This is a genomic window from Acetobacter sp. A11-2 (assembly GCF_040208445.1).
Classification (GTDB): Bacteria; Pseudomonadota; Alphaproteobacteria; order Acetobacterales; family Acetobacteraceae; genus Acetobacter; species Acetobacter oryzoeni.
In genome coordinates this window covers 1,738,595-1,793,604 of the sequence record NZ_CP157843.1, presented here as the reverse complement: position 1 = coordinate 1,793,604, position 55,010 = coordinate 1,738,595, and the positions used below count along the sequence as shown (strand labels likewise).

Below are 55,010 nucleotides of genomic sequence, written 5' to 3'. Positions count from 1 at the left end.
GAGCCATGATACGGAACGTATTATTTTTTCAAAACCTTGTGAATTACTTACCGTTTTTACGAGGGCCGTGAAAATCGTGCTTCATATACGGGATGGTATCCAAAATCTGGATAGATAAAAGCCCCATCTTGTTCTGGCTGCGCTCTGCCATCATGGGCAGGTGGGCGTGGCCATCTGTCCAGCGCCCGGGTTCACCATCATGTTCGTGCCAGCCCTTAAGGTCTTTCTCCATATGTGAAGAAATATTGCGGGGCTTTCTGTTTTCCTGAAGGGTGATATTGCCAACGCGTATGCCAAGGCGGCGCTTGTCTTGCACATATGGGGCAATAACATCTACCGGCCTGCTTGCGCGGGAGGAAAGATGCACCTCATGCACGTTGGGCGGCAGCATAAACATGGCCAGATTGTTTTGCTCCCGCATTTTGCGGATAAGCTTGCCGGTATCTGTAATCAGGCTGAGGTCATGCTCATGCGTGATTTCGGGCGGGGTATATAGCTCATGGCTTAGGCCACGGCTTTGTGCGCGCGCCAACAGGCGGTGGTACAGCGCGGCCACAACCTCGCGGTCTGTTACCACGGGGGCATCTGTGCGGGTGTGCCAGTGCGTGTTGTTGGGGCAGGGGGGCAGTGCGCTGGCCACCAGCAGCCCTTCGGCCACAATAATGGCGGGGCCAGCCGTTTCTAGCGGGTAAGCGGTGTAGCGCTCAAACGTGTGATCGTAAAAAATGGAAAGCCGGTTTACCAGCAGGGCTGCGGGCACAAACTTGTTTTCAAAAAACAGGCACTGGTCTGGCGTTAGCAGCACATCCTGCGTGGGCAGGCCATCTGCTATGGCATCTTGCAGCACGCGTATGGGGTATCCGGCCTCATCTTCCGGCAGGCCGGGCAGCACGCAAATATGCTGGGCCATAACCTTGGTAACCGGGGCAGGCGTTTCTGCCATTTCCGGGTCATACGTTACAAGCACATGGCCGGGTGTAAGGCTTTGTACAGGCTGCGGCCCGCTTTGGGTATGGATGTTGGTATCATGAAGAACGCCGGGCACAGAAATATCTGGATGACGTGCCAAGGCGCCCTCGGGAAGGGTCTGACCGGATTTGTCGTGAATGTCATGCACAACCGCATGGCGGGGAAGCGCTGTCATTTCTTCCTTCTGACTTACACCACGGAAAACAACTTCCGTATCTGTGCTTCAACGTAAAATGTTCCTTGATCTTGCGAGAACAAGGCGCATCCAGAACTTTTTTTCAAAACCTGAGGAATTAAGGCATACATGCCTAATGTGTGTTGCAACTGCATCCATCAGGCCTTGATTGCGCCATACTGTACCAGCCATAAAAATTTTGCCAAGTTATAAAAGCAAATAAATTACCCGGAAGCTTAGTTTATCATTTTAGTATGTTGTGTATATGTAAATCTAACTTAAGTAAAAATATCAATAATTCAAGTAAAGTAAAAAAGTAATACTGAAATGTATTAAAAATTATACAATTTTTTTGTGATATATTTATGAAAAGTGCCTTGGTGTAAAAGACACGGGAAAGCTAAAAATTGAAAAACCGGAAATTATAACAGCAAGATGAATATTTTTTTCCAATGCAGGGGGATGTGTAAATGTTTACTTAACGCGAAGTTCGGTCTGATCTGTCACTTCCGCGTTATTTATGCAAATAAAGTATATCTGGAATGCATGAATGGATGAGGCACCCATGCCATTCCCCCACCATTGGGGCGGGGGAATGGGGCTGAACAGGGCTTAGTAAATATCGAAATCGTTATTGCCGGTGGAGGAAAAAGCCATGCGGCGTTCTGTAAGATCCAAAATCCACGATGACATATCAGACCGGGTGCGCGGCGGAAAAGGCAGCCGCTTGAAGATGGAGCGCATGGAGTAGAACTTTTTATACATCCACTGAATGCGGGCTTCCATTTCCTTGGGGGAGCAGTTTTTGGGCCAGATCTGGCAGATCTGGCCGGGCCAGCGGTCAATTTCTGGCGCGTTGATAATACGGCCTGCCTTTTCCATACGGTTAAACAGCGCCGTGCCCTTGGTGGGGGTAAGAATGTTGAAATACGCCGCAGGCACCTTGTGTTCCTCCAGAAAGGAGATGGTGGCGCGGTAGATATCGTGGTCTTCATCATCAAAACCGAAGATGAAGTTGAGCGAGTAGCTGATATCGCGCTGGCGCAGGTTTTCAAACATTTCGTGGTAGCGGCTGGCTTTGTTCCAGCCTTTGCGCATGCCGTCCAGAATATCCTTATCAATACTTTCAATACCGATATTCACGTGCATCACGCCCGATTTGCGCGCCAGATCCAGAAACTCCTTATCCAGACACAAATTGGAAGACCACAGGGTAGACCAGCGAATGCCCAGCGGCACCAGCCCTTCCATCAGTTCCATGGCGCGGCTTTTCTTGCCGCCAAAGTTGCTTTCACCAAAAAAGAAGTGGCTGCCACGGTTCTTGATAAGCTTGAGCTCATTTACCATTTCGTCCACCGGCCGCCAGCGGTAGCGGCCGCCAAGGTAAAACCGTTCGGAGCAGAAATCGCACACAAACGGGCACCCGCGGGAGGATTGCACGGCAAAGGTGCGGAAGGGGCCAAACTTTTTAAGGTCCAGCAGGTCATACCTTGGGGCGGGCAGGCCGTTCAGTTCCTTTAGCGGTGTGGCGCGGTAAATGCTTTTCAGCCGGTTGGCGGCGGCATCTTCCAGCATTTCCTTCCAGATGGGTTCGGCCTCACCCACGCCCACGGCATCTACGTGCTCGGCGGCTTCTTCGGCGTTAAAATACACATGGGGGCCACCCATAATAACTTTTACGCCGCGTTTACGAAATTCCTTGGCAATATCGTAAGCGCGGTAGGAATGGAGCGTCCAGGCCGTAAGGGCCACAACATCCACCGGCGCATCAAAATCTATATCTTCAAGCTGTTCATCCAGCAGCGTTACCTTCCACTCTGGCGGGGTCAGGGCGGCAAGGTACGGCAGGGCAAGCGGCACCATCTGTCGGCGCTTGGTTTTAAACAGCGTTCGGTCTGTAGGGGCTTTATAATGCGTGGGCTGAATGATCAGAAGGCGTAGGTCATTTGCTGGCATGTGGGTATCAGGATCTGCTGGATTAAAAGAAAAAATGGGCAGATGGTGCCCCTTTGTTACGGAATATACATAAGCAGGGGTGGGGGGCTGTCCACCTCCGCTCAAGCATGGCGGATGTGTGCCCACCGTAACCAAACGCAGCCCCTAAGCTGGCCTGCGGGGTGGCGGTAAGGCGCAGCGTGCGCCGTAATAACAGGGATGCACGCAGGGCATGGATTTGGCATATCCATGCGTTTCCCGCAATGCGGCGGAACCGGGCTTTTGGCATGGCTCCCATGCCTGTAGTGGGGGCCGTGGCGGGCTGATGGCGTGGCGCGTATGGGGGCACAGCCGGTGCCGGGCACGGGGTGGCATAAAACCTGCGTGTAGGGTGGGGGTGCAGCATATATAAGGGGCACTGGCGTATGGGCTGGCGGCGTAAAGGGGCGGGATGATCGGGTTTGGCTTTTTGCGGCCTGTTATGCAGGTGGCGGCGTGGTTTTGGCCCGGCAGTGCGGCCCAGCTTGTGGCCCCGCCCAACAACGCCGGGTGGCGGGCAGATATAGATGGCCTGCGCGCGTTGGCTGTGGTGGGGGTGGTGGTGTACCACCTCTTTCCTGCCGCGCTGCCCGGTGGCTTTGGCGGGGTGGACGCGTTTTTTGTAATCTCCGGCTTTTTAATCAGCGGGCATCTGGTGGCGCATTTTGGGGCGGGGCGGTTTTCTGTGGCCTCGTTTTTTGCGCGCCGGGTGCGCAGGCTGGCCCCCGCATTGCTGGTGGTGCTGGCCGCCACCCTGCTGGCCGGGTGGTTTACCCTATTGCCCACCGAGCTTGCCGCCGTGGGGCTGGATGCCGCAGCGGGTGCGGCATCTGTGGCCAACCTGCTGATGTGGCACGCCCAGGGCTATTTTGACCGCGCTGCGGTGCTCAAGCCGCTGTTGCATTTATGGTCACTGGGGGTGGAGGAGCAGTTCTATCTGGTCTGGCCGCTGGTGCTGGTGCTGGCGCTGGGCTTTGCCGCGCGGGTGCGCGCAGGCGTGCTGGTGGGGGCCACGGGGGCAGCGTGCTTTTTATATAGTCTGGCGTGCAGTGTGTGGTGGCCGGGGGCCGGGTTTTATTCTCCCCTTAGCCGAGGGTGGGAGTTCATGCTGGGGGCAGGCCTTGCCCTGCACGGTGTGGCGGAGCGTGGGCCAAAGGGTGCAGCGCGTGCCACCCCGGCGCAGCCTGCACCTGCGGGCATGGGCGGCATGCTGGCGCGGTGTGCCGCTTTGCTGGGCACAGGCCGGGTGCGTAATGGCGCGGGTGTTTTGGGGCTGGCCTGTGTGCTGGCCGGGTTTGTGGTGCTGCGGCCGGGTGTGGGCTTTCCCGCTCCTTGTGCGCTGTTGCCTGCGGGGGGCACGGCATTGCTTATTTGGGCAGGCGCTGGCGCGTGGGTAAACCGGCACGTGCTGGCCGTGCGGCCCATGCGGGCGGTGGGGCTTATCAGTTACCCGCTGTATCTGTGGCACTGGCCGCTGGTTTCCTGGTTTCATATTGTGCGTGGGGCTGGGGTTATTCACAACAGTGCGGGGTTTGCGCTTATGGGCGCAGCACTGGTGCTGGCGTGGCTGACCACCAAGTGTGTGGAAAACCCGTTGCGCGGCGGGCATTTTCGGCAAGGCAAAACGGTGGCCCTTGTGGGCGGCCTGGTGGCTTTATGCGCGGCGGGGCTGCTGACGTGGCACACTGCCGGCTGGCCCGCACGGTTTGCACACACCCCTGCGGGCACAGATCTTTCTGCCATCAATCTGGCGGTGCATGATGGCATTTTTGCCCCCACACCGCATATGCACATCACGCACGAAAACGGGCTAACGGTGGCCACCATAGGCCATGCGGGCCACCCCATCATGTTTACGGGGGACAGCCTGCTTTTTCAGTGGGGGCCGAGGGTAGAGGCACTGTTGCAGCAGGGGCGGCTTAAGCACACGGTTATATTTGTAGCAGGCCCCAGTTGCAGCCCCTTTGCGGGCGAGGTTTATGAAAAATCCTTTGCATATTGCGGTAATATGCAAAACGTGCAGCAGCGCATCATGCAACAGCAGAATGTGCAGGCCGTGGTGGTGGGGGCGTTCTGGCCGCGTGTGCTGTTGCACACACCGGGCACACAGGCACAAAAACAGGCGGCTTTTGTGCAGGATATGCGCAGCCTTTCGGGCAATGGGGCGCGGCCTGTGTGGCTGGTGTTGCCCACCCCGGCAGATGCACGCTTCAGCCCCGATAAACTGGTGGCCCGTAGCCTGATGCATATTGGCGTCAACACGGCTTTGCTGGAGCAGGGTATTCCCACCCAGCAGCTCCGTAACGATATGGCGGCGGATACGGCGTTTGTGCAGGCCCTTGCCACACAAGCGGGGACAAAGGTGCTGGATGCGTGGCCCGATATCTGCGGCACCGGCCGGGCCTGCGCGGTTATTACCCCGCCAGCCACGCCCAAATATGCAGATGACAAGCATTTAAGGCCCGGCTTTGTGCAACAGCACGCCACGTTTTTGGATGATGTTCTGGCCCGTTAGGGCGTGTTCCAGCCCAGCCAGAAATCCGGGGCATCGTTCCACTTGGCCAATATGGGGGAAAGGTGCCTGCGGGCCTGAAAGCAGCCCATGGCAAAACCTGCCGTGCCATCGCACGAATCGTTGCGCTGGTGGGTGGCACCTTGCATCCAGAACAATGCGCCGCGCTTGCGGTCTCCGCTCAGCCCGGCAATCCAGCGGTTCCAGATATGGCGGGCGTTCTGCCCTTCATGATACGCGGTCATATCCTGCGCGGGGGCGGGGGGCATGGCCATGGCGGGCGGCATAACGTGGTAGGGCTGCGCGCCCGGTGCCGGGGGTGCGGTGTTAAGCGCATAGGCCACACCCGGCGGCATGTGCCCACCGGGCGGAGGTTCCAGCGGCACGGGGCCAGCCAGCAGCAGCATGGCAAAGCCCGCCGTCGCAATGCCCACAAGGCTTACCAGCCCAAAACGTATGGCGCGCGTTGCATCTGAAGTGTGTGAAATGGGCTCAACCGAGACAGCACGCAGCGCTTTTTCTGCTTTTTTCTGGCACCGGGCGCTGCAATACGGCGCGTGGGTGTTGGTGTGGTAGATACGGTCACACCATGCACAAGCTTTGTCCATGACCTCCCCATCACCCATTCTGCCAAGATTTTCTGTCACGCGCGGCGCACTATAACAGTGTTCGATATATTTGCCAGTCCTGATTGGGAACAGTTCTTAACTGTGTGTTCACATACTGGTTTGCCCTGTTTTGACAGGCTGCGTGGTCAGTCCTAATTCCCGTTCATCATCCCAAAAATTGTAAAAAACCAAGGACATTCCTATGCCTACAGCAGTGCGCAGGGCAAAGCTGGCCTGTGGCGCGGTTTTGCGTGGCGGGGCCCGGTGGTGGGTTGTGGCGCAGGTTATGCCTACGGGTGTGGTGATGTGCCCGCTGCTATGCACCCCGCGCGACCATCACCGGGCAGATATTTGCATAGGTTGGGCGCAAGCCCTGCTTTTGGGGTGCCCCGCGCAGGCCGTGCTGCGCTGCCGCCCGGTATGGCGCGGCACTATGGCGGGGCTGGCCTGTGTGGGCCAGCTTAACCCGCCCACATGCCAGCGCATGGTGGCCGCCCTTGCGCGGGAGCACCACCACCATCAGCACGAAACAGACCGCCCGTTTATAGCCCACGGCAGGGGCGTGCGGTCTGGATCTTCCTTTGTTCAACAGGGTTGGATACGTGGCCATGCCCCGCAAGACAGCAGCACCCGCGCAGGGCGCATTAGGGCCATCAGCTTTGGCCCCGATGGCGCGCCGCAAAAGGCGCAGCACAAAACCCGTAACCCCGCTGGATATCTTCACCCGCATCATGCAGGGGGATGAAAGCATAACAGACCGCCAGTTTGATGCCGCCAAGGTGGCCGCGCCCTATATGCACCCCAAGCTTTCGGGCCTTGCCACAGATGCCCTGCCACGCCGCAGCGCAGATGCCTTTACGGATGAGGAACTGGCCGCCCTTGCGCAGGAAAACGGCGTGCCGCCGCCTTAATGGTTTGTAGCTGTTATTTGGAAAAAACCCTTTCATGCCCAACGCTCACTGCCAACCCGCACGCGCCATGCAGGCGGGCCGGGTGGCGCGGGCAGAACTGGCACGCAGGCAGGCCGCACGCCAGCATGTTCTGGATTTTGCCCGCTATACACTATCAGATTACAAAGCAGGCGCACATCATGCCCTGCTGGCCCGCACGCTGGAGCAGGTGGAGGCCGGGCGTATTACGCGGCTGATGGTGTTTATGCCGCCCCGGCACGGAAAATCGGAGCTGACATCTCGCCGCTTTCCCGCTTGGTATCTGGGGCGGCACCCCAAGCGGCAGATTATCGGGGCTTCTTACGGGGCTACGCTGGCGCAGGATTTTGGGCGCGATGTGCGCAATATTGTGGCGTCCTCTCGCTATGGGGCGTTGTTTTCTGCAACAAAGTTGGCGGCGGATAGCAGCGCGCGGGATGTATGGCACACCGCACAGGGTGGGGGTTACACCGGCATGGGTGTGGGCGGCGGGCTTACGGGCCGCGGCGCGCATCTGGCCATTATAGATGACCCCGTAAAGGACAGGCAGGAGGCCGAAAGCCCCGCCCGCCGTGCCGCTGTGCTGGACTGGTACCGCGCCGTGCTGCGCACCCGCCTGATGCCCGGCGGCGCCATTGTGCTGGTGATGACGCGGTGGAGCATGGATGATCTGGCAGGCCGCCTGCTGGATGATATGCACAACAAAACGGGTGAGGCATGGCATGTGCTGGACCTGCCCGCCCTAGCCACCGCGCATGATGCGCTGGGCCGCATACCGGGGCAGGCACTGTGGCCGCAGGCGTTTGATACGGCGGAACTTGCGCGGATACGTCAGGCCGTGGGGGAGCGGGAATGGGCTGCACTGTACCAGCAAAACCCGGTGCCGCTTTCTGGCAATCTGTTCCACACCCACATGCTGGGTGTGCAGGAGGCACTGCCCGCAGCATCTGGCCCCGCCGTGCGGAGGTGGGATTTGGCCGCCACCCGCCAGAGCGGCAGCAACAACCCGGATTGGACAGTGGGCGTAAAAATGCACCACCTGCCAGATGGGCGCTTTGTGGTGGCGGACATTACCCGCCTGCGTGGAGACCCCGCACAGGTAGAAGCCGCCTTGCTGGCCACCGCCGCGCGTGATGGTGTGGGGGTGGACATTGTGCTGCCGCAAGACCCCGGGCAGGCCGGTGTGGCGCAGGCGCGGTACCTTACCGGCAGGCTGGCCGGTTACAAGGTGCGCTGCGTGCGTGAAACAGGAGATAAAGCCACCCGCGCAGCCCCATTTGCTGCGCAGGTAAATGCTGGCAACGTGCTGCTGCTACGCGCCCCGTGGGTGCATGCGTTTACGGAGGAACTGGCAGCATTCCCCGCCGCCACGCATGATGACCAAGTGGATGCTGCCGCCGGTGCCTTTGCAGCACTGGCAGAGGCACACCCTCTGCCGCGCTTTGGGCCAGATTTTCTGGCCCGTATTTAGTGTGCGTGCTGCTGGCGCAAAGCCTGCTGGCGGCGCTTTTCTTCCTCACGCTGCTGGCGTTTGCGGGCGCGTTCTTCCGCCATGTTGGCGCCTAAATGGGCCTCGCCACGCTGTGCGGCCAAACGGGCTTGGCGTTCACGCTCCGCATGGCGGGCGCGGCGGGCTTCATCCCACTGGCCGTAGCAGTGCGGGCAGGATACGCCGGTTTCAAACTTGGGGCTGGCTTTGTCTTCCGCCGTAATGGGCGTGCGGCAGGCGTGGCACAGTTCCAGCTCACCGGGTTTAAGGCCGTGGCCGACTGTTACGCGCTGGTCGAACACAAAACATTCACCCCGCCACAGGCTTTCTGCCTCTGGCACGGTTTCCAGATACTTCAGGATACCCCCTTGCAGATGGTACACCTCATCCAGCCCTTCGGCCTTGGCAAAGGCGGTGGATTTTTCACACCGAATGCCCCCGGTGCAGAACATGGCCACACGTGGCTTGCGGCCCTTTGCCAGAAGTTCCTCACGGTGTTGGCGGAACCATGCAGGAAATTCCCTAAAGGTTTTAATCTGCGGGTCTATTGCGCCCTCAAACGTGCCTACGGCCACTTCGTAATCATTGCGGGTGTCTATCAGAATGGTGTCGGGGTCTTTTAACAGTTCGTTCCATTCTGTGGGGGGCACGTAGGTGCCCACAATGTGGTTGGGGTCTGTGCCCTCCACACCCATTGTGACAATTTCCTTTTTCAGCCGCACCTTCATGCGCAGGAAGGGCATTTCTGGCGCGCGGGAGAACTTGACCTCAATATCCGCGCAGCCGGGCAGGGTGCGGATATGCGCCAGCACGGCCCCAATACCGGCATCTGTGCCTGCAATGGTGCCGTTAATGCCCTCGGATGCCAAAAGCAGAATGCCTTTTACCCCGTTGGCGGTGCACACATCCTGCAACGGCCCGCGCAGATCAGCCGGGTTTGCAAATGGGGTAAAGCGGTAAAGGGCCGCCACGCAAATGGGCAGGGCTGCGTTTTGGGTATCGGGCGTGGGGGCAGTGGGCTGGGCAGTCATGCTCGGCAAGTTCCTTGGGCCTGTTGGGTGATTGCAGATCATCCGTTCCGCGCCACGGCTTACAGCACCGCAATCAGGTTGCATTTCAATGCCGCCCATTTACCCGCCAGCAGCGGGGGCAGACAAGTTTTTTTCCAATTTTTAACTAAGGGCAGGGTATGTCTGGTTTGTCTTTTTCTTCCCGCGCCTGGCTGGGGTGGTGGCAGCGTTTGCGCGGGCAGCGTGCCCCCGTGGCCCTGCCGCGTAAGGAGCCGGTGCTGCCCCAGGGGGCCTTTGCGGCAGATGTGGCCAAGGTGGCCCCGGCAGCCGTGGCGCGGGCAGATGTGTTTGCCCCGTATCGGCCCCCGCGCGGGGTGCGGGCCAATAACAGCACCGCCCCGCTGGCCATGGATAGTGCCGCCGCACAAAATGCCCCCGGTTTGCTGGACTGGCTACGCACTGCCGTGGCGAATGGGGTGGTGTTTCCCGGTTATGCACGGCTGGCGGAAATGGCCCAGCGGGCAGAATACCGGCATATGGTGGACACCATTGCCACCGAGGCCACGCGGCAATGGCTGGTATTTACCTCTCGCTCCGGGCAGGGGGGGGCCAAGGCAGACCGCATTAACCAGTTGGAGGCCGAGTTTACCCGCCTGAATGTGCGCGATGTGCTGCGCCGCATGGCGGAAATGGACGGCCATTACGGCATGGGCCTGCTGTATGTAGATACCGGGCTTTCCCCCGTGGCGGGTGGTTTGGCATCCCCCTTGCTATTGCGGCCAGAAACCTTCCGCCAAGGCAGTTTGCGCGCCTTGGTGCCGGTGGAGCCGGTATGGACAACCCCCGCCGCGTATGAAACCGCAAACCCGCTGCACCCTGCCTTTTACAAACCGCAAAGCTGGTGGGTGCAGGGCACGCTTTTGCACGCCACGCGCCTGTTGCGGTTTTGCGCGCGGGAGGTGCCGGATATTCTTAAACCCGCTTATAACTTCGGCGGGGTTTCCCTTACGCAAATGGCGCGGCTCTATGTGGAAAACTGGTTGCGCACGCGCCAGAGTGTTTCGGATTTGCTGAATGCGTTTTCCATTGTCGCTTTGTCCACCGATATGGCGGCCTATGCGCAAGACCCCGAAGGGCTTTTGGCGCGGGTGGAGGCGTTTAACCGCTTTCGCTCCAACCGGGGCACGTTTGTGCTGGATAAGGAGCGCGAAAAGCTGGAGCTTCTGGCTGCGCCCCTTGCCGGGTTGGACAGGTTGCAGGCGCAGGCGCTGGAGCAGATCTGCACCGTGGCGCAACAACCGCTGGTAAAGTTTGCCGGTATTTCCCCTTCCGGGCTGAATGCCTCGGCTGATGGAGAGATCCGGGTTTTTTATGATCGCATCAGCGCTTATCAGGAATCCTTCCTGCGCCCCAATCTTACGCACATTCTGCACATGGTTATGCTGAACCTGTGGGGCGCGGTGGATACGGACATTACGTTCACCTTCCGCCCGCTCTGGCAGATGGATGAGGCCGAACAGGCGGACATAGACGCCAAAAAACAGAGTACGCCACCATGAACACACGCAATACCGGGCAGGCCCGCGCCAGCCCACACGCCGCTGTTGCGCCCGATATGCAGCCTTTGGCGCTAGACAGGGCCAGCGTGCGCCGGGTGGATGCAGATGGGCATTTGCACATTGCGCACTGCATTTTCTCCGCCGCAACCGTTAGCCCCTATTATGGGCGCGAAATACCGGGTGCCGCTGCGCTGGGCCTGAAAGATGATGATGTTTACAACGTTTTTCGCCCGCCCGATGCGCTTATGCGCGCCGCCCCCAGCCTGTGCGGCAAACCGGTGCTTATGCAGCATACCCCCGTAAGCGCGCAGGATCACCCAGCCAGCATAACCGTAGGTGCGGTGGGCAGCGATGTGCGCTTTACCCCACCCAACCTGACAGGCAGCCTGACGATATGGGATGCCACAGCCATTGCGGCCATAGAAAACGGCACACAGCGTGCGGTTTCTGCCGGGTATCGGTACACGGCCATCAAACAGGCGGGCACCTATATGGGCACGCCCTATACGCTGGTTATGGCGGATATTGCCTTTAACCATCTGGCCCTTGTGGCCCAGCCCCGCGTGCCTTCCGCCATTATTGGTGATGCCGCGCCAAACCCCAACATGCCTTTTAACAACAGGAGCTTTCAGGCCATGCCTGATCAAACGCCCATTACCGTTGCGGCCATGGATGCCGCCATTGCCCAGGCCGTGCAGCAGGCGGAAGAACGCGCCGTGCGCCAGATGGCAGACCTGCACACAGCCCGCGCCGCCGTGCGCCCCTTTGTGGGCGATGTGGCCATGGATAGCGCCCCCGCCATTTACGGTTTTGCCTTAAAGGAAGCGGGTATTGATGTAACGGGTGTGCCCGAACAGGGGCTAAAACCGCTGTTTGAAAGCTATGCCCGCATGCAGCCGCGTGCTGGTGGTGGTGCCCCCGTAATGGGGCAGGATGCCGCAGCCACGCAGGGCTTTCGGCAGCGCTTTGGGCTGGAACGCATTGGCGTGCGCGGCTGAAATCCCTTTTTATTTTACGTATGATACAAGGCAGATAAATGTCTTTTCAAAATCAGGTTAACATCCAGCCAGCGCCTGCTGTGCCGGGTGATTTTGCATCTTTCAACCCCACGGCCACCTTTCCGGCGGGTGAGGGCGCATTGGTGGCGGCTGCGGGTGGCTGCACAGTGGCCGCCTTTGGCTGGGTGCAGGCCGATGGCGTAAGTGTGGCCAACATGCCGCCATCTGGCAGCACTGCCGCGCCCGATGGCTTTGTGCATCGGGATCTTACAGCCCAGATCACGGATTTTACGGCATCGGAAAGCATGGTTATTCCGCAGGGCTTTCCCGTAACGCTGTTTACGGCGGGGGATTTCTGGGTGCAGCCCACCACGCAGGCCACACCGGGGCAGGCGGTTTTTGCCAGCTTGAGTGATGGCACCATCAGCACCGCCGCCACAGGCAGTTCTGTAACAGGTGCGGTGGCCACAGGGTTTTTTGTAGCTTCCGCCGATGCTGCGGGTGAGCTGGTTCGGATTTCTACATGGATGCACGCATAATGCTGACTTCTCATTCAGAACTGGCGGAACTCAGCCGCCTTGGCTTTGTGGTGCCCGATGCGCGCGGCCTGATTGGCGCCGAACATCTGGTATCTGACACCATGGCGCTGGATGCCCAGCCCGCGCTTTCCACCACTGCCAATGCGGGTATTCCGGCTTTTATGTCTGCCTGGGTGGATACGGGGCTTATCAAGGTGGCCTTTGCCCCCATGCGCGCGGCCGAACTGCTGGGCGAGGTGCGCAAGGGGGATTGGGTTTCTAAAATGGCAGTATTCCCCATGCTGGAAACGGCAGGGGAGGTTTCCTCCTACGGGGATTGGAACCAGAATGGCACGGTCAGCCTCAACCCCAGTTTTCCCGAACGCCAGTCCTACCACTATCAGGTGTTTGTGGCGTGGGGTGAGCAAGAACTGGCGCTGGCCGGGCAAGCACGCCTGCAATGGGCCGCCAGCCTGCGAGAGGCCGCAGCACTCAAGTTGAACAAGTTTCAGAACCAGACATACTTTTTTGGCATCAGTGGGCTGAAACTATATGGGTATCTGAATGACCCGCGCCTGCCTGCCGCCATTACGCCCGCCACCAAAACCGCAGGCGGCACGGCGTGGGAAAACGCCACCCCCGAAGAACGGCAGGATGACGTAATTGCCCTTATCAACCAGCTGCGCAAACAAACGGCCGGGCTGGTGGATACGGATACGCCAATGGTGCTGGGCCTTGCCCCAACCCGCATGGGGTTGCTGACACGCCGCAACAGTTTTGGCCTTTCCGCCCTGACCATGCTGCAAGAAACCTACCCCAACCTGCGCTTTGTGCAGGCTGTGGAATATGGAGATGCCGCCGCCAACGGTGTGCAGACCATGCAGATCATGGCCGACCATGTGGATGTGCAAAAAACCGCCGAAGCCGCGTTTACAGAAAAACTGCGGGCCCACGCGGTGGTTACGGAAGCCTCGGCATGGAAGCAGAAGCTCTCCCAGGGCACATGGGGGGCCGTTATTTACATGCCCGCAGGCATTGCCACCATGACCGGCCTGTAAAACACACAGCCCATAGTGCACGCACATATAAAAACGGAAAAACACATGGCAACATCATCAACAGTTACCGTTGGGTGCAAACTACCCAACGGGCTTGTGCTGGAACTGGCAGGCCAGCGGCACGAGCTGGCAGGCGCACGCACGGCCAAGGCAGGTGGGTATGGGCTTACCCCCGTGCCGGCAGATTTCTGGCAGGCATGGGCGCAAAAATATGCAGGCTTTCCCCCACTGGAAGCCGGGCTGATTTTTGCCCAGACCACGCCAGAAAAAGCCGCAGGCCAAGCCAAGGAACAAGCCAGCCTGCGCACGGGTATGGAACCACTTAACCCCGCAGCGCCAGCCCCCGGCATTACGCCCGCGTAAGGCCAGAACTTCCGTTATATTGCAGCATGTAAAAGGATGTTTTCCATGCCGGAAAATCAGCCAATGCAAGCGGCTGGCTTACCTTCTGCCTGCAACATGGCGGAAGATGGGGCCGTTGTGTTTGATGCCGCAGCCTTTAAGGCGCGCTACCCCAACCTTGTAGCCAGTGCAGGGGCAGATGCCGCCAGCGCGTGTTTTGCCCGTGCCGGGCTGTTTTTGAACAACACTGGCACATCCCCCGTGCGCAACCCGGGCAAGCGGGCAGAATTGCTTATGCTCATTACAGCGCATCTGCTCCAGCTTGGTATCAATAGCGGGGCGTATGCCACCGGCGCGGCAGACGGCACCGCCGCGCTTGTGGGGCGCATTACCACCGCGCGCATGGGCAGCGTGCAGGTGCAGGCCGATATGGGTGCGGTTTCCCCCACACAGGCGTGGTGGGTGCAAACACCTTATGGCGCAACCTTTTGGGCAGCATCTGCCTTTTTGCGCATGGGGCGCTATGTGCCGGGCTGGCCGCAAAGAGTGGTTTCATGGCCATGAACGCGCTGTTTAACATGGCGCTGGGGGCCACGGCGGCCTTGTTGCCATCTGTGCCCGCCATATTGCGCGTGAACACGGGTTACACAACTGCGCCAGATGGCAGCACCACGCCAAGCTTTATGGATATTGCCGTAACAATCAGGGTGCAGCCCGTGCCCACGGCTGAACTTGTGCAAACAGATGGGCAAAACCAGAGCATAATTCAGCGAGAAATCTATATGCCCGGCACCATTTGCGGGGTGGAGCGCACGCATCAGTTTGGGGGCGATGTGTTTGTGTTTGATAACGCCCACTGGCTGGTAACGGCCCAGCCCGAGGCATGGGGTGGGCAATGGTGCCGCGTGCTTGTCACCCAACAGGTGGCGGCATGAGCACCCAGAGCAAGAGCGTGCAACAGCCAGATGAGGCACAGCTATTTGCCGCCATGCGTGCCTTTATGCTGGAAGTTTTGCCTACAGGCACAACCGTTTTGCAAAGCCGACAAAACCGCACGCCACCACCGCGCGGCATGTTGGTGCTTATCACACCGCTTTCTCGCCAGCTTATTGGCACGGGCAGCACACGTTATGGGCCGCAAAGCTGCACCCTGTTGCGGCAGGAGCAACTGGCCACCCAGATCAGCCTTTTTGGCACCGGGGCAGCAGATGCCGCGCAAACGCTGTTTACCCTATGGCGCGATGTATGGAGCACCACGTTTTTTGCAAACCTTGCGGCACAACAACACGGCATGCCGCGCCTGTCCCCCTTGTATGCAGATAACGCCGAATGTCTGCCCTATGTTAACGCGCAACAGCAATACGAACCCCACTGGCAGCTTAGCCTGCACAGCCAGCTTACTTTTTCCATTACCCTGCCAGCCGCCACAGCCACCGCTGCCACAGTGCACAGCGTGGCCGCAGACAGGCTTTGAAATGCGAGTGAAACCTGCATGATCCTTCCTGTTTCTTCCCTTGTGTCTGTCACGCCGGGTGTGCTGGCGGCGGGGGGCACCACAAACCTGCTGAACGGGCTTGTATTTTCTACAAACACAGCGCTTTCTTCTGGCCTTTCCACATTTACAACTGCGGCGGAAGTGGCAGCCACATGCGGCGCAGAAAGTATGGAAGCCCGCATGGCCAGCATTTATTTTGCGGGCTACACCAATGCGCAGGATCTGCCGCAAACACTGTATTTTTACCAACTGCCCGCCAACCCGGAAGATACAGATTACACCGCAGCCCTTACAAATGCTGCTGCCGCCAGCGCAGATTGGTGCGCCTTTGCCTTTGCGCAGGAGCCAGATGCCACGGCCAAAACCGCCATTGCCGCATGGATGCCCACAAACCCCAACCGCTACTGGGGCATTGTGCAGGATAGTGAGACGAGTATCTTGCATGCAGGGTCTGGCTGTTTTGGCAGCACCGTTATGGCGCAGGCCACGCCGGGGCTTACGTGCCTGTGCAATACGGATGGCAACGGCACATTGGCTGCGGCCCTGTGTTTGGGCTGGGCGGCCAGCATAAACCCGCAGCGCAATGCCGGGCGCACTACGCTGATGTTCCGCAACAATGGCGGCGTGAGTGCTGCAGATATTACGGCCACACAGGCGCAGGCCTTGCTGCAAAATGGCTACAGCTTTTATGGCTCCTACAAAAGTGGGGATTCCACATTCAGTTTTCTCAACAACGGGGCTGTATCTGGCGCGTTTGCATGGGCAGACAGTTATCTGAACCAGATCTGGATGACATCCTCCTTCCAGTCTGATCTGCTCACGCTGTTTTCTGCCGTGGGGCAAATTCCCTATGCCGTGCAGGGTGATACGCTGCTGGCCACGGCTGTGCAAAACACCATTGATACAGCCGTGGCTTTTGGCGCTATCCAGCCCAACGTGGCACTTTCTGCCGCACAAGCGCAGGTGGTGAATGCACAGGCAGGGCGCAGCATTGCAGATACGCTGGCCACACGCGGGTGGTACCTGCTGCCCGGTGCCTCCACCGCATCTGCCGCCACACGGGCCAAGCGCGGGCCGGTGCAGGCACGGTTCTTTTATATGGATGGGCAGTCTGTCCAGTCTATCTCTCTGGCTACGGTAGAGGTGCAGTAAGCATGTCTGATTACGATATTACAGCCGCCAACTCGGTTTTTACCATTACAGTGCCGGGGCTGTACAACACGCCCATTACGCTAGAAAACTATTCTGCCGACCGCGCTTTTGAAACCACCGCGCGGGAACTGGCAGAAACTGCCATGAGCATTGATGGCTACCTGCACGCAGGCTGGATACCCACACCCGTGCGGCAGACAATCTCCCTTGCTGCCAGCAGTGAAAGTGGGCTGGTGTTTGAGGCCATTGCCGCCGCACAGGATGCACAGCGTGGGTTGTATCGGCTTGGGGCGGAAATTCAGCTTCCCTCCATCGGGCGTAAATACACCATGGTGCGGGGGTTGTTGCAGGCCGTGGCCGCAATGCCCAGCGCAGGCCGTGTGCTGGAGGCCCGCAGTTTTGAAATTGTGTGGGAACGCGTGCTGCCTGCTGCCCTGTAAAACAGGAGTGTTTTGAAAAACAACAGGAAAGAGCAGGCATGAAAACCGTGGATTACACGCACCCCCTACCGGGGGAAGATCAGGGCAAGGTGTTTGTGCTGACACGCATGGATGCCTTTGCCGCAGATAGCTGGGCGCGCCATGTATTGCAGGCCGCCATACGTGGTGGCGCACGTGTGGGGGCAGATATGGCAGAGGCGGGTCTTGCCGGGCTTGCCGCCTTTGGGCTGGAAATTTTTGGCTTTATGGAAGAAGCCGATCTGGATGCCGCTTTGGCGCGGCTGATGCAGTGCGTAAAAATACGGCCAGACCCACACCGGCCAGAAGTAACACGTACTGTTATTTCCGCTGATTTTGCAGAACCCGAAACCCTGGGCATAGTGCGGGCAGAGGCCTTTAGGCTGCATGTGGGTTTTTTGCGGGCCGCCGCGCACCAGCTTTTCCCCCTGGTGGCGGCTTTGCTGGGGGACGAGGCCGCACAGGCCCCGTTGTAAACTGTGTAAACATCTCACCCGCCATGGCGGCGGTTGTGGCATCCGGCCTTGCAAGTTTGCATGAGCTGAAAACAGTTTACGACAGCGAAGATTTTTACACGCTTTTAGAAATACTTTCTGTGCGCAACTGGAACATGGCGCACACGCCCGCGCAGGAAAGCCCGCAAACATGGCCCAAACTGTAAATACATTGCCCCAAAGCAAGGCGCGCGCAACGCTGCCGCTGCTGGAACGCCTGCGCCGTGTGTTGGAACGCTTTTTGCAAAGCCAGAAACACACAAAAAAAGCTAAGAACAAAGAGCTTTTGGCATTATTGCAGCTTTTGCGCCAATACAGCATGGGGGCGGAGCATGCGCCTTTGGGTATGAGAGCACCCGTGTTGCCCGTTGCGCACGCTCTACAGGGGGGTGCGCCGCCTGTATTTGCAGCCAGAACGGGGGGTGGCGTGCGGCATAAGGCGGGCGCGGTGGCTGTTAGATCAGTGCCTTACAGGCAGAAAGGTATTTTGCAAAATAACCTTTCAGTATCACGGCGTATTGTGTTGGCGTCCAGCACGGCGCAGGCGGCGGAAGGCGCTTTACAGTTTACGCAACCCGGAAAAGCCCGCCAACACAAACCCAAAAATACGGTGGATCTTCTGGCGCGCAGGCCATTTTCTGTGGCGCCCGTACGTGCCTCAAGGGGCAAAAAGTCTGTGCCTCGGATACTGGCCGAAGGGAAAGGTGTTCTGGTTGCCACGCCTATATCTGCCCGCCCCACACCGGTGCAGAGGAAGGGAAGGGTGCATGATACAAAACTCCTTAAAATAACAAATGGTTTAGAGAGTGTTCTGGTGCAAGGGCGGGGGTTTCTGAATGTTCCGCAACAGGCTGGGCGCGGTGGCTCACGCACCTCGCCGCGTGTAGCTGTGGCAGACAAAGCCAAGCCTGTTGCGCGCAATATGGTGGGGGCATTTTTGCCGTCATCTTTGCTTATGCGGGCGGCGGTTCAGCCTGTTGTGGCCGTGGCGCGGCCTGCACCGGCTGCGTATGTGCCGCAAACACCAGCCAGAGCGTTTGCAACACCTTCTCCACACCCCGCACCCGTGCCATCTCGCACAGCTATGCAGGGGCTTGGTGGGGGAGATAGCACCACTTTGGCAGCACTTTCTACGCTTGGTTCCATTTAAAAACCTTTTTCCTGTTCAGTAAAGAGTTCTGTTTTATGCCCATGTTGCCAGTTAGCCTGCCATCTGTGTGGAATATCCCTGTGGCAGCGGGGGTGCCTGCCCTTATGGGGCAATCTGTTTCTGCCGGGGTGCAGGCCTCGGCCTCTGTTACGGTGGGCAGTTTGCTGGATGATCTGCAAATTACGCAGGCGGCCAGCCAGTGGGGTATTTTTACGCAGGATGGGCAGCGGGTTTTAACATCTGCGCATGTGCTTTCTGCCGATATGCAAAGTGCATGGCGCATTGCAGAAGCCCCGCTGGAGGATGGTGCGTTTTTATCTTACAGCAAGGTGCGCATGTCTCGGCAGCATCGGATTATGATGGTGTGCGATGGGTCTGAAGCCGGGATGGAAGATGCCAGCGCCACCAGCCTTGCACTGGATGTTCTGGCCGGGGCCGGGCAGGCGGGCGCGCTATATGTGCGTGCAGGCTTTTTTACCACGCTGGAGGCATTGGAGGCCGATACAAACCTGTATGCCGTAATTACCCCCGAAAAGAAATACGATAGCGTGAACATTATTGGTCACCGCTGGATGCGGGAGGCCCGGCAGGGCATTACCATGCCCGTTGTGGAAATTGCCTTGCAGGAAGTGCGCATAACCGGAAGCACACAGTTTGCCAGCACACGCATGCCGCAGGGCCAGCAGATACAGTGCGGCGGCATGGCCTATGCCACCACCAGCACCGCAGATGCCGGAGAAATTGCATGAGCAGCACAGATGCCACATTGGTGCAGGTGCCCATAAGTGCTGTGCCTGCACAAATGTTTAAAATCATGCTGGCCGAACAGATACTCCAGATAGCGCTGCGCCAACGCTCCACCGGCCTGTATGCAGATATATGGTGTGCAGGCACGCGCGTGCTTTCTGGCGTGCTGTGCCAGGATCGCACATGGCTGGCGCGCACTGCCGCCACCGGCCTGCCGGGTGATCTGGCGTTTATGGATACTCAAGGTGTGCAGGACCCGCAAAGCACGGGGCTTGGCACGCGCTATGTGCTGCTGTGGCGCACAGGCTGGCCCGCATGAGCAACACACAAACCACAAAAACGCCAGATTGGGCCAGCCGAGATGTGGAGGTGACGTTCCGGCTGCTGAATGGCGTGTTTGGCACGGCGGATGGGGTGGATACGGTTACCCTTTCTGGCTTGCAGGTGCAGGCGGATATCATGCAGGCCCCGTACCCAACGGGAGAAACCGCGCAGATACGCATAACCGGCCTGCCCCCGGATTTGATGAACCGCCTGAGCCTGAGCGCGCCAGACCCCACCAGCCAGAGTGCCAGCGAGGTGCTGCTGATGGTGCCAGATGGCGCATCTGGCGCACAGGCGCTTGTGTTTCAGGGTGGGGTTACGCTGGCTTTTGCAGATTACAGCGCCGCACCAGATGTTGCCTTTGTGGTGCAGGCGTTTTCTACAGTTTTGCCAAATGCACTGCCTGCTGCGCCCACCGGGTTTAGGGGCGCTGTGCCACTGGCGCAGGTGTTGGCGCGTATTGTCGCACAGGCCGGGTTGGCGTTTGAAAATAACGGGCTGAACACCGTGCTGCATGATCCGTATTTTCATGGCACGGCGGGGCAGCAGATCAGCCAGTGTTGGAGCACACAGCCTTTTCAGGCCGCATTGGGGCGGGGGCGTTTGGCGGCATGGCCTGCCAGAACGGGTGGGGCCAACGCAATGGTGAATACAACTGCTGCCATTGCGGTTTCGGCCAGCACGGGGCTGGTGGGGTACCCCACATGGTCTGCCGGTGGGGTGGCGCTGAACATGCTGTTTAACCCGCGTATCAGCTACGGCAGCGTGCTGGCATTGCAAAGCCGGTATCAGCCCGGCGGGGGTGATGTGGGGCTGTGGCAGGTTTTGCAGCTTCGGCACAGTTTAAGCGCACACATGCCAGATGGCCCTTGGTTTACACATGTGGTGGCACAGGCTGTGGGGGCAGAAAACGCATGACAGATCAAAGCAGTTTTGCATCCGGCTTTCCGCCCAACATGCCTGCATCCGGGCAGGCGGTGTTTGACAGGGCAGGGGCTGCGGCATCGGATTACAACGCACTTGTGGCGGTTATGCGCCGCATGTTGGTGGAGGTGCGCACCGCCATTCCCGTTAAGGTGTGTGCGGTTTGGGGTACCGGTTTGGCCCCTGTGGGGTTTGTGGATGTGCAGCCCATGGTGCATCAGCAAGATGCCGCAGGCCAAACCACGCCGCATGGGGTTTTGTATAACGTGCCGTATTTTCGGCTTCAGGGTGGCGGCAGCGCTGTGGTGCTGGACCCGGCGGTGGGGGATATCGGGCTGGCCGTAATGGCAGACCGGGATATCCTGAATGTTAAAACCGCGCGTGCCGCCGCACCACCCGCCAGTTTTCGCCACAACAATATGGCGGATGCGCTTTATTTGGGCGGTTTTTTAAACGCGGCCCCCAGCCAGTATATTCAGTTCACGCCCGATGGGGTGGTGATACATACACCCGGAACCGTGGAAATATCTGCAAAATCACTCAGGATTTCAGGAGATGCCAGCATAAGCGGCAGCCTGAATGTGGGGCAGGATGTGCAGGCCGGTGGTGTATCCCTCACATCGCATGTGCATGGCGGGGTTATGCCCGGCAGTGGCAGCACCGGCACCCCGCAGGGTTAGGAGAAGCACATATGAAAACCTTGTTGCTAGACCGCGCAACGTGGGATCTGGCAGTGGATGCGCAGGGCAATATTGCCGTGGCGGATGTGCCCTATGCCACCGCGCAGGATGTTTCTAGCGCGGTGCGCGTGTTTAGGGGGGAGTGCTGGTATAACACGGCCCTTGGCCTGCCCTATCTGGCGGGTGTTTTGGGGCGCAACCAGTCTGCCGCGCTGTTTCGGGCCGATGTGGCGCAGGCGGCCCTTGCCGTGCCCAACGTGGCGCGCGCCACCTGTGTGCTGGCCAGCCTTGGGGCAGACCGCAAACTCAGCGGCCAGATTTATCTGACATTGCAAAACGGAAGCACAACCCTTGCCAGTTTCTGAAACCTCACTTGCAGCGGGTACCACATCCGTGCCCGCGCCCACGCTGGATGATACCGGCTTTGTGCTGCCGCAGGAGGCAGACATGCTGGTCGGTGTTCTGGCAGATATCAACGCCGCTTTTGGCAATACGCTCAATACGGATCTGTCCACCCCACAGGGGCAGTTGGCCACATCGCTCACCGCCATTTTGGGTGATGCGTATGATCAGATGTTGGCCGTGTTTAACGGGGTGGACCCTGCGCGCGCTTCTGGCCGTATGCAGGATGCCATTGGCCGTATTTACTTTATGGAACGCAAGCCCGCCACGCCTACGGTGGTAACATGCCAGTGCACGGGGGTGGAGGGCACGGTTATTCCGCAAGGGGCCTTGGTGGCAGATGCTGCGGGCAACACCTATGCGGCAGATGCCGCCATTACGCTGGATACCACCGGCACAGGTGCGGGCACGTTTTCCTGCACCACGGTGGGGGAGATATCCTGCCCGGCGGGCAGCGTGCGGCTGTGCCAGTCTGTTGCCGGGTGGTCTGGCGTGAGCAATGCCGTGGCGGGGGTAACGGGGCGTGAGGTAGAAGGCCGCACGGCGTTTGAAGCCCGCAGGCAGGCCGCCGTGGCTGTTAATTCTGTAGGGCCATTGGCTGCCATTCTGGCCGCCGTGCAGGCGGTGGAGGGCGTAACAGATGCGTATGTTGCAGATAACAGCAGCAATGTTGCGGTTACGCAGGGTAGCATCCCCCTTGCGCCCTATAGCCTGTATGTGTGCGTAAATGGTGGCACGGATGCCGATGTGGCCTTGGCCATTTTGCGCAAAAAGCCGCCCGGCTGCGCCTATACCGGCAGCACCCATGTAACGGTAACAGATCCATCTGGCACCTACACCACACCGCCCAGCTATACGGTGGCGTTTGAGCGCGCGCAGCCCACGCCGCTTTATGTTGTGCTTACACTGGCAGCGGGTTCTGGCGTGCCCAATACGGCCACATCTGCCGTGCAGCAGGCGGTGCTGGCGTGCTTTTTGGGGCAGGATGGCTCGGCCCGTGTGGGCATTGGCGGCACGCTGTATGCCAGCCGGTTTTATGCCTGCGTGGCGGCGGTGGGCAGTTGGGCGCAGGTGGTGGATATTCGGGTGGGCACGGCGGCCAGCCCCACAGGTGTTACGGCGCAGGCCGATATCAACCAGATTTTCACGCTGGAACTGGCCAATATTACCGTGGAGTTTGCCTGATGCAGAATGTGGGGCAAACGGTGCTTTCGCAATACGCATGCTCGCCCAGCCTGAACGCGCTGCTGGAAGGCTGGAACCAGTGTTTTGATCCGGCACAGAGTATAGAAAACTGGTTTGCCAGCATATGGAACATAGAAACAGCCCAGGGCTACGGGCTGGATGTATGGGGCCGCATTGTTGGGGTATCACGCGTGTTGCGCATGGCATCGGGCCAGTATTTAGGCTTTGCCGAGGCCAATGACCTGACAGAGCAGGGCTTTAACACCGCCCCGTGGTATGCGGGCCGTGTTGTGGTGGGTGATTTTGCAAATTGCAGCCTGTCTGATGCCGGGTTTCGGCAGCTTATTTATGCCAAGGCGCTGGCCAATATTACGGATTGTTCCGTGCTCTCACTCAACGCCATTTTGCGCACGCTGTTTGCCGGGCAGGGTGATGCATGGGTGGAAGATAACGCCAACATGAGCATGACCTACGCCTTTGGCTTTGTGCCAACAGATGTGCAGGTTTCCATTATCGAAAACGCCGGCGTGCTGCCGCGCCCTGCCGGGGTTGCGGTTTCCTACAGCATCAGGGGCTAAAACACTTATGAAACAAGCAGATATTTCCCGGCGGTTTACAACGCCTATTGCGGCCTCTGCCTCAGCGGCCAACTGTGCGGATATTCCCGCAGCGCAAATCACGGCGGGCGATGGCTCGGCCAGCATGGCGCTGGGCTTTCCGCCAGAAACCTTTACAGAACGCGCCGCCGGTGGCGTGCCCCCGCGTGGGGCGGATATGAACGGGTTTTTAAAAACACTTTCTGCCGCCATACAGGTTTTGCAAACAGGCTATGTTGGCCCGTTTGATGCCAGCTTTGCCGCGGCCATTGGCGGTTACCCCGCTGGGGCCGTGGTGGCGGGCAGCGTTGCGGGCACGTTTTGGGTTTCTGGGCAGGATAACAACCTTTCCACCCCCGGCGCGCAGGGGGCTGCGTGGACAAACCTGTTCAGCGGGTTGCTGACATCTGCCCAAGCCGCGCAAAGCTTTTTTCCGCTTACAGGTGGCCAGATCAGCAATGGCCATTACGATAGCACGGGCGCATGGGGCGGCAGCGGCAGCAATGGCGCACCGCAGGCGGGTGATATTCCGTGGGGGCCGCAGTTTATTTCCCGCCTGGGGTATAACGCTACCATGAAGGCGCTGTTCTGCCTGCGCGATGCGTTTGAGCAATATGCTTTTGCCAGCGTGCAGTTAACAGATGCCGCAGGCGGGTGGCATGAATGGCAGTTCCGCCAGGATGGCTCCATCCATATGCCAGATGGTGCGGTGGTGGCCACGCAGGGCTGGGCTAACGGGGTGTTTCAGCCCGCAGGCAGCTATGTGGGGCAGGGCACGTATCAGGCCGATTTTGCCACGCAGGATGGGCGCGTTATCAACCTGCCATACGGGCAGCGCATTCAGTCCTTTTCCGTCAATATTCTGGATGGAGATGGCATTACCTTTCCGCAGGCTTTTGCGGGGGTGCCTACATCCGTGCAGTTGCAGTGCATGCAGTATGAACAACGCATGACACTGGCCATGCCAGAACAGGCCCCCACCGCCACGGGCATTGGTGCTGTGGGTGTGCGCTACGTGGTGGATGACCACGATGGCGCGGTTTCCACCCCCATTACGGTGTGGGTTACAGCTATTGGGCCAAGGTAAAAAACCATGACATGTTCTTGCAATACCGTAGGCACGGCGTGCTCCGTGCTGCCAGAAGGGGCCGTGCTGGCGCCGGGGTGGCAACCTGCCAGCGCACGTGTGTTGCCGGTTATGATAACACCGGGCCTGTGCCTGCGTGGCCAACTGGCAGAGCAGGTGGTGCAGGCATGGCCTGCGCGCAGCAGTGCAGATGCGCTGGATTATACGCTCACCCCCGCCGCATGGCTGGAAGGCACGGGTGATACAATGGCCAGTGTAACGGCCAGCGTGCCCACCGCCACCGGGCAGGATACGGATATGGCCGTGCTGTGGGTAACCATTATTCAAGGCATGGCCAGCGTGTTTTTGGGCAGCGGCCCACCCGATACGGTGCAGACGGTGCAAATGGTGCTGCACACCGTGCAGGGGCGTAGTGTTACGGTAAGCATGCAGCTTTACATCAGCACAGAAAGTGCCGCCACGCTGCCGCCGCAGGTGCCCACCTTGGCCGATGGCACACCCATACCGCCCAACGCATTGTTAGCCCCGCAAGGGGTTATCACCACCCCCACGGGCCAGCCCTATCTGCTGGCCTGAAGCATGGGGGTGGGAGCCAGCCCTGCTGCCCGCAGGCGGACAAGCCCACAGCGCTGTGATACAGTTTTGCCCAAAGAGATGGCCCGCCAGCAAGGCGGGTATTTGAGGCAAAAGGTATAGAAATGAAACCCAAACAACAGAAACCTGCTGATTCATTGGTGAACCGATTTAACGAGAACGTGGCTGTTAAAATGACAATCATGTTCGGCAGTATCTGGTGCGTGTATGTGTTTTTCCTGTTCTCTCTGGTGCCAGCGGTTGTGCCCCAGTGGCAGAACACGCTGCTGTATATCAGCAACTGTATCCAGCTTGTAGCGCTGCCCGCGCTGATGGTGGGCAACGCGGTGCTTAGCCGTGGGGCAGACAGGCGCGCGGCGGAAGACCATCAGGCCCTGCTGGAAATTCTGGGCGATGTGCGTGAAGAACTGGCAGATCTGAAAGACAAGACAGCCGGTTTGGCGCGTTCTGCCAACGAAGCCTTGCAACGTCCTGAACTGACAGACGTTTCCATTTCGGATCAGACGATCGTGAATATGGATGAGCCCGGGCAGCCGCAAAATAACGCCTGATCTGGCATCCGGTTTTGCGGTTTTCTGGTTTGCATTCGTCATCAGCCTGTCTGATCAGACTGGAAACCGCTCATGCCGCCTTTTTTCAATCCGCTGGCGCTGTTTGCCATTGTGATCACACTGGCAACAGCTTTTGCCATTATCAACCACCGCTACCTGCATCTGCCCACCACTATTGGCATTACGGCACAGGCTTTGGGGGTGGCCACGGTTTTGCTTTTTCTGGAGCAAGCCGTGCCCATGCCCCGCATGGATGCCGCCCGCGCGGTGCTGGATAGCATAAATCTGCCCGCCACCTTGCTGGATGGGGCTTTATCATTCCTGCTGTTTGCGGGCGCACAATCGGTAGATCAGCGCGAGCTCTGGCAGAACCGTTTTTCCATTCTGGCGCTGGCACTTTTGGGTACAATGCTGGCCGTGGCGCTGTTTGCCATGGGTATGTGGATGGCGTTTCCGCTGGTGGGGCTTGCGGTTTCCCTGCCGTGGTGCGTGGTGCTGGGGGCCATTCTGGCGCCAACAGATCCGGTTTCTGTTGTGGGCATGCTGCGCCGTTTGGGCCTGCCGCCCAGAGTACAGGCCATTTTTGCGGGGGAAAGCCTGTTTAACGATGGCGTGGGCGTTGTGGTGTTTGCCGTGGCGGTGCAACTGGCAGAGGCAGGCACCATTGGCCCGTTGGGGGATTTGGTGTGGCAGATGGTGCAGGAGGTAGGCGGCGGCCTGCTGCTGGGCTTTTTGTGCGGGTGTTTGGCGGTATGGTGCATCCGGCTGGTAACAGATGCACATCTTGAACTGCTTATTTCCATCTCTCTTGCCAGCGGGGTGTACAGCCTTGCCAAAATGCTGGAAGTTTCTGGCCCCGTGGCGGCTGTTACGGCCGGGCTGGCCTTGGGCATGCCCCGCGCATTGGGGGCGCTCAGCCAGCACGGGCAGCGTGAAATCCGCAATTTCTGGATGATGGTGGATGAGGTGCTGAACGCCTGCTTGTTTGTGCTGATAGGGTTTTATGTGCTCAGCGTGCCCATACGTGTGCCGGTATTGCTGGCGGCTGTTCTGGCCATTCCGCTTTCCATTACCGTGCGGGCGTTAAGCGTGCTGCTGGCCATGCTGCCCGTGTATTTGCGCGATTCACAACGCTGGCGGGTTTTGGCCATTATGACATGGGGCGGCCTGCGTGGCGGTATTTCCATCGCCCTTGCGTTAAGCCTGGAACACGGGCCTATGCGTGATGTGCTGCTTGCAGTGTGTTATGCGGTGGTTGTGTTCACTATTTTAGTGCAGGGGTTAACAATGGAGCGCGTGGTGCGGCAGGTGCGCCTTGGTGCGGCGGAGGGATAAAACCGGATGTCCGCCTTAATACAACGTAAGGTGTGCTGGTGTGCGGCCCCCACGGTGCGGCGCTGTTGCCGCCAACGGTGGTGGATGGCCTGTGCGCTGGCCTCTGGCACGCTGCTTTCTGGCATGGCGTGGCCGGTTGGGGCTGCGTGGGCGCAGGCTGTTTCTACACCACCTGCAGGGCAAAAAGCCGCCCAGCATACGGCTGCACCTGCAACTGCACATGCGGCCCCCACAGCCCCCAAGGTGCTGGGCGCGCCGGTGCAGGCTTCTGGCCGCCCGCAGGTGGTAATAGTACGTGCCAACCCGCTGCATGCCAGCGCCGGGGGCGGGCTGATACACCCGCAATCTGAACCACAGGCCCAAAGCGTGGTGGGGCAGGAATACATCCGCCTGCAATCCCCCACCGCCACGGCGTTTGAGCTGGTTTCCCAACTGCCGGGCGCAAATGTAAGTGGGTCAGACCCGTTTGGGTTTTCACCGCAAACCAATATCAGCGTGCGCGGCATGAATGGAGATGCCATAGGCTACGTGCTGGAAGGCATGCCGCTAAACGATATTGCCTATTACACCGGCTACCCCAGCCAGTTTGCAGATAGCGAGAATTACGAAAGCATTGCCCTGCAACAGGGATCTCCCGATCTGGACAGCCCGGTGATGAACGCCGCTGGCGGGCTGATGAAGCTGCGTTTTCGCACGCCGGCAGAAAAGGCTGGCGGGCAGTTCAGTGCCTCCTACGGCTCTTACGATACCAACCGCGAGTTCCTGCGGCTGGATACGGGCGAGATCGGGCATAATACCGGCCTGCGGGGCTTTGTGTCCTATTCTCATAGCGCCACGGATAACTGGCGCGGCGCCGGGCGGGATGAGCGCCAGCATGTTGATTTCAAGCTGGAAAAAACATGGGGCCAAGGCAACAGCGCGGGGCTGTTAGGATCCTGGAACCAGGCGGTAGACAGCTACTACCCACAGGTCAGCAAGGATGACTGGCGCACGTACGGCATAGGCGGCCCCAATAATCTGGACAGGCACTTCCATGCTGATGATGATTACGGTGGTTCAGACTACTGGCGGCTTTCTCGCCAGCCGGAACGCACGCTGTATCTGGCCGCGCCCTTGCTGTTTACATTGGCGGAGGGGCTAAGCCTGCATGTTACACCCTATGCGCAAGGTGCGTATGGCAATGCCGCAGGCGGCACACAGTTGCCCACATCCGGCCTGTATAACGGCACACAGGCCGTGCCCGATGTGCTGGATCTGCCCGTAACGGCAGATGGCTACAGCACGGTGCGGGCAGATTACACACAGCGCAGCTTTCGCTCCGGTTTTACATCTGCGCTGGAATGGAAGCGCGGCGTGAATGATCTGGTGCTAGGCTACTGGTATGATTACGGAGATGACACCGAGCGCGAAACCTTTGCCGCCGTAAATGGCAGCGGCAATGCGGGCAGCATATGGGGCGGGCGGCCCATTACGCTGGCCGATGGCAACATGCTGCTGGGGGCCAGCAACCACACTATCTCGCAAACCAATGCGCTGTTTGTGGGGGATCGGGTTTCGCTGTTGCATGATCGGCTGTTGCTAACAGCAGGTTTTAAGGAAGTGATGTTCTCGCGCACAGGCACAAACGCCGTGCCGGGCGCGCCTTACCATGCCAACATGAACACCGCCGTGCCCCTGCCGCGCTTTGGTGTGCGTTTTCAGATTACGCCGGAACATCAGGTGTTTTTCAATGCCACCACCAACTTCCGCACCCCGGCAGAACCCGCCTTGTATGATGCGTATGACCCCACATCTGGCGCCATAACGCAAAAGGGCACATCCAGCCTGAAAAACGAATACTCCATAGCGGAGGAACTGGGCTACCGTTACGCAGGCAGCCGCGTTGTGGGCAGCCTGACGTTATTTAACTATAACTTCACAAACCGCCAGATTGCCACGTTAGCCATGATAAATGGCGCCCCGGTGGATTCCACCATCAATGCGGGCGGGCAGACATCTCGCGGGGTGGATGTGGAAATAGGTTTGCGCCCGTGGCACCACATCAGCCCCTATCTTTCGGGCGAATATCTGCACGCCACCATTGATAATGATTTGTATTCGGGCGGAGACCTGCTGCCCACACGTGGCAAACGCGCCGTGCGCAGCCCCACGCTACAGGCCGCCGCAGGCCTGACCTATGATGACGGGCACTTTTTTGGCGTGATGACCGTAAAATACACCGGTCACCAATACGCAACTTTCATGAATGATGAGCGCATGCCCAGCCATGTTACGGGCAATCTGGCGCTGGGGTATCGGATGAATGATGTTTCCGTGCTGCATCGGCCGGAGTTCCGCATGAACTTTATTAACATCACCAACCAGCATTACCTTTCCGGCGTGGCAGACCCCACCATGAACGCGCATGATACGCAGGGCCGCTACGGCACTACCATAGCCGGGCAGGCCCCGGACTATTACATTGGCGGCGGGTTTGCGGCTTTGTTTACAGCCTCCACCGGGTTTTAGGCGTGGCAGATCCTTCCCCCCAGAATACGGCGCAGTTTGGTGTACACGGTGTGCAGGAAAAGCGGGACTGGCCATGCCTGACGCTTGATGAAGTTTCTGATGTGCTCGCACATTTTGCCAACATGCCCCCTGCGCGGGACGTTGTATGGCACAGCATGCGCCCGTTTTCTGCCGCCTGTGTGGTGCAGCTTGCGGGGGAGGTTTCTGCCAGCGCCGGAGGTGCCAACGCAGGCGGGCAGATAGCGCGGGTGACAAGCTGTGTGCTCAAACGCCATGCGCGTGCCCTGCGCAGTGCCACCATGCTGGAGCAGGAACACGCCTTTATTCGCCATCTGGCCAGCAAGGGGCTGCCCGTATGCCCCGCATTGGCCCTGCATGACGGGCACACCGCGCTGGAACTTGGCAACTGGACGTACGAGGTTTTCCTTTCCGCCAAGGGGGAAGATACTTACCGGGATGTGATGTCCTGGAAGCCGTATTTCTCCACCGCGCAGGCCCATGCGGCGGGGGCAGCACTGGCGCAACTGCACAAGGCCGCGGCGGATTACACAGCCCCGGAACGCAGCGCGAATGTAGCAGATAAAACCGCCCCGGTGGTGCCGCTTGTTTCCAGCATGTGTGTGGTGGGGCAAGCAGATTTTACAACTGCACTGCAACAGTGGGTGGCGCGGCAGCCGGGGCTGGTGGCGGCATTGGCCAACCGCCCGTGGCAGCAGGATGTGGCGCGGGATGTTTTGCCGTTTCATGAGCATCTGCGCCCGTTATTGCCCGGCGTAAAACCCGCTTGGGGGCATGGAGATTGGCACCCTTCCAACCTGTTCTGGCATGCAAACACGCCTGTTACCGTGCTGGATTTTGGCATGGCAGACCGCACCTGTGCCGCGTTTGATGTGGCCGTGGCCATAGAGCGCGCCATGGTAGATTGGCTGGCCTTGCCAAGCTGTGGCGCAACAGCGCAGCAGGCTGCGCATGTGGTGGTGTGGGACCAGCTTGCCGCGTTTGTGGCGGGGTATCAGCACATTCGGCCTTTAAGTGGGGCGGAGCGTGCGCAGGTGGTGGCGTTTCTGCCATTGGTGCATGTGGAATTTGCGCTGTCTGAAACAGCATATTTTGGAACACTGCTGCAAGATGAGGCCTCGGCCGAGGTGGCCTATACCGAGTATCTGCTTGGCCATGCCCGGTGGTTTGCGCAGGCGCAGGAGGGGCGGGAACTGCTGGCCCGTTTGCCAGCCTTGCTGGCGGGGCAGGCGTAGTGTCCGGGTTGGAATGGCTGGCGGCCATTGCCAGCGCTTTGGGCGTGTGGCTTACGGGGCGCAGAACGGTGTGGTGCTGGCCGGTTATGCTTTTGGCATCCGTAATGTATGGCGTGGTGTTTGCGCAGGACCATTTATATGCAGATGCCGCTTTGCAGGGCGTGTTTGCAGCTTTGGCGCTGTACGGGTTGTGGTGCTGGCTGCGCGGTGTGCAGGAAAGCGGGCAGGTGCGTATTGCCACCCCAACATCTCAAACCCTGTGGCGAGATACCGGCATAACAGCCGTGGCCGGTTTGACATTGGGGCTGACCCTGCGTGCCATAACGGATGACCCCATGCCCCTTTCTGATGCCGGGCTGAGTGCATACAGCGTGCTGGGCCAGATATGGACAGCCAAGCGCTACCGCGCCTGCTGGGTGTTATGGATTGTGGTGGATGTTTTGTACGCGCTGCTGTTTGTGCAGCGCAGGCTGTTTGTAACCGCCGTGCTGTACGCGGCCTTTATAGGCCTTGCCGTACAGGGCTGGCGGCAGTGGCGCGGTGTGGCGGAAGGGAAAACTTTAAATAGATCTCATTTGATCGAAAATGATTAACACACTGTAAAGAATATATAATTCCAGAAAATCATTTATCGCTTAGCCGGGTTGATTTGATTTTTGTAGAAAAATACGCAATGCGCATATTGTGTAAAAATTCTACAGGAAATCCGTGATGTCGGAAGATTTTAGGCAGAAGTTCAAAAATTTCTCTGAAAAGATGGTGCGCATTTCATCAAGATGTAAAAATGAAGAAGCAACAAAAATGTTTCTTATTTTACCATTTTTACAGTTTCTGGGGTACGATATTACAAACCCGGATGAAGTATGCCCGGAACATCACGCTGATTTTTCAGATAAATATAAAAACAAAGTTGATTATGCGATTTTAAGAAACCATATTCCCGTTATAGCCATAGAATGCAAAGCATTAGGTACATCTCTTAAAGATGAAAGAGGGCAGTTGAAGTCTTACTTCAATGCGGCGCAAACTATTAAGCTGGGCGTGATTACAGATGGCTTGATTTATGAATTCTATGCGGATTCTGATGAGCCAAATATTATGGACATGCATGCATTTTTAACTTTTGACCTGAATGATATTGCCAAAGGCAAAATTGAAGATTCTGTAGTGGATGGTCTGAAAAGCCTGCAGAAAACCAATTTTGACCCTGAAAACATTGGTGCAGAAGCAAAAAGGAAAATTGTTTTCCAGAATCTGGTGCAGCAGATTGAAGATTTATCTGCATCGCCATCGGAAGATTTTGTTCGGATACTTTTGCAAAATATCGGCATCAAACACGCACGCGCCAAGGCGATGACCGAATATACGGAACTGACAAAAAGTGCGTTTAGAGAGTTTGTAAATATCAGAATACTGGAACGGCTGGATCTGCCCCAGAAAGAAAAAGAAACAGATAAGGCCGCATTGCCAGAACCAGTTAAAGCGGATGTTGAAGCCAAGCTTACTGATGTGCTGGAGCCAACCAAGCTGGAAAATGATGTTTTTGAATATGTAAAAAGCAGATTGGCGTTTCTTTCAGATACAGAAGATCTGTTTAAGTCCATTCAGGAAATAGGATTTAAGAATTTTAAAGGAAAATTTGTCGTATTTTACAAAAAAGAACGTGCCGGCAGAATGTTCGATTTTTATGAAGGAAAAGAAAAAACTTATACGTTCGACGCGGATTTCTCACACTTGAGGCAATTTCGGGTCATTTTGTAGAATTCAGTCATACCACAGGAGCCCGATCTGGAATATTGACGATATTCTGCTTCTGGCGGCGGGTTCTGAACGCAGTGAGGGTGTCACGGCCTGAGAAGGCAGTGTTGGTGGAAGCTATGTGGTCTGTGCACTGTCTGTTTCTTCAGATGGCCTGCCGGAGCCTTCGCAATCGTGCATGAGCGAGGGCGAATTCATGCTGACAGGGGAACATGTCCGGCATGGACAGGACAATCCGACGGACGCTGAGCGTTACACGTGTCGCGATTTTGAGCAGCCGTGCGCGTATGGTGCCACAGGTCGCCGTCTCCAGGCTGGTCTGGCCAAGGGCCAGTCTTTGCAGAGCGGTCAGCAGGACATAGGCTGCGGCCGAGAACCACAGCCGGAGCTGGTTGGCCCGGATGGTGTGGGACGAGGTCCTGTCTGAGAACAGATCCATCTGGCATTCCTTGATGCGGTTTTCCATATCCCCGCGTGCGCAGTAAATCTGTTCGTAGAGATGGCGGGGGTCGGACATTCCCTGCGGTAGGGTGGTGACAATGAAGCGATGATAGCGGTTGCCGTGGCGCCATTCGGCCTTGGCCACGACCCGCCTGCGGCGCGTCCAGCTGTCCTTTGTGATCCAGTCAAAGGAGGCGAAACCGCGCGCAGCTCTGCCTGTCGTGGCGGCTTCGTCACGAACCTCAGCGGACAAAGAGGCAATCCGGTCATACAGGCGGGTGTTGCCTGCAAGCCCGAACAGGAAGTCAACGTGGTTGTCTTCGCACCATGTCATCAGACTGTCCCGGGCGAAACCGCTGTCCCCACGCACCAGGATACGCACCCGGGGCCAACGGCTCCTGATCTGCTCGACGATCCGGCGGATGTCTGCCAGTGCTTCCTTCCCCGGGTCCCTGTCTGCCGTGCGCAGGGTAGCGCTGAGGAGATGGTCCCCGCAGAAGACATACAGGGGAAGATAGCAGTTATGGCCGTAATATCCATGAAAGGCGCGGCCTTCCTGATGGCCATGGATACGGTCATCGGTGGCATCCACATCCAGAACGATCCGGGCGGGTGCGTGCTCATGCTGGTCAAGGAAGAGCGTGACGAACAGGGTAGCCAGGGCCTCATGATCAGCAATGATCCGACAGTAACGATCTGCCTTGTGCCCACTGCGCTCCAACCGGTTCAGTGTAGATTTGCCAGCCAATGCTGCGCAGTTTGCCCGGCCTCCTGACAGACGACCCGAGGCCAGACCAAAGATCAGGTCATGCCGCAGGGCATCGTGATCATTGAGATCTTCATAGCCCAGTGCCAGGCCCATGATCCGCTGACGGACAAGGTCTTCAACCCGGTATTCCACAAAGCCGGGATGCCGCTTATCGCGAAAACAGGCAGCAAAGCGGCGGCTGAGCCCCAGAATGTCATCAGCCTGCTTCACCAGAATGACGCCCCCATCCGAACTCATGCGACCCCCGTCAAAACGGGCCACAACACGCCGTCCACAGGAGGCTGGAAACTCATACGCGCCTGCGCTACACTCTGTCTGCATCGGGTTTTCTTGATGATTATGGAAATTTCTTTTCTACAAAACAGACTTTTTCATAATCTAACCCGATGTACAACCCTTCTGTGAGATTTCCGCGTCGATTTTGGAGAGCAGGCGGGCGGAGAAATCTCTACCGATAATATCTCTGATATTGATGACAAATTGCTAAGTGTCTTCAGAGAAAAAGCCGAAGCTCTAGGATATGCAAAATAGATTTCATAAAACGGTAACCTACACGAAAAGCTGGTAGATACGGCAGCCCCGCTCTTTAACAAGGGCGGGGCTGCTGCATGGTTATGTAGGTTTCAGTAACCGCCCGGTGCCGCGTATCCGGGTGCTGCATAACCGGGGGCGGCGTAGCCCGGTGTTGCGTAGGTTGGGGCGGCATAGGTGGGTGTTGCGGGGGTGGCAACGGCCCCAATGGTGGCACTTACAACACCGGCAATAATGCCCGTGGTAAGGGATGTTAGCAGAAACTGGTTGCCATAGCGCATCCAGTAATAGCCAGATGGCGGGGCATACAGGCCGCGCTGGCCCTGCCAGTTGCGCACAATCCAGCGGTCATTACGGGGGCCATCGTAGCGGTCTCCCTTCCGCCAGGTGCGGTTCATGTCAAAGTTGTCACCACCACGTGCGGGGCCACCACGGCCGGGGCGGTTGTTGTGCATGGCCGGGCCGGGGCCGCCACACGCTGGCCACCGTGCATGGCGCCACCACCGGGGCCACCGTTTGGGCCGCCCTGTGGGCCACCACGGCCGCCGGGGCCGTTAAACTGTGGTTCGGCATGAAGGGGGGCGGATGCACACATCACGCCCATCATGGCAGCGGCTGCAAGATAACGGAATTTCATGTCAAACCTCTATGCTTCAATACGTCTGTTTTTCCCATACGCTTGTGGCAGAATTACGTTCCTGCTTTCAAACACATATATAAGGGGTAAAGGCAGGCGGCATGAGTGCGGTGCAATGCAGAGCATAAATCAAATTAACATAACGTATGTCTGTCAGCCTTTATTTTGTCTCAATTCTTTCCTAGCTTCATTTCTGACACGCACTGCCAAGTGCGGTGCCAAACATATTGAACGAAAGTATTGTTAACGATGAAAAAAGCTCTTTTCCTGCTTGCTGCTCTGGGTGTTGCTATGCCGGTTGCTTCTCACGCAGAAAGCAGCCACCACCACAAGCACGAACACAAGCACAACGAAAATGGTGACAACCAGAACGGCCGTGGTGATGAAAACCGTGGCGATCGTGGTGACCGCGGTGATCGTGGCCAGCAGGGTGGTGAACGCGGCGAACGTGGTGACCGTGGCCAGCAGGGCAACTTTGGTGGTGAACACGGTGGCCCCGGTGGCGAACATGGCGGCCCGGGTGGTGAACACGGTGGCCCGAACGGTGGCGACAACAACAGCAGCAACTAATTCTGCTGCATGTGGCCCTTACGGGCTGCATACAAGAAAAGGCGCTCCATCCGGGGCGCCTTTTTTTATGGGGTAGTCGCCTTTGGGTGTTTTAGGCAAACACCACAGTGCGATGGCCGTTGATCATAACCCGATGTTCAACGTGCATCTTCACCGCCCGCGCCAGCACTTGCGATTCCACACCCCGGCCCGTGGCAATGTAATCTTCCACCGAGAGGTTGTGCGTAACCCGCGCGGTTTCCTGCTCGATAATCGGGCCTTCATCCAAGTCCGCCGTTACGTAATGGGCGGTGGCGCCAATTAGCTTTACCCCACGTGCATAGGCCTGATGGTACGGCTTGGCCCCTTTGAAGGAGGGCAGGAAGGAATGGTGGATGTTAATTACCCGCCCACTTAGTTCTGCACTCAGCGAATCCGAAAGCACCTGCATGTAGCGGGCCAGCACCACTAAATCGGCTTTTGTTTCTTTTATAAGAGCGCGCAGCTTGTCTTCCTGCTCGGCCTTGTTCTGCTTGTTTACGGGCCAGCAGTAATAGGGAATGCCCGCCTGTTCTGCCGTGGCGGCACTATCTGTGTGGTTAGAAACAATGGCCACAATATCCGCCTTAAGCCAGCCCACACGCACCTGATACAGCAGGTTAAGCAGCGCATGATCAAAGCGAGACACCATAATGATAATGCGCGGCAGCACGGCGGCATCATGCAGGCGCATGTTCATGCCAAAGTGTTTGGCCACGGGGGCCAGAACATCATTTATTTCTGCCAAACCACCCGGCGCGGGCGCATTAAAGGCCAGCCGCATGAACAAAGTGCCAGATTCCCGGTTGCTGAACTGGTGGGTTTCGGTTATGTCCGCACCTCGCTCTGCCAGAACGGATGTAACAGCCGCAACAATGCCGGGCTGGTCCGGGCAGGAAAAAGTAAGAATAAACTGCATGCGCTGGCGTATGCTCCTTTGTTCTTCTACTGGGCCTGTATAAAGGGCGCGGGGGCGCAATGGGCCTCATCTTGTGCCAGTGCACAGGGGGCTGCGCAATAGCTTGTGTTGCCACCTGTTTATAACCGGTGGGGCGTTGGGCAAATTGTGTGGATGGCCTGTGGATGAATCGTGGCAAGCCCGACTCGTCATGTTTTTTTCAGGTCAAGCTGATTCTGCTCTTGTCATAAAACGAATCTCTAAAAATCCCAGAAAACAGCCGATTCTGAACGTTTGTTCTCCTGCTCTGTAACAAATCTTATCCACAGAAAACGGGGAGAGAATGTGGGAAAAGCCTGTGGATAGTTTTGTGGAAGGCAGCGTGCCTATAGTGTTTTCCCGCGTTTCCCGCTTTGTTCTCCGGCAGGGGGTGTGCGGGTTTTTTTATGTGCGGTGGGGCAGATGGGCAGCCATGTAGGCGGCCAGCACCACGGCCTCGTTATGTGCCACATCGCGCGCGCCAAATAGCAGGGTGATGCGGCCTTTGCGGGCCAGATCTTCCAGTTGGTGCACGGCCTGAGGGTTGGCGTTTAATTCTGCTGTATAGTGTTGGCAAAAGCCTTCCCACTTTGCGGGGTCATGCGCAAACCACTGGCGCAGGGCGGTGGAAGGGGCAAAGTCCTTCAGCCATAGGGTGAGGGCAGCGCGCTCCTTGCTAATGCCGCGTGGCCATAGCCTATCCACCAGCACGCGGGCGCCATCATCTGGCTGGGCGGCTTCATACACACGGCGGATGCGGATATCGGGCTGATGGGGCATTGGGGCCTCTGGTTGCGGCAAGGGGCTTGTGGGTTTGAGGTCTGATTTAAGATGTGTTTTTAAGGCATCTTAAAGAGATGAATGGGCATACCAGCCCATCATGGTGTAAAAGGCCCCATGCGTCTGACACTGCACACAGATTATGCCCTGCGCACGTTGCTTTATCTGGCCGTGCACACCAACCGCCGCGTTTCTATTAAGGAGATTGCGCGGGTGTATGGCATTTCAGAAAACCATCTGGTCAAGATCATTCATCATCTGGGCCGGGGTGGGTTTATAGATACGCTGCGCGGCAGAGGCGGTGGGCTGATGCTGGGCCGTGCGCCGCAGGATATTCGTATTGGCGATGTGGTGCGCCATACGGAAGATGATATGGCGCTGGTAAGCTGCATGTCACCTTCCCCCGGTGTGGCGGGCAGCACGGAATGTCTGCTCTCCCGCGCGTGCCATTTGCGCGGCGCGTTGGGTGAGGCGCTGGATGCGTTTATGGCGGTGCTGGATAGTCGCACCTTGGCAGACATGCTGCACACCTCGGAACGCCAGATATTGCAGGATGCCGAAGCCAAGCTGAGCACGCCCACACCCCCTTAAAACCCACCCCGCAGGATGGCGCTTTGAAACTTGCCCCGCCTTGCTGTCAGGTTGTGAGACGTCATTGGGATGATGTAGCGTGGGCGATACCGCGTTATGCTTCGTTGTTTTCTTCCGTTTGCAGGGAGACCGAATGATGCTTCAGATCCACCCACAGGCACGCACGACACCGGCTGTCCGGGCTGAGATAGCTCGTTCGTCAGAACCGACATCCGTGCTCGCCAGACGCTACGGGATCAGCGATGAAACAGTCCGCAAGTGGCGCAGGCGTGGTTCGGACGCCTGTCAGGACCGCAGCAGCCGTCCCTGGAGGCTGGCCTGGAAAGCCTCGGAGGAGGAGCGCGCCATTGTCTGTCAGCTTCGGCGTTCTACCGGTTTTGGTCTGGATGATCTGACCTTTGTCTTACGGCATTTCCTGCCGCATCTGAACCGGGACAATATCTGGCGGATACTGAAAGACGCCGGATTGAACAGGCTGCCTCCTGTTCCAAAGGCCGGACCAGTTCGGGGACAGGGAAAGTTCCGCGATTACGATCCCGGTTATGTCCATATCGATGTGAAACATCTGCCAAAATTACAGACAGCAGATGGGGACCGGCGGAAACGTTTTCTGTATGTCGCCATCGATCGCTGTTCCCGTTCAGTGCACCTGGCTGTTTATGACGCGGAAAATGCGGATAATTCCGTTGATTTCCTCAATGCCGTCAAATCGGCCTTTCCTTTCCGGATCACCCATATCCTGACCGATCGTGGCTCCTGCTTTACAGCGGACGCCTTCGAAAAAGCCTGTCATGACATGGGAATCGACCGACGCCGGACCAAGGCTTACTCCCCTCAGACCAATGGAATGGTGGAACGCTTCAATGGCCGTGTCGCTACAGAAGTACTGCAGGTCTGTGTCTCAAACCATGAAGATCTGGAAATTCTGCTCAGAGGCTTCTGTTTCGCCTACAATCATCGCCCGCAGCGTGTTCTGGGCGGCATCGCTCCCGCCCAATGCATCATCTCATGGCTTGAAAAACATCCCGCGTCACGTAATCAAGACTATATCAAACCGGCTGGTCGTGACATCATGAAACAGGTCGACGAAATCCTTGATTACGCCAATGACGTCTCACAACCTGACACCTTGCCCTACAGTTGCAAACACTGCGGGAAGCATGGCGCACGCCCATTGCTGCGGCTTTCCTGCTTTGGGGCTCGCCCCGTTTCATGCACAAAAAAGGGCTATGGGTATGACACGCAAGCAACCACAAACAGTTTTGGTAACGGGTGCCACCGCCGGATTTGGGCATGCCATTGCGCTGCTTTTGGCCCAGCAGGGCTACCGCGTTATTGCCACAGGCCGTAGGCAGGAAAGGCTGGAGGAACTGGCCGCCCAAGCCAAGGGCAAGATTTTGCCGTTTAAGCTGGATATGACAGACGCCCCCGCTCTTGCCGCCCTGCCGCAAAGCCTGCCCGCAGGCTGGCAGGAGGTGGACGTGCTGGTAAACAACGCAGGGCTGGCGCTGGGGCTGGAAAAAGCGTGGGAAACCAACCTGCAAGACTGGCAGCGCATGATAGCCACCAACGTAACCGGCATGGTGGAAATTACGCGCGCGCTGCTGCCCGGCATGGTGGCGCGTAACTGGGGGCATGTTGTGGCCCTTGGCAGCACGGCGGGCACGTATCCGTACCCCGGTTCCAACGTGTATGGGGCTTCCAAGGCGTTTGTTGATCAGTTCATGCGCAATTTGCGCAGCGATCTGCTGGGCAAGCAGGTGCGCGCCACCACCATTGCCCCCGGCCTGTGTGGCGGCAGTGAGTTCAGCCAGGTGCGGTTGGGAGACGCCACCAAGGCCGAGGATGTTTACAAAGGCACGCACCCGCTTTTGCCCGAAGATATTGCCCAGACGGTGGCATGGGTTTTAAGCCTGCCTGCACATGTGAACATCAACCATGTGGAAATGATGCCCACCTGCCAGGCCTCTGCCGGTTTGGCGGTGGATCGCACAATGGCGGAGTAAGGTTTCCTTTATGTCTTTCTATTCCTGTCTGATCGTTATGCTCGGGGGCGCGCTGGGCACGTTGGCGCGCTATTTTGTTTCTGTTCTTACAGCGCCTATCAGCCGGTATATTCCGTGGGGCACCATTATTGGTGTGAACATGGTGGGCTCCTTTGTAATCGGCTTTTTTGGCACGCTTACGCTGGCATCTGGCCGGTATCCGGTATCGGAAACCACGCGGCTGTTTGTCATGCTGGGCATATGTGGTGGATACACCACGTTTTCCTCCTTCAGCCTGCAAACGCTGGATCTTATTCGCGTTGGAGGCTGGGGCCGTGCGCTGGTGAATGTGGTGCTGTCTGTTACGCTTTCTGTTGGGGCGGTGGCTGTGGGGCACATGCTGGCATCGCGCATGAACTCCCACGCCATTCTGGTGGCGCAGACCAACACGGAAGAAGAAGTGTAGCGCTGTTTGCCGCAAGCAGAATCCGGCACAAAAAAAGCTGCGGCCCGTAAAAGGGAACGCAGCTTTTTTTATTTAAACCCCGGCGGAAAAAGAGAGTTCCGCCAAGGTTAAACGCAACCTGTTAGGGCTTAGGCCGGAACCTTGCAGCCAATGCACAGCTTGTTGCCGTCCGGGTCCCGCAGATAGGCCAGATACAGCGGGCCTACGCCGGTCTGGCGCACGCCGGGCGGGTTTTCAATGGCCTGTCCGCCATTGGCAACACCAGCCTTGTGCCATGCATCAGCCATGGCGGGTGAGGCAGCTTCCAGCCCGATGGTGCCACCGTTGGCCGGGGTAGCGGGTTTGCCATCCAGCGGCTTGGTGACCACAAAACGCTGGCCCTGCTTGGCATAAACCAGACGGCCATTGGGGTGAATTTCTGAAGGGGGAATATCCATGGCTTCAAAAATGGCATCGTAGAATTTTTTGGAGCGGGCAATATCGTTACTGCCCACGACAATATGCGTAAACATCAGATGTAAATCTCCGTCTGTTTTGACGGAGGAGAGCTTACGCCGCCATAATGTGAAGGAGAAGGGCCGCTAGCTTATGCCCGCAATGCGCGCAAACTTGCGCTGGCGGCTAAAAAACAGTTTTTCCGCAATCCAGAACACAGCGCTCTGCCATTTGCCGTGCGGGTTAACGCCAATGGTCTTGAACACCATGTTGGTGACGCGCCGCAGGTGCTGGGGCTGATAGTTCTTCATGGCGCGGGACATATACGCCGCAATGCAGCGTGTGTGGTCATATGGTATGTTTGCGGGGTCGTTCGTGGTGTAGTAGGCGGATGCCAGCTCATCATCCTCGCTTTCCGTTACGCGGCCAAGGGCAATGCGGGCGCGTTGCAGCGTGCCAATGTTTTCGCGCTTCAGGTAGCGGTTCATGTGGTCATAAAACAGTTTGAAGTGGCGGAACTCATCCGCCGCAATCTGCTTGCACAGGGCCTTCAGCACTGGTTCTTCCGTGGCATCGGCCAGCGCTGAATAAAAGGAGGAGGTGCCTGTTTCCACCATACATCGGGCAATCAGCTCCCCCGTGCGGGAACCGCGGACAGATTGCTCCACTTCCAGCGGAATCTGGTAAAAATCGCGGTAACGCTGGAAGGCGGCATGGTAATCCCACGTGGGGTCTGCCAGCATGGCCCAGCGGCCCAGGGCATCACCGTGCTGTACTTCTTCTATGGCCCAGTGGTCTGCGGCTTCTCTAAAGTCCGGGTCATCACGGAACACGTTGTTCAGGTACAGCGCGTAATCCACGCTGTTGCGTTCCACTACCGAGGCCGCCTTGATGGCAGGCACCAGTTGCGGATCTACTTTAGAGGGATCAAACTGATCCCAAGGCAGTTGGTCGATCTGCCAGTGTTTCATAAGCCCGGGCCTCCCTTTCCTGCCTTTTTTGCGCGTATGCGTGGTTTATATGCCGTGCAGGCCCGGTTTGCGCCAGAGCCAAGGCATGAAAAAACCTGATGGCCGGATTTCTAAACCATCCGGCCTTGGCGTGAAAAGCTGAAAAAACCCAAACAAGCCAGATAACACCCAAGGTGTGCTCTGGCTGCCGGGGCATAACGCGGCAGGGGCTTATAAAGGTGCCGCGTGGTGTTTAGCCTGCTGTGGGGGGCACAATTTCTGGCAGTTCATCACCCGGCTGCGGGGGCGGTAACTGGCGGGGGCGGCGGTTTTCATCCAGCGCCACAAAAATAAATTCGCCTTCCGTCACCTTGGATGTCAGATGCGTGTGGCGGGCGCGGCGCCATGTTTCAACATGAATGGTAAGCGATGTGCGGCCCGAGCGGATAATGCGGGTGTAAATGCTCACCTCATCCCCCACTACCACGGGTTCCATAAAAACAAGGCTGTTAATGGCAATGGTGGCGCACCGCCCATTAGCCCGAAAAGCCGCAGTGGTGCCGGCTGCAAGATCCATCTGAGAAACAATCCACCCGCCAAACACGTCTCCCGCCGGGTTTGTGTCTGTGGGCATGGCCACCACGCGGATGGTGGGGATATCTGTGGGGATTTGCGAATTCTCTGAACGGGGCATGCAGTACTGTTCCTTCTGGCAGGAGCCTTATGTTCTGACTTGCAGGGAAGAAGCCGCCCTGCACGAAAGCATTGCCCGTAGGATAGCCCGTAAACATGGCGGGATGCAGCTTCAGTTTTTCGTGATCAAACCTGCCTTGAGCGTAGCGCGGGTGGCGGTGTGCCTGCGTGTGTGTGGCATTTTCATAACATTGGCGTAAGTTTTTTCAAAACGTTTACTATTTATAAATAAAATAAAAATAAAAATGACCTCACCGCCTGTTAATACTTAATAAATTGGTTAACAGCGGTTGTATTCATCCAATAAGGGTTTCACGCGCCATGGCCATCAATCTACTGTTTGATAGGGTAATAGATTACTCGGTTGAGGATCTGATTAACCTGAACGTAACCGGCAACATTCTGGTTACGCGGGATGCCAACACCCCGGCGGGAGACCCCGTGGTGGTGAACCTGAGCAACCTGGCCGATGTGCAGGCGCTTAGCCGCATTGTGGTGGAAAATGATGCCACAGTTATAGCTGGGGGTGGCTTGGCCTCTGTTGGGGCCATTAAAAACATTACGGTAGATGGTGGCACGCTGGAATTGGGGGGAACATTATTTCCGCCAACGTGCTCAGCTCCATCAACGTTGGGCCAGATGGCGGCAACATTAAAGTAGATAGCGCTGGCGTGGGCGTTGGTGTGCTTTCCAATGTGGTGACGTTTGTGGATTCAAACGGCAACTCAACTACGGCGTGTCGTCAGTTAAGCAGGATGATGATTGAGGCGAACTGCACGGCTGCGAGGAAGGTCGATTTCAGTTTATCGTAGCGGGTTGCGATAGCGCGAAACTGCTTGAGTTTATTGAAGAACCTCTCAACAAGGTTCCGTTCGCGATAGAGAGAAAAATCGGTTTTCCGTCGTGTCGTTCTGTTGCGTTTTGGCGGGATGACCGGGGTAATCCCGCGCTGTATCAGCCGATCGATCAACCTGTCCGCGTCATACGCCTTGTCAGCAAGGAAAGCATCCGGTTCGATGTTTTCCAGAAGTGGTTCTGCCTGGGTGATATCGGCATCCTGTCCCGGTGTGATGCCGAGTTCCACTGGATTGCCCAGAGCGTCGCAGATGGCATGGATCTTTGTAGTTAGCCCGCCTCGTGATCGTCCGATGGCCTGATCCGTGCCCCTTTTTTGAGAGCTCCGGCACTATGCTGATGCGCTCGGACAATTGTGCTGTCGATCATCATGTATTCGTTGTCGTAATCAGCGGCCAGATAACGAAATATCCGTTCGATGACGCCGCTTTCACACCAGCGGCGCAGACGCCGGTGCACGTTTTTCCAGTCACCGAAACGGGCAGGAAGGTCGCGCCATGGAATACCCGCGCGATAGCGATACAGCACCGCCTCCACGAACAGACGGTTGTTCACCGCAGTGCCGCCGACATAGCCTTCTCGACCAGGAAGAAGATCCTTTATCCGCTCCCACTGGTCATCGCGTAAACTATAGCGCCGCATCTGTCTGTCTCCCCAAAAAATGGGAAAACAGTCAGCACACGCAGACACAAAGTACAACCCTCACGTGCCACTCTCAGGGCTTAACTGACGACACGCCGTAGCACCATCCCCAAAAACTTTACGGTGGATTTTCCCGATTCTCAAAACGTGTGGGGCTATTATGATCCAATAACCAACACCACCACGGTGGGGTTGGATCTGAATGTTGCTAACGTTATTGACGTGTCGCTTGGCCCAAGCATCAAGATCTCTGGCAACCCGTTCGGGCTGACATGGTATTTTCCCAAGGAATGGACAAACTCTTCCAACCCGGATGGCACAGGCGGCATTCTTATCTGCTATCTGGCTGGCAGCATGATCCGCACCCCCAACGGTGATGTAGCGGTGGAAGACCTGCGCGTGGGTGATACTGTGCTGGCGTATAAAAACGGTGCGGCAGAACCCACAGAAATTGTATGGGCTGGCCACGCACAGGCAAAAGTAAACCCCAGCCTGCCGGATGATGAGGCCGGATACCCCGTGCGCATTGTAAAGGATGCCATTGCAGAGGGCGTGCCCTACAAGGATATGCTGGTAACGCCCGAACACTGCCTGTATTTTGATGGCCGCTTTGTGCCGGTGCGTATGTTGGTAAATGGCAGCAGCATTTTTTATGATCGCACATTTACATCCTACACCTATTACCATGTAGAAACGCCCGAACATGCCGTTATCATGGCTGATGGTATGCTGAGCGAAAGCTATCTGGATACGGGCAACCGTGCCAGCTTCCGCAGCACTGGCGTGGTGGTGGCCAGCATTGGCGGCAAAGCGCGCAATTGGTCTGTAGATGCCGCAGCCCCTTTGTGCACGCAAAAAGAGTTTGTGCAGCCTCTGTTTGAAAAAATTGCAAACAGGCACACGGCAGCAGGGCGTGCATCTGCTCAGGCGGCCCTGCATGAGTTGCTGACAAACCCCGATATCTGCCTGCACACCAACACGGGCAAGCGTATCCGGGCCATAAAAATGCAGGATGGGTATTACACCTTTATGCTGCCTGCCAATGTGCAAAGCGTGCAGATTGTCTCCCGCACCAGCCGCCCGTGTGATGTAGAAGGCCCGTTTGTAGATGACCGCCGCCAACTGGGTGTGGCCGTGGGGCATATAACCCTGCGTGATGCCCGAAATGTTGTTGATCTTTCAGAACATTTGCAAAATAAGGAACTGCCCGGCTGGTACGCGCTGGAACAGAACGGCACAGCCCGCTGGACAAACGGCAACGCCACGCTGGATCTGAATGCGCGCCCAGCATCTGGCATACGGATGCTAAGCATGCAGGTGCTGGCGGCAGGCCCTTATCTGGTATCTGATGCCCCAGAAGAACAGTTTGCAAAAAGTGCCTGAAGCCAAGGTGTAAAAGCAGGGTGGTTTGAAAAAACCCTGCCTTGCACATAAAAAACGGGGTATCGGCTGCCAGAGTGCACGCCGGTGCCCCGTTTTTTGTGGGCCGCGTTAGTTGCGGATAAGCATGTAGTTGACCGTTACATCAAAGTTGATGAACTTGTCTTTCATATCTGGCGGCACGGGCGGCAGTTGCGCCCCGTGGAACATGCCTATTGTTGCGGAATCCAGATCGGAAGATCCAGACCCGCTGGTAAGGAACACTTTGAACACATGCCCCGTGCGGTCCAGAATAACATGCACGGATGATGGGCCTTCATCCCCCCGTTCTGCCGCATCTGGCGGATAGTACAGGTGGCGCTGGATCCATTCATCAATTTCTGCCGCGTAATCACTGCTCACACCATGCACTGTGGTGCGTGATGCGTAGTGGGCGTTCAGCTCACCATTTTCCACCATCGGGCCAATGGAAAGGTCAATCGGGGCGCTGGAGCCACCGGGGCGGCCACGCTGCTTGCGGCGCGGGGCCGGGGCCTCGTTAAAGGACATATCCATGGGGTGGTCCAGCGGAGATGGCTTGTGGTGGCTGGGCCGGGGCGTGGGTTTGGCGTGCGGTGTGGGCCGCGCAGGCTGCGGCGCCTTGGGCTTGTGGCCCGTAACCGGGTGTGATGGCTTGGTTTCTGTCTTGTTTTCCACCGGCTTGGGCAGCCCATCATCAGATGGCGGCAGAATGGGGGCGGAGGGTGCCTCCTCTGCCGGGGGTGTGGGCGTGGGCTCGGCATCTGCCGGGGTTGGGGGTTCGTTACTGGTCTGGGCGGCGTGCTTGGCCTCGTTCCCACCCCCTGCATCGGGGGATTGCGCGCCCACCATGCCGCTGGAGGCCTGCGGTTGAGAGAACACCATTTCCACCCCGGCGGCCTGCTGCGCAGCATCGGGGGAGCCCTGGGGCTTATGGTGCGTGGCCTGATACAGCAGGGCGGCCAGCAACAGTACATGCGCTAGAAAAGAGGCCGTAAGCACGGGCCCCAATGTGGGGTCTGCGTATATTTCCTTGCGGATAAGCGGGGTGGAGGTGCCCCTAACATTCACCCCCCGCGTGCGCGGTACAGGTGCAGCGGGAAAAAGGCGTGCGCGCACATCTTCCGTATCGGGTTGGGATGTGCGGGGGCTGGCGGTGTTTTCCGCTGCACTGGTGCCGTTATCGGGCAACAGCCGGGGTTCCTGTCTGGCAGGATGGCGAGAAGAACTGAACCTGTCGATCATGACCCGCCCGTTATTCTTCACCTGTTCCGCAGGGTTTACGCATACCGGCCCCATGCCAGTGTGGTGCGTATTGTGTCATGGCTGCTGCTGTGGTGCCAGAGGAAGTTTGCATGAAGTTTGCCACACCGCAGGCCCATGCCGGGGCAGCGGCCATACGGTGTGGGGGAGGTATGAGGCGTTACCAGATTTTTACGCGCTGATCTGGCGCAAGGTAGAGCTTATCTGTGGGCTGCACCTTCCATGCCTCGTACCACGCATCAATGTTGTGCATGGGCATGTTTACACGTGCCTGCGGTGGGGAGTGCGGGTCTGTCACCACCAGACGGCGGATGGTTTCTTCGCGCAGTTTTTCACGCCACACCTGTGCCCAGCCAAGAAACACGCGCTGGTCTCCCGTCAGGCCATCCAGCTCTGGCGCGGGCTTGCCTTTGAGCGAGGCATGATACGCATCCAGCGCCAGCGTGAGCCCGCCCAGATCTGCAATGTTTTCACCCATTGTCAGCTTGCCGTTTACGTGCACGCCGGGCAGCACCTCAAACGCATCAAACTGCGCGCCAAGCCGGTCTGCCAGTTTCTGGAACCGGGCGGCATCTTCCTTTGTCCACCAGTCATGCAGGCGGCCGTGTTCATCAAACTGGCGGCCTTCATCATCAAAAGAGTGGGTCATTTCATGGCCGATCACGCCGCCAATGGCCCCGTAGTTTACGGCCATATCCGCCTTGGGGTTAAAGAATGGCGGTTGCAGAATGGCGGCCGGGAACACAACCTGATCAAACAGCGGGTTGTTATAGGCGTTCACGGTCTGGGGTGTCATGTCCCATTCATCACGGTCCACTGGTTGGTCCAGCCGTGCCAGCCAGTAGCGCCATTCATACGCCACGCCGTTGCGGGCATTGCCGTACACATCGCCCTTGTGCACTTCAAGGCTGGCGTAATCGCGCCATTTGTTGGGGTAGCCTACCTGAATTTCAAAGTTTTCAAGCTTGCGCAGCGCGGCCTGCTTGGTGGCGGGGCTCATCCACGTATTGTTGCGCAGGCGCACACGGAAGGCATCTTTTAAGTCCGTGGTCAGCTTTTGCATGGTGGTGCGGTTTTCTGGCGGGAAGTAACGCTGCACATACACCTTGCCCAGCGCCATGCCCATGGCGGAGCTGGTGGCCTGTACGCCGCGCTTCCACCGTGCGGGCAGGGAAGGCTGGCCGGTAAGGGATTTGGTAAGCGCAAAGCGCGCCTGCTCAAACCGGTCTGGCAGGTAGGATGTGGCGTTTTCTACCAGATGCGCGGCCAACCATGCGCGCAGCGTATCCATATCCGTATCGGCCACCACGCGGGCTTCTTCCGTAATGGCGGAGGGTTCGCCCACAACCAGCACGCGCTTGTCCAGCCCCTGTTCGGGCAGGCCCGCGGCGGAAAGCCAGATGGACCATTCAAACCCCGGCGCGTTTTTGGCCAGATCAGCCACTGTCATCGGGTTGTAGGTTTTTTGCGGGTCTCGCAGGGTTTCACGCGCCCAGTGGGCTTTGGCCAGGCGTGTTTCAAACGTTACAATAGCTGTGGCGGCCTTTGCGGGTTCTGGCCAGTCTGCCAGTGTGAGCGCCTTTTCCACATAAGCCTGATAGGCCTTTTTCTTGCTGGCAAATTCCGGTTTCAGGTAATAATCGCGGTCTGGCAGGCCCAGCCCGGCCTGATCCAGATTAAGCGCATAGCGCGTGGGGTCCTTGGCATCTGGGTTGATACCCAGAGAGAACGGCGAGAACTGGAAGTTACCGGGGCAGGAGCCCGTAAGGGCTGCCAGATCAGACGGCGTTTTGATGGCGCGAATGGCGTCCAGATCTTCCTTGAGCGGGCGGGTGCCAAGGCTTTCTACCGCAGCCTCATCCATATAGGAGGCGTAAAACGTGCCCAGCTTTTCTTCAATGCTGCGCGGGTTTTCCACCGGATGGGCGGAAAGATCATTCAAAATACTCTGCACCCGTGTGCGGGAAAGCTCGGCCAGCGCGTTGAAGGGGCCATAGCTTGTCATGTCTGCGGGAATTTGCAGGTGGTCCAGATAGGTGCCGTTGGCGTAGCGGAAAAAGTCGTTCCCCGGTTTTACGCTCAGGTCCCGTCCTTCCAGGTCCACACCCCACGGGCCAAAGCTGGCAGGGGCTGGCTGCGCTGTGGGGGCGGATGGTGCGGCATGTGCCGGGGCAGAAGCGCCGGTGGTGGCGCCAACAAGGGCAACAGAAAGCAACAATGCGCCACGCAGGGAGGAACGGGAGAGGAGTTTGGACAAATGAAGTCTCCGCTTTCTTTCTTTTGGGGCAGATGTGCGGGGCAGGCCCACCCACCTGAGTGTTCGGAAACAAAAGAATATTTCACCCCACCTTACCTCCGCCACGGAGGGCTGCCTACCCCGTGCGGTGCAGGCAAGTATGGGCTGACCGTAAGGGAATGAATTTTTCTGTCAGCCCTGTATGTGTGCTTGCATCTTGCAGGCATCCCCCGCATTAGGGGGCTGAAACACACATATATGTTATGCGTTGCACGTTATGCGGCGGCCCGCAGGTGCACAAAAGCAAGGGGTATGGCGTTATTTCTGGCCGATCAAGAAACAGGCAGCGTGTTGCCATGGGGCTGGGGCCACACCAGTGCAGGCGTGTTGCGGCGCAGCGGGCGCGCCGCGTTTTGCGCTGTGCCGGGCTTATGGCGCTGGGCCTGTGGCCCATTATGGCGCAGGCCGCCCAACCCGATGTGGCAGAGCGCCAGCACACGCACCCCCATGCCCATGGGCAGCATAATGCAGGTGCGCATACCGCCCACCATGCAGGCCCGCCCAAAGCGGTGGAAGCCCGCAGCAGCACATCCGTGCAGGTGAACGCCCACCGGTATGATTACATGTTTCAACCCGCCCAGCACGAGCCAGATGCCACCACGCATCTTACGGCGGAGCTGCTGCGCAACCGTGATATCACCACCTTGCGCGGGCTGGAGCATGTGGCCCCCAACTTGACCATGCAGAGCATTAACGGCACGGCCTCCACCAACTTTTACCTGCGTGGTTCCGGGTTTAATGACTTCACCCAGAACAACATGCCCACCGTGCTGACTTATGTGGACGATGTAGCCTACCCCTACGCCGCCATGACAGACGGCATGATGTTTGATCTGGCCAGCGCCAGCGTAACCCCCGGCCCGGTGGGCACGGAGCACGGCCAGTCCACCACGGGTGGGGAAGTGCATTTGCGCACGGCAGACCCAACAGATACGTGGCATTTTGGGGCATCGCAGGATATTGCCTCCTACGCCCGCAGCCGGAGCGAGGCCTATGTTTCTGGCCCGTTGGCCAAGGGGCTGGATTTTCGGCTGGCGAGGCAAACACGCCAAGGCGGCGGCTGGCAGCGAGACCCCGAAAATGGTGACCATTTAGGCGATGCCGATTTATGGGCCCTGCGCGGCAAGCTGCGCTGGCGGCCGGATGATAAAACCACCATCCAGCTTGGCGGCCATTTTGTGCAGGACAACAGCGAGGTTGTTACCCCGCAGGCTGTGCACCGCATTATCGGTTCCACCCCGCTGCCCGATTACGGCATGGGCACAGATGCGCAGTGGTCTTCCAATTCCACATTCGACAAGCTGATCGGCCGGCGTGATGGGTTAAAACCCAGTGAGCACAACCAGTATTGGGGCGCGGATGTGCATATTGTGCACGATTTCGGGCCGGTAACGTTTACATCCGTTAGCGCGTTTGAAACCGAACGGCGCGGCGAATACACAGATCAGGACGGCACAGCACGGCAGGAGGCCGATACCTACCGCACCATAGATGGCAACGTGTTTACGCAGGAAGCGCGGTTAAACGGCTCTGCCCTTGGTGGGCGGCTGAACTGGGTTGTGGGTGGCTATTATCAGCGCAGCCAGATGAACCAGCGCTTCTTCTTTAACTATACAGACTACGCCGCGCGTGGATACATGATGTCCACCTCCTTCGGGCAGAACCAGCAGAGTGTTTCAGAATTCGGGCATGTCAGCTACCGCCTGCCGCATAACGTCACCATCTGGGCGGGGCTTTTGCACGAGCTGGATGACCGCAGCATTACGGGCCTGACATCGCAGATATTTGGCGGAGCCACGCACAACTTCCACGCAGAAAGCACGGCCTCCAACCAGTTTGCGGGGCAGGTGGGTGTTTCATGGCAGTTCGTGCCCAATGCCATGCTGTATTATAAAATGAGCAAGGGCTTTAAGCCCGGCGGCTTTACGGCCAACAACACGCAGGTGCAGGCGCAGCTAGACCCCTTCCACCCCGAAACGGTGCTGACATACGAGCTGGGCTTTAAATCAGACCCCATACCCAACCGCCTGCGCATTAACGGTGCGGCATTTTATAATGATTACCATAACCAGCAGGTTGTGGGCACGGTGCTGATTCCCGATTACGGCCCGTTAAGCGAGATTACAAACGCCCCCAAATCTGAAAGCTGGGGTTTTGAGGCCACGCTGGAGGCCAACCCCATAAGCCGCCTGCACATTATGCAAAACATTGGCTGGCAGCGCGGGGATTTTCAGAACTTCCCCAACGTGGACCGCACCGCCACCAACGCCTATTACGCCAAGCACGGCACATGGAACGCGATAGAGCGCAACTTTGCCGGGGTGGACAATGGCTCCCCCAAACTCACCCTGAATGGTGAGGCCATGTGGCGGCAGCCTTTGGGCAAGGGGTATCGGCTGGATTTTGGGCCGGATTGGCAATACCGGGGCAGCCAGGCCATTGTGGTGGGTGGCACGGGGTATCAGCGCCTGCCATCGTACTTTTTGCTGGGCGCGCATGTGACGTTCCGCCCGCCTTCTGGCAAGTGGGAGGCTACGCTTTACGCCCGCAATATTCTGGACAAACGCTATGCAGAAAGCGGCGGCATGGCCACCACCACGTATTTTTATGTGCCCGGTGAGCCACGCTTTATTGGGGGCCGTGTTTCCTGCGGGTTTTAAGAGTGAATACAAGTATAACAAGCGCGTGATTCACGTTTTGGAGAGAAATAGGACAGAACTGGTCACTAAAAAACTATTTCTTATTTGCAGGTAACGCTGCTTGTATTGCCTCCGTTCTTGTTTTCTTCAAACGGAGGTCTGGTTATGGCCGGTAAAAACGGTGCGTGCCTGATGGCTTTGGCGTTGCTTTTGGGGGCGTGCAGTTCTCGCATTGCGCTTAACGAGGCCTCCTTTCCCATTCAGGATCTGCCGGTGCAGCATTTGGTGCAAACGCCGGTGGTCTATAGTTTTGCTCCGGGTTTTGCCAAGCAGAACGCGCAAATAGCGTGCAGCCTTGGCGTAAATTACACCACAGACCTTGGCGCTTCTGCCGAGGAGCGGTTGCAGCAGGCCATTCATTCCAGCTTTGCCCATGCGCAGCAGGAAACCCCGCTTTCTCACGGTTATACGCTGGCCCTTTCCCTGCAAACAGCGGATGAGCAGGTGAGCGTTAAGGGCGGCATGTGGGATAACAAATACACGGTAGACACCACGCTTAAAGGCACAGTGCAGGTGTTGAACGCACAGGGCCAGCCCGTGCAGGTGGTGCCCATTACCGGGCAGGGCAGCAACACGGTGGCCGGAAGCTGCGGCGCACTTAAACGCGCCATGGTGCAGGCCAGTGAAAAAGCCGTGGCCCAGATTGGTAATGACTTTGTAGCCAAAGTGGCAAATGGCCACGTGTTAAACTAGCACATGGCCGAAGGCACCCGTTAAAGGCACGCAGGCTCCAGCTTACGCCAAGGGCCTGCATACCCCTTAATACGGTAGAAAATCAGGCAGAGTGTGCCAGTGTTTCTGTCTCTTTATGGTCTTCCACAATGTATGGGCCACCGGCCTGTACGGTCATGGAAAGCATGCCCATGTTGCCGTGGTTTAGATATCCATCTAGCGGCAGCACGGCATCACCATTTGTCCATACGCAGCCTGCGGGTTCTGTGGCGTACCAACCAGCGGGTTTTTCAGCCTGCAGATGGGCTGTGATGGTGTGCTTGTCATCGGCAGACAGAAGCTGAATGTCTGCAATGGCAACGCCCATGTAGCGGCGGTCATCCACAAACGGGCCAATCACATCTGCCGGGCGGCTGGCGCGGGAAACAATGCGCACAGATTGCGTGTTGGGCGGCAGCATAAAGCTGTACTGGTGCATGGTGCGGCGCATGGGGTGCACAATGGCGCCAGACTGCGTAATGAGATGCAGATCCGGGTTTGCGGTTGTTTCAACGGCTGCGGGGGCAGCGTGGCGCCCGGCAATGCTGTTTTTGCGATAGTTCAGCGCATGGAAAAGGGGTTCCACAAATGCGCGATCTACGCACAGAGGGGCTGCGGCATCGTGCTCCCAGCTTTTTGCGGGGGCGCTGCGGCCAATGGTTACAACTGTGCCAGACTGCTGGAAGGCGGCACGGTTGCCTGTATCCAGATAGCTTTCTGTGAGCACACCATTTGCCATGATGACGGAATGCTGCTCGGTTTCAATGTGGTAGTATTCGTAAGATGTAATGGAGGTATCATAAAAAATGGAACCACCATTTACCAGCATGCGCGCGGGCACAAACTTGCCATCAAAGAACAGGCAGTGTTCGGGCGTAATCAGCAGGTCTGTGCTGGGCACGTTGTCTGCCAGAGCATTGGCCAGAATGCGGATGGGGTAACCGGCTTCATCCTGCTTCAGGGCGGTGTTGACCTGCACAGAGGCATGGCCTGCCCATGTTACGTGGCTGACTTCCTTTTTACCATCTGCATAAACGCAAACGGCATCACCAACCTGCATATCTTCAATCTTGCGCAGGCCTTCTGGCGTTTCAATCAGGGAGCCAGCAAGGAAGCAGTTGATGGTACCGGATTCATCATCATACGTGAACCGGCTTGGATCTTCACCAGCCACCAGAGTGGCAGACTGAATGAGCACATCGGTGGGGTCTGCTGCGTTAACAACTTCGTACGTATTGTTACCCGTTGAAATCCATTTGGGGGCGATCTGGTTATCACCACGCCCACCGAATGTAATCATGTCATTGGTGGAGAAATTAATGACAGTTCCAACGGATTTTTGTGTGCCCGTTAACGAGAGTGTGTTGGGCATAGTATCGTTACGAACCGGCCAGAAGGAGGTGACTGGGTCATAATTGCCGGAAACCTGAAAGGTGGCTTCCTTAATCACAACTGTAGCACCACTACCGGTAACATTTCCGCTAACGTTTGCGATGAGGGAAGAAAACATCACGCCGCCGCTATCGTTATCCAGGCTGACGTTGTTATTAATTATTAAATCATCGGAGTAACTTGAACCCTGAATGGTAAGGCCCGTTGTGCCAGAAACGGTAAGAGAACCGATGGTTGTATACCCTGAAATATTAATAGCCTGATTCTGGGTGGTGTCCGTATTAATCACCACGTCAGAATCAGATGTCGGAACACCATCGGACCAATTGCCTGCGGTATTCCAGTTATTGTCACCAGCAGCGCCAGTCCATGTATCGGTTGCCATATAACACCTCTAAAAAGTTAAGCAATTAGCAACATACAGACTCATGTCAGGATTCTGCAAGCATTTTTAGTTATATTAAAAGAAACAATACATAATGTTCGTGTAAAACAGACTTGCTGTAATTGTTTTCTTTTAAGTAAGATAAATATAAAATTATCTATTGTTTATACTGGCGTTTTTTAGGTTAAAATATTTTTGTTAATACGTTAATATTTCATTAATAAATGAAATTAAATTATATTTTATAAGTATTTATTAAAAACAAATATATTTTTATTTGTTGTTATTTTTATTTATTTCCAAGTGGTGGTTTGTCTTTGTTGCAACATCAAAGAAAAGCCACATTTTTTCACGGAAAATTTAGTTTTTCTTTTGTAAAAACAAGAAAAACTCTCGGAACATGTGAGTTCACGATTGCATAAAACCGTGAACTCACAACACGTTCCTACCCGCGCAGATTAGTAGATTTCGGGCACAATCATGGCGTCTGGTGTGGGCTGGCGTTCGTAATCAGCGTGATACACGCGCGGGGGCAGCACCACTTCTGGGCGGGGCACAGGTTTATACGGCACCAGAGAGAGCAGGTGGTTAATGCAGTTCAGGCGCGCGCGCTTTTTGTCCACGGCCTGCACAACCCACCACGGGGCTTCCTCAATGCTGGATTTTTCCAGCATGGTTTCCTTGGCCTTTGTGTAGGCTTCCCACCGGCGGCGGCTTTCAAGGTCCATGGGG

Annotated in this window: 59 protein-coding genes and 1 pseudogene (1 of these 60 cut by a window edge); 42 read left to right on the top strand and 18 right to left on the bottom strand. The window is 57.4% G+C overall.

What is annotated here, in order from left to right:
• Positions 1–43: 43 nt before the first annotated feature.
• From ABNV41_RS08580 to ABNV41_RS08570, 3 genes are all read right to left on the bottom strand, one after another.
• Positions 44–1,144, bottom strand: coding sequence for a Hint domain-containing protein (locus ABNV41_RS08580; protein WP_230844461.1), 1,101 nt, complete (start codon positions 1,142–1,144; stop codon positions 44–46).
• Positions 1,145–1,756: 612 nt separating this feature from the next.
• Positions 1,757–3,100, bottom strand: a complete 1,344-nt coding sequence (locus ABNV41_RS08575) for a B12-binding domain-containing radical SAM protein (protein WP_003628950.1) — start codon at positions 3,098–3,100, stop codon at positions 1,757–1,759.
• Between the two features lie 22 nt (positions 3,101–3,122).
• The gene (locus ABNV41_RS08570) at positions 3,123–3,485 is read right to left on the bottom strand and encodes a hypothetical protein (protein WP_050819315.1); all 363 of its coding nucleotides are present in this window, start codon (positions 3,483–3,485) and stop codon (positions 3,123–3,125) included.
• A 45-nt stretch (positions 3,486–3,530) separates the two neighbouring features.
• Here ABNV41_RS08570 and ABNV41_RS08565 point away from each other — a divergent pair, with 45 nt between their 5' ends.
• Positions 3,531–5,633, top strand: coding sequence for an acyltransferase family protein (locus ABNV41_RS08565; protein WP_080986752.1), 2,103 nt, complete (start codon positions 3,531–3,533; stop codon positions 5,631–5,633).
• Here ABNV41_RS08565 and ABNV41_RS08560 read toward each other — a convergent pair.
• Positions 5,630–6,277, bottom strand: a complete 648-nt coding sequence (locus ABNV41_RS08560) for a hypothetical protein (RefSeq protein WP_050819316.1) — start codon at positions 6,275–6,277, stop codon at positions 5,630–5,632. The two genes, ABNV41_RS08565 and ABNV41_RS08560, sit on opposite strands and share 4 nt — an antisense overlap.
• A 163-nt stretch (positions 6,278–6,440) precedes the next feature.
• On the opposite strand from ABNV41_RS08560, the gene ABNV41_RS08555 reads away from it, so the two are divergent.
• Genes ABNV41_RS08555 through terL form a run of 3 tightly spaced genes read left to right on the top strand, consistent with a single transcriptional unit; the run spans position 6,441 to position 8,638 of the window.
• Positions 6,441–6,983, top strand: coding sequence for a hypothetical protein (locus tag ABNV41_RS08555; RefSeq protein ID WP_050819317.1), 543 nt, complete (start codon positions 6,441–6,443; stop codon positions 6,981–6,983).
• Positions 6,970–7,149: a hypothetical protein gene (locus ABNV41_RS08550; RefSeq protein WP_050819318.1), complete on the top strand. Its 180-nt coding sequence runs from the start codon at positions 6,970–6,972 to the stop codon at positions 7,147–7,149. Before ABNV41_RS08555 ends, ABNV41_RS08550 begins: the two co-directional genes overlap by 14 nt.
• A gap of 34 nt (positions 7,150–7,183) precedes the next feature.
• Positions 7,184–8,638, top strand: a complete 1,455-nt coding sequence (terL, locus tag ABNV41_RS08545; protein ID WP_349934546.1) for a phage terminase large subunit — start codon at positions 7,184–7,186, stop codon at positions 8,636–8,638.
• Here the strand turns inward: terL and ABNV41_RS08540 are convergent.
• Positions 8,635–9,786 (bottom strand): rhodanese-related sulfurtransferase, encoded by a 1,152-nt coding sequence (locus tag ABNV41_RS08540; RefSeq protein ID WP_196332521.1) that lies wholly within the window; start codon positions 9,784–9,786, stop codon positions 8,635–8,637. The genes terL and ABNV41_RS08540 overlap by 4 nt on opposite strands.
• Before the next feature lie 59 nt (positions 9,787–9,845).
• Between ABNV41_RS08540 and ABNV41_RS08535 the strand changes: the two genes are divergently transcribed.
• The 28 genes from ABNV41_RS08535 to ABNV41_RS08400 all read left to right on the top strand — a co-directional run bounded on the left by ABNV41_RS08535 (position 9,846) and on the right by ABNV41_RS08400 (position 32,837).
• Positions 9,846–11,225: a DUF1073 domain-containing protein gene (locus ABNV41_RS08535; RefSeq protein ID WP_050819320.1), complete on the top strand. Its 1,380-nt coding sequence runs from the start codon at positions 9,846–9,848 to the stop codon at positions 11,223–11,225.
• On the top strand, positions 11,222–12,223 hold the full coding sequence (locus ABNV41_RS08530; RefSeq protein WP_349934545.1) for a DUF2213 domain-containing protein: 1,002 nt from the start codon (positions 11,222–11,224) through the stop codon (positions 12,221–12,223). The genes ABNV41_RS08535 and ABNV41_RS08530 overlap by 4 nt, the downstream gene beginning before the upstream one ends.
• A 38-nt stretch (positions 12,224–12,261) precedes the next feature.
• A complete protein-coding gene (locus tag ABNV41_RS08525) occupies positions 12,262–12,762 on the top strand; it encodes a hypothetical protein (RefSeq protein ID WP_349934544.1) in 501 nt (166 codons plus the stop codon).
• On the top strand, positions 12,762–13,799 hold the full coding sequence (locus ABNV41_RS08520) for a major capsid family protein (RefSeq protein ID WP_050820338.1): 1,038 nt from the start codon (positions 12,762–12,764) through the stop codon (positions 13,797–13,799). The genes ABNV41_RS08525 and ABNV41_RS08520 overlap by 1 nt, the downstream gene beginning before the upstream one ends.
• 45 nt (positions 13,800–13,844) lie before the next feature.
• Entirely contained in the window at positions 13,845–14,162 is a 318-nt protein-coding gene (locus ABNV41_RS08515; protein WP_012812531.1) for a hypothetical protein, read from the top strand.
• Positions 14,163–14,198: 36 nt separating this feature from the next.
• On the top strand, positions 14,199–14,705 hold the full coding sequence (locus tag ABNV41_RS08510; protein ID WP_050819323.1) for a DUF4054 domain-containing protein: 507 nt from the start codon (positions 14,199–14,201) through the stop codon (positions 14,703–14,705).
• Complete coding sequence (locus ABNV41_RS08505) at positions 14,696–15,076, top strand: hypothetical protein (RefSeq protein ID WP_050819324.1); 381 nt, start codon at positions 14,696–14,698, stop codon at positions 15,074–15,076. Before ABNV41_RS08510 ends, ABNV41_RS08505 begins: the two co-directional genes overlap by 10 nt.
• Positions 15,037–15,615 (top strand): hypothetical protein, encoded by a 579-nt coding sequence (locus tag ABNV41_RS08500; RefSeq protein WP_050819325.1) that lies wholly within the window; start codon positions 15,037–15,039, stop codon positions 15,613–15,615. The genes ABNV41_RS08505 and ABNV41_RS08500 overlap by 40 nt, the downstream gene beginning before the upstream one ends.
• Positions 15,616–15,633: 18 nt before the next feature.
• The gene (locus ABNV41_RS08495) at positions 15,634–16,788 is read left to right on the top strand and encodes a DUF3383 family protein (RefSeq protein ID WP_050819326.1); all 1,155 of its coding nucleotides are present in this window, start codon (positions 15,634–15,636) and stop codon (positions 16,786–16,788) included.
• A 2-nt stretch (positions 16,789–16,790) separates the two neighbouring features.
• Positions 16,791–17,228, top strand: a complete 438-nt coding sequence (locus ABNV41_RS08490; RefSeq protein ID WP_050819327.1) for a phage tail fiber protein — start codon at positions 16,791–16,793, stop codon at positions 17,226–17,228.
• Positions 17,229–17,266: 38 nt separating this feature from the next.
• The gene (locus ABNV41_RS08485) at positions 17,267–17,722 is read left to right on the top strand and encodes a hypothetical protein (RefSeq protein ID WP_050819328.1); all 456 of its coding nucleotides are present in this window, start codon (positions 17,267–17,269) and stop codon (positions 17,720–17,722) included.
• 23 nt (positions 17,723–17,745) lie between these two features.
• On the top strand, positions 17,746–17,907 hold the full coding sequence (locus tag ABNV41_RS08480; RefSeq protein WP_196332523.1) for a hypothetical protein: 162 nt from the start codon (positions 17,746–17,748) through the stop codon (positions 17,905–17,907).
• The gene (locus tag ABNV41_RS08475) at positions 17,892–18,890 is read left to right on the top strand and encodes a hypothetical protein (RefSeq protein ID WP_230844466.1); all 999 of its coding nucleotides are present in this window, start codon (positions 17,892–17,894) and stop codon (positions 18,888–18,890) included. The genes ABNV41_RS08480 and ABNV41_RS08475 overlap by 16 nt, the downstream gene beginning before the upstream one ends.
• A 35-nt stretch (positions 18,891–18,925) precedes the next feature.
• Complete coding sequence (locus ABNV41_RS08470) at positions 18,926–19,639, top strand: phage baseplate protein (RefSeq protein WP_087651477.1); 714 nt, start codon at positions 18,926–18,928, stop codon at positions 19,637–19,639.
• Positions 19,636–19,956: a hypothetical protein gene (locus tag ABNV41_RS08465; protein WP_050819330.1), complete on the top strand. Its 321-nt coding sequence runs from the start codon at positions 19,636–19,638 to the stop codon at positions 19,954–19,956. The genes ABNV41_RS08470 and ABNV41_RS08465 overlap by 4 nt, the downstream gene beginning before the upstream one ends.
• Positions 19,953–20,879 carry a baseplate hub protein gene (locus tag ABNV41_RS08460; RefSeq protein ID WP_050819331.1) on the top strand — a complete coding sequence of 309 codons (927 nt, stop codon included), beginning with the start codon at positions 19,953–19,955 and terminating at the stop codon, positions 20,877–20,879. The genes ABNV41_RS08465 and ABNV41_RS08460 overlap by 4 nt, the downstream gene beginning before the upstream one ends.
• The gene (locus ABNV41_RS08455) at positions 20,876–21,565 is read left to right on the top strand and encodes a Gp138 family membrane-puncturing spike protein (RefSeq protein WP_087651476.1); all 690 of its coding nucleotides are present in this window, start codon (positions 20,876–20,878) and stop codon (positions 21,563–21,565) included. Before ABNV41_RS08460 ends, ABNV41_RS08455 begins: the two co-directional genes overlap by 4 nt.
• A gap of 11 nt (positions 21,566–21,576) precedes the next feature.
• On the top strand, positions 21,577–21,930 hold the full coding sequence (locus ABNV41_RS08450) for a hypothetical protein (protein WP_012812542.1): 354 nt from the start codon (positions 21,577–21,579) through the stop codon (positions 21,928–21,930).
• 28 nt (positions 21,931–21,958) lie between these two features.
• Positions 21,959–23,152, top strand: coding sequence for a baseplate J/gp47 family protein (locus ABNV41_RS08445; protein ID WP_196332632.1), 1,194 nt, complete (start codon positions 21,959–21,961; stop codon positions 23,150–23,152).
• Positions 23,152–23,730 carry a DUF2612 domain-containing protein gene (locus ABNV41_RS08440; protein WP_050819333.1) on the top strand — a complete coding sequence of 193 codons (579 nt, stop codon included), beginning with the start codon at positions 23,152–23,154 and terminating at the stop codon, positions 23,728–23,730. Before ABNV41_RS08445 ends, ABNV41_RS08440 begins: the two co-directional genes overlap by 1 nt.
• 7 nt (positions 23,731–23,737) lie before the next feature.
• Positions 23,738–24,835 (top strand): hypothetical protein, encoded by a 1,098-nt coding sequence (locus ABNV41_RS08435; protein WP_050819334.1) that lies wholly within the window; start codon positions 23,738–23,740, stop codon positions 24,833–24,835.
• A gap of 6 nt (positions 24,836–24,841) precedes the next feature.
• Positions 24,842–25,411, top strand: coding sequence for a hypothetical protein (locus ABNV41_RS08430; protein ID WP_050819335.1), 570 nt, complete (start codon positions 24,842–24,844; stop codon positions 25,409–25,411).
• Positions 25,412–25,533: 122 nt separating this feature from the next.
• The gene (locus ABNV41_RS08425) at positions 25,534–25,980 is read left to right on the top strand and encodes a hypothetical protein (RefSeq protein ID WP_050819336.1); all 447 of its coding nucleotides are present in this window, start codon (positions 25,534–25,536) and stop codon (positions 25,978–25,980) included.
• A 72-nt stretch (positions 25,981–26,052) separates the two neighbouring features.
• A complete protein-coding gene (locus ABNV41_RS08420; RefSeq protein WP_050819337.1) occupies positions 26,053–27,315 on the top strand; it encodes a sodium:proton antiporter in 1,263 nt (420 codons plus the stop codon).
• A 6-nt stretch (positions 27,316–27,321) separates the two neighbouring features.
• A complete protein-coding gene (locus ABNV41_RS08415; protein WP_196332524.1) occupies positions 27,322–29,823 on the top strand; it encodes a TonB-dependent receptor in 2,502 nt (833 codons plus the stop codon).
• A gap of 2 nt (positions 29,824–29,825) precedes the next feature.
• The gene (locus tag ABNV41_RS08410) at positions 29,826–31,076 is read left to right on the top strand and encodes a phosphotransferase enzyme family protein (RefSeq protein ID WP_050819339.1); all 1,251 of its coding nucleotides are present in this window, start codon (positions 29,826–29,828) and stop codon (positions 31,074–31,076) included.
• Positions 31,076–31,669, top strand: a complete 594-nt coding sequence (gene pnuC, locus ABNV41_RS08405; protein ID WP_050819340.1) for a nicotinamide riboside transporter PnuC — start codon at positions 31,076–31,078, stop codon at positions 31,667–31,669. Before ABNV41_RS08410 ends, pnuC begins: the two co-directional genes overlap by 1 nt.
• 118 nt (positions 31,670–31,787) lie before the next feature.
• Positions 31,788–32,837 (top strand): type I restriction endonuclease, encoded by a 1,050-nt coding sequence (locus tag ABNV41_RS08400; protein WP_087651469.1) that lies wholly within the window; start codon positions 31,788–31,790, stop codon positions 32,835–32,837.
• Between the two features lie 142 nt (positions 32,838–32,979).
• Here the strand turns inward: ABNV41_RS08400 and ABNV41_RS08395 are convergent, their stop codons facing one another.
• The 3 genes from ABNV41_RS08395 to ABNV41_RS08385 form a co-directional block, all read right to left on the bottom strand.
• A complete protein-coding gene (locus ABNV41_RS08395) occupies positions 32,980–34,365 on the bottom strand; it encodes an IS1380-like element IS1380A family transposase (RefSeq protein ID WP_012812390.1) in 1,386 nt (461 codons plus the stop codon).
• A 302-nt stretch (positions 34,366–34,667) separates the two neighbouring features.
• Positions 34,668–35,030, bottom strand: coding sequence for an RcnB family protein (locus ABNV41_RS08390; RefSeq protein ID WP_230844469.1), 363 nt, complete (start codon positions 35,028–35,030; stop codon positions 34,668–34,670).
• The gene (locus ABNV41_RS08385) at positions 34,970–35,212 is read right to left on the bottom strand and encodes a hypothetical protein (RefSeq protein ID WP_230844470.1); all 243 of its coding nucleotides are present in this window, start codon (positions 35,210–35,212) and stop codon (positions 34,970–34,972) included. Before ABNV41_RS08385 ends, ABNV41_RS08390 begins: the two co-directional genes overlap by 61 nt.
• 249 nt (positions 35,213–35,461) lie before the next feature.
• Here ABNV41_RS08385 and ABNV41_RS08380 point away from each other — a divergent pair, with 249 nt between their 5' ends.
• Positions 35,462–35,782, top strand: coding sequence for a hypothetical protein (locus ABNV41_RS08380; protein WP_050819342.1), 321 nt, complete (start codon positions 35,462–35,464; stop codon positions 35,780–35,782).
• A gap of 91 nt (positions 35,783–35,873) precedes the next feature.
• Here the strand turns inward: ABNV41_RS08380 and purU are convergent, their stop codons facing one another.
• Together purU and ABNV41_RS08370 are read right to left on the bottom strand one after the other, a co-directional pair.
• On the bottom strand, positions 35,874–36,779 hold the full coding sequence (gene purU / locus ABNV41_RS08375; RefSeq protein ID WP_003627019.1) for a formyltetrahydrofolate deformylase: 906 nt from the start codon (positions 36,777–36,779) through the stop codon (positions 35,874–35,876).
• 363 nt (positions 36,780–37,142) lie between these two features.
• Positions 37,143–37,517 (bottom strand): DUF488 domain-containing protein, encoded by a 375-nt coding sequence (locus ABNV41_RS08370; RefSeq protein ID WP_349934543.1) that lies wholly within the window; start codon positions 37,515–37,517, stop codon positions 37,143–37,145.
• Positions 37,518–37,598: 81 nt separating this feature from the next.
• Here ABNV41_RS08370 and ABNV41_RS08365 point away from each other — a divergent pair, with 81 nt between their 5' ends.
• From ABNV41_RS08365 to crcB, 4 genes and pseudogenes are all read left to right on the top strand, one after another.
• Positions 37,599–38,108, top strand: a complete 510-nt coding sequence (locus tag ABNV41_RS08365) for an Rrf2 family transcriptional regulator (protein ID WP_080986753.1) — start codon at positions 37,599–37,601, stop codon at positions 38,106–38,108.
• A gap of 136 nt (positions 38,109–38,244) precedes the next feature.
• A pseudogene (locus ABNV41_RS08360) lies at positions 38,245–39,094 on the top strand (IS481 family transposase); the annotation flags it as partial.
• Positions 39,095–39,337: 243 nt separating this feature from the next.
• Positions 39,338–40,114 (top strand): SDR family NAD(P)-dependent oxidoreductase, encoded by a 777-nt coding sequence (locus ABNV41_RS08355; protein WP_050819344.1) that lies wholly within the window; start codon positions 39,338–39,340, stop codon positions 40,112–40,114.
• 10 nt (positions 40,115–40,124) lie between these two features.
• On the top strand, positions 40,125–40,559 hold the full coding sequence (gene crcB, locus ABNV41_RS08350) for a fluoride efflux transporter CrcB (RefSeq protein ID WP_003627014.1): 435 nt from the start codon (positions 40,125–40,127) through the stop codon (positions 40,557–40,559).
• A gap of 128 nt (positions 40,560–40,687) precedes the next feature.
• On the opposite strand, the gene ABNV41_RS08345 is transcribed toward crcB, so the two are convergent.
• The 3 genes from ABNV41_RS08345 to ABNV41_RS08335 form a co-directional block, all read right to left on the bottom strand.
• Positions 40,688–41,071, bottom strand: a complete 384-nt coding sequence (locus tag ABNV41_RS08345) for a VOC family protein (protein WP_003627013.1) — start codon at positions 41,069–41,071, stop codon at positions 40,688–40,690.
• Between the two features lie 69 nt (positions 41,072–41,140).
• The gene (locus tag ABNV41_RS08340) at positions 41,141–41,965 is read right to left on the bottom strand and encodes a ferritin-like domain-containing protein (protein ID WP_050819345.1); all 825 of its coding nucleotides are present in this window, start codon (positions 41,963–41,965) and stop codon (positions 41,141–41,143) included.
• A gap of 232 nt (positions 41,966–42,197) precedes the next feature.
• Positions 42,198–42,638 (bottom strand): acyl-CoA thioesterase, encoded by a 441-nt coding sequence (locus ABNV41_RS08335; protein WP_019089870.1) that lies wholly within the window; start codon positions 42,636–42,638, stop codon positions 42,198–42,200.
• Between ABNV41_RS08335 and ABNV41_RS08330 the strand changes: the two genes are divergently transcribed.
• Both ABNV41_RS08330 and ABNV41_RS08325 read left to right on the top strand, forming a co-directional pair.
• Complete coding sequence (locus tag ABNV41_RS08330; protein WP_050819346.1) at positions 42,637–42,837, top strand: hypothetical protein; 201 nt, start codon at positions 42,637–42,639, stop codon at positions 42,835–42,837. The two genes, ABNV41_RS08335 and ABNV41_RS08330, sit on opposite strands and share 2 nt — an antisense overlap.
• Positions 42,838–42,958: 121 nt before the next feature.
• Complete coding sequence (locus tag ABNV41_RS08325) at positions 42,959–43,297, top strand: hypothetical protein (protein ID WP_349934542.1); 339 nt, start codon at positions 42,959–42,961, stop codon at positions 43,295–43,297.
• A gap of 82 nt (positions 43,298–43,379) precedes the next feature.
• Here the strand turns inward: ABNV41_RS08325 and ABNV41_RS08320 are convergent.
• A protein-coding gene (locus tag ABNV41_RS08320) for an IS5 family transposase (RefSeq protein WP_087651418.1) occupies positions 43,380–44,134 on the bottom strand; the annotation gives its coding sequence in 2 pieces (ribosomal slippage) (positions 43,380–43,795 and positions 43,795–44,134; 756 coding nt in all).
• A gap of 123 nt (positions 44,135–44,257) precedes the next feature.
• Here ABNV41_RS08320 and ABNV41_RS08315 point away from each other — a divergent pair.
• On the top strand, positions 44,258–45,517 hold the full coding sequence (locus ABNV41_RS08315) for a Hint domain-containing protein (protein WP_230844472.1): 1,260 nt from the start codon (positions 44,258–44,260) through the stop codon (positions 45,515–45,517).
• Positions 45,518–45,625: 108 nt separating this feature from the next.
• Here ABNV41_RS08315 and ABNV41_RS08310 read toward each other — a convergent pair whose 3' ends face one another.
• Positions 45,626–46,831: an energy transducer TonB gene (locus ABNV41_RS08310; protein WP_349934541.1), complete on the bottom strand. Its 1,206-nt coding sequence runs from the start codon at positions 46,829–46,831 to the stop codon at positions 45,626–45,628.
• A gap of 124 nt (positions 46,832–46,955) precedes the next feature.
• The gene (locus tag ABNV41_RS08305) at positions 46,956–49,157 is read right to left on the bottom strand and encodes a M13 family metallopeptidase (RefSeq protein WP_087651465.1); all 2,202 of its coding nucleotides are present in this window, start codon (positions 49,155–49,157) and stop codon (positions 46,956–46,958) included.
• A gap of 137 nt (positions 49,158–49,294) precedes the next feature.
• On the opposite strand from ABNV41_RS08305, the gene ABNV41_RS08300 reads away from it, so the two are divergent.
• Both ABNV41_RS08300 and ABNV41_RS08295 read left to right on the top strand, forming a co-directional pair.
• Complete coding sequence (locus ABNV41_RS08300; protein WP_349934540.1) at positions 49,295–51,751, top strand: TonB-dependent receptor; 2,457 nt, start codon at positions 49,295–49,297, stop codon at positions 51,749–51,751.
• A gap of 144 nt (positions 51,752–51,895) precedes the next feature.
• Complete coding sequence (locus ABNV41_RS08295; RefSeq protein WP_050820343.1) at positions 51,896–52,483, top strand: hypothetical protein; 588 nt, start codon at positions 51,896–51,898, stop codon at positions 52,481–52,483.
• A gap of 82 nt (positions 52,484–52,565) precedes the next feature.
• Here the strand turns inward: ABNV41_RS08295 and ABNV41_RS08290 are convergent, their stop codons facing one another.
• Together ABNV41_RS08290 and ppk2 are read right to left on the bottom strand one after the other, a co-directional pair.
• The gene (locus tag ABNV41_RS08290; RefSeq protein WP_050819351.1) at positions 52,566–54,278 is read right to left on the bottom strand and encodes a Hint domain-containing protein; all 1,713 of its coding nucleotides are present in this window, start codon (positions 54,276–54,278) and stop codon (positions 52,566–52,568) included.
• A 458-nt stretch (positions 54,279–54,736) separates the two neighbouring features.
• Positions 54,737–55,010 carry the 3' portion of a polyphosphate kinase 2 gene (gene ppk2 / locus ABNV41_RS08285; protein WP_012812584.1) on the bottom strand. 644 nt of this gene lie beyond the right edge of the window, so only the last 274 of its 918 coding nucleotides appear in the window; the start codon falls outside the window, past its right edge — the gene reads right to left on this strand; it ends in the stop codon at positions 54,737–54,739.

What these genes read in the sequence shown, in the direction of transcription:
- ABNV41_RS08570 (WP_050819315.1), bottom strand. Translation starts at nt 3,485, where the DNA reads ATGCTGCACCCCCACCCTACACGCAGGTTTTATGCCACCCCGTGCCCG.
- ABNV41_RS08550 (WP_050819318.1), top strand. Translation starts at nt 6,970, where the DNA reads ATGCAGGGGGATGAAAGCATAACAGACCGCCAGTTTGATGCCGCCAAG.
- ABNV41_RS08415 (WP_196332524.1), top strand. Translation starts at nt 27,322, where the DNA reads ATGTCCGCCTTAATACAACGTAAGGTGTGCTGGTGTGCGGCCCCCACG.
- ABNV41_RS08500 (WP_050819325.1), top strand. Translation starts at nt 15,037, where the DNA reads ATGGTGCCGCGTGCTTGTCACCCAACAGGTGGCGGCATGAGCACCCAG.
- ABNV41_RS08370 (WP_349934543.1), bottom strand. Translation starts at nt 37,517, where the DNA reads ATGCCCCATCAGCCCGATATCCGCATCCGCCGTGTGTATGAAGCCGCC.
- terL (WP_349934546.1), top strand. Translation starts at nt 7,184, where the DNA reads ATGCCCAACGCTCACTGCCAACCCGCACGCGCCATGCAGGCGGGCCGG.
- ABNV41_RS08420 (WP_050819337.1), top strand. Translation starts at nt 26,053, where the DNA reads ATGCCGCCTTTTTTCAATCCGCTGGCGCTGTTTGCCATTGTGATCACA.
- ABNV41_RS08515 (WP_012812531.1), top strand. Translation starts at nt 13,845, where the DNA reads ATGGCAACATCATCAACAGTTACCGTTGGGTGCAAACTACCCAACGGG.
- ABNV41_RS08495 (WP_050819326.1), top strand. Translation starts at nt 15,634, where the DNA reads ATGATCCTTCCTGTTTCTTCCCTTGTGTCTGTCACGCCGGGTGTGCTG.
- ABNV41_RS08395 (WP_012812390.1), bottom strand. Translation starts at nt 34,365, where the DNA reads ATGCAGACAGAGTGTAGCGCAGGCGCGTATGAGTTTCCAGCCTCCTGT.
- ABNV41_RS08435 (WP_050819334.1), top strand. Translation starts at nt 23,738, where the DNA reads ATGAAACAAGCAGATATTTCCCGGCGGTTTACAACGCCTATTGCGGCC.
- ABNV41_RS08310 (WP_349934541.1), bottom strand. Translation starts at nt 46,831, where the DNA reads ATGGGGCCGGTATGCGTAAACCCTGCGGAACAGGTGAAGAATAACGGG.
- ABNV41_RS08425 (WP_050819336.1), top strand. Translation starts at nt 25,534, where the DNA reads ATGAAACCCAAACAACAGAAACCTGCTGATTCATTGGTGAACCGATTT.
- ABNV41_RS08505 (WP_050819324.1), top strand. Translation starts at nt 14,696, where the DNA reads ATGGCCATGAACGCGCTGTTTAACATGGCGCTGGGGGCCACGGCGGCC.
- ABNV41_RS08365 (WP_080986753.1), top strand. Translation starts at nt 37,599, where the DNA reads ATGGGCATACCAGCCCATCATGGTGTAAAAGGCCCCATGCGTCTGACA.
- ABNV41_RS08290 (WP_050819351.1), bottom strand. Translation starts at nt 54,278, where the DNA reads ATGGCAACCGATACATGGACTGGCGCTGCTGGTGACAATAACTGGAAT.
- ABNV41_RS08455 (WP_087651476.1), top strand. Translation starts at nt 20,876, where the DNA reads ATGACAGATCAAAGCAGTTTTGCATCCGGCTTTCCGCCCAACATGCCT.
- ABNV41_RS08325 (WP_349934542.1), top strand. Translation starts at nt 42,959, where the DNA reads ATGGCCATCAATCTACTGTTTGATAGGGTAATAGATTACTCGGTTGAG.
- ABNV41_RS08390 (WP_230844469.1), bottom strand. Translation starts at nt 35,030, where the DNA reads ATGCACAACAACCGCCCCGGCCGTGGTGGCCCCGCACGTGGTGGTGAC.
- ABNV41_RS08490 (WP_050819327.1), top strand. Translation starts at nt 16,791, where the DNA reads ATGTCTGATTACGATATTACAGCCGCCAACTCGGTTTTTACCATTACA.
- ABNV41_RS08300 (WP_349934540.1), top strand. Translation starts at nt 49,295, where the DNA reads ATGCGTTGCACGTTATGCGGCGGCCCGCAGGTGCACAAAAGCAAGGGG.
- ABNV41_RS08525 (WP_349934544.1), top strand. Translation starts at nt 12,262, where the DNA reads ATGTCTTTTCAAAATCAGGTTAACATCCAGCCAGCGCCTGCTGTGCCG.
- ABNV41_RS08555 (WP_050819317.1), top strand. Translation starts at nt 6,441, where the DNA reads ATGCCTACAGCAGTGCGCAGGGCAAAGCTGGCCTGTGGCGCGGTTTTG.
- ABNV41_RS08480 (WP_196332523.1), top strand. Translation starts at nt 17,746, where the DNA reads ATGGCGGCGGTTGTGGCATCCGGCCTTGCAAGTTTGCATGAGCTGAAA.
- ABNV41_RS08355 (WP_050819344.1), top strand. Translation starts at nt 39,338, where the DNA reads ATGGGTATGACACGCAAGCAACCACAAACAGTTTTGGTAACGGGTGCC.
- ABNV41_RS08330 (WP_050819346.1), top strand. Translation starts at nt 42,637, where the DNA reads ATGCAGTACTGTTCCTTCTGGCAGGAGCCTTATGTTCTGACTTGCAGG.
- ABNV41_RS08565 (WP_080986752.1), top strand. Translation starts at nt 3,531, where the DNA reads ATGATCGGGTTTGGCTTTTTGCGGCCTGTTATGCAGGTGGCGGCGTGG.
- ABNV41_RS08535 (WP_050819320.1), top strand. Translation starts at nt 9,846, where the DNA reads ATGTCTGGTTTGTCTTTTTCTTCCCGCGCCTGGCTGGGGTGGTGGCAG.
- ABNV41_RS08580 (WP_230844461.1), bottom strand. Translation starts at nt 1,144, where the DNA reads ATGACAGCGCTTCCCCGCCATGCGGTTGTGCATGACATTCACGACAAA.
- ABNV41_RS08460 (WP_050819331.1), top strand. Translation starts at nt 19,953, where the DNA reads ATGAGCAACACACAAACCACAAAAACGCCAGATTGGGCCAGCCGAGAT.
- ABNV41_RS08400 (WP_087651469.1), top strand. Translation starts at nt 31,788, where the DNA reads ATGTCGGAAGATTTTAGGCAGAAGTTCAAAAATTTCTCTGAAAAGATG.
- ABNV41_RS08465 (WP_050819330.1), top strand. Translation starts at nt 19,636, where the DNA reads ATGAGCAGCACAGATGCCACATTGGTGCAGGTGCCCATAAGTGCTGTG.
- ABNV41_RS08450 (WP_012812542.1), top strand. Translation starts at nt 21,577, where the DNA reads ATGAAAACCTTGTTGCTAGACCGCGCAACGTGGGATCTGGCAGTGGAT.
- ABNV41_RS08470 (WP_087651477.1), top strand. Translation starts at nt 18,926, where the DNA reads ATGCCCATGTTGCCAGTTAGCCTGCCATCTGTGTGGAATATCCCTGTG.
- ABNV41_RS08385 (WP_230844470.1), bottom strand. Translation starts at nt 35,212, where the DNA reads ATGAAATTCCGTTATCTTGCAGCCGCTGCCATGATGGGCGTGATGTGT.
- ABNV41_RS08335 (WP_019089870.1), bottom strand. Translation starts at nt 42,638, where the DNA reads ATGCCCCGTTCAGAGAATTCGCAAATCCCCACAGATATCCCCACCATC.
- ABNV41_RS08440 (WP_050819333.1), top strand. Translation starts at nt 23,152, where the DNA reads ATGCAGAATGTGGGGCAAACGGTGCTTTCGCAATACGCATGCTCGCCC.
- ABNV41_RS08340 (WP_050819345.1), bottom strand. Translation starts at nt 41,965, where the DNA reads ATGAAACACTGGCAGATCGACCAACTGCCTTGGGATCAGTTTGATCCC.
- crcB (WP_003627014.1), top strand. Translation starts at nt 40,125, where the DNA reads ATGTCTTTCTATTCCTGTCTGATCGTTATGCTCGGGGGCGCGCTGGGC.
- ABNV41_RS08380 (WP_050819342.1), top strand. Translation starts at nt 35,462, where the DNA reads ATGAAAAAAGCTCTTTTCCTGCTTGCTGCTCTGGGTGTTGCTATGCCG.
- ABNV41_RS08510 (WP_050819323.1), top strand. Translation starts at nt 14,199, where the DNA reads ATGTTTTCCATGCCGGAAAATCAGCCAATGCAAGCGGCTGGCTTACCT.
- ABNV41_RS08540 (WP_196332521.1), bottom strand. Translation starts at nt 9,786, where the DNA reads ATGGGCGGCATTGAAATGCAACCTGATTGCGGTGCTGTAAGCCGTGGC.
- ABNV41_RS08575 (WP_003628950.1), bottom strand. Translation starts at nt 3,100, where the DNA reads ATGCCAGCAAATGACCTACGCCTTCTGATCATTCAGCCCACGCATTAT.
- ABNV41_RS08430 (WP_050819335.1), top strand. Translation starts at nt 24,842, where the DNA reads ATGACATGTTCTTGCAATACCGTAGGCACGGCGTGCTCCGTGCTGCCA.
- ABNV41_RS08345 (WP_003627013.1), bottom strand. Translation starts at nt 41,071, where the DNA reads ATGTTTACGCATATTGTCGTGGGCAGTAACGATATTGCCCGCTCCAAA.
- ABNV41_RS08485 (WP_050819328.1), top strand. Translation starts at nt 17,267, where the DNA reads ATGAAAACCGTGGATTACACGCACCCCCTACCGGGGGAAGATCAGGGC.
- ABNV41_RS08520 (WP_050820338.1), top strand. Translation starts at nt 12,762, where the DNA reads ATGCTGACTTCTCATTCAGAACTGGCGGAACTCAGCCGCCTTGGCTTT.
- ABNV41_RS08530 (WP_349934545.1), top strand. Translation starts at nt 11,222, where the DNA reads ATGAACACACGCAATACCGGGCAGGCCCGCGCCAGCCCACACGCCGCT.
- ABNV41_RS08475 (WP_230844466.1), top strand. Translation starts at nt 17,892, where the DNA reads ATGGCCCAAACTGTAAATACATTGCCCCAAAGCAAGGCGCGCGCAACG.
- ABNV41_RS08295 (WP_050820343.1), top strand. Translation starts at nt 51,896, where the DNA reads ATGGCCGGTAAAAACGGTGCGTGCCTGATGGCTTTGGCGTTGCTTTTG.